The sequence below is a fragment of the Kurthia massiliensis genome (assembly GCF_000285555.1).
Lineage (GTDB): Bacteria > Bacillota > Bacilli > Bacillales_A > Planococcaceae > Kurthia > Kurthia massiliensis.
In genome coordinates this window covers 42,709-90,497 of record NZ_HE611003.1, presented here as the reverse complement: position 1 = coordinate 90,497, position 47,789 = coordinate 42,709, and the positions used below count along the sequence as shown (strand labels likewise).

At 40.3% G+C, this 47,789-nt stretch carries 43 protein-coding genes; 26 read left to right on the top strand and 17 right to left on the bottom strand.

The window, feature by feature from the left end; translation table 11 throughout:
- Nucleotides 1–96: 96 nt before the first annotated feature.
- The 5 genes from KMHG_RS15010 (at nucleotide 97) to KMHG_RS14990 (ending at nucleotide 5,775) form a co-directional block, all read left to right on the top strand.
- Nucleotides 97–1,233 (top strand): methyl-accepting chemotaxis protein, encoded by a 1,137-nt coding sequence (locus KMHG_RS15010; protein WP_010290743.1) that lies wholly within the window; start codon nucleotides 97–99, stop codon nucleotides 1,231–1,233.
- 113 nt (nucleotides 1,234–1,346) lie between these two features.
- The gene (gene ypfJ, locus KMHG_RS15005; protein ID WP_010290742.1) at nucleotides 1,347–2,192 is read left to right on the top strand and encodes a KPN_02809 family neutral zinc metallopeptidase; all 846 of its coding nucleotides are present in this window, start codon (nucleotides 1,347–1,349) and stop codon (nucleotides 2,190–2,192) included.
- A gap of 323 nt (nucleotides 2,193–2,515) precedes the next feature.
- Nucleotides 2,516–3,229, top strand: coding sequence for a YebC/PmpR family DNA-binding transcriptional regulator (locus KMHG_RS15000; protein WP_010290741.1), 714 nt, complete (start codon nucleotides 2,516–2,518; stop codon nucleotides 3,227–3,229).
- 216 nt (nucleotides 3,230–3,445) lie between these two features.
- Nucleotides 3,446–5,146: a methyl-accepting chemotaxis protein gene (locus tag KMHG_RS14995; RefSeq protein WP_010290740.1), complete on the top strand. Its 1,701-nt coding sequence runs from the start codon at nucleotides 3,446–3,448 to the stop codon at nucleotides 5,144–5,146.
- A 65-nt stretch (nucleotides 5,147–5,211) separates the two neighbouring features.
- Nucleotides 5,212–5,775, top strand: a complete 564-nt coding sequence (locus tag KMHG_RS14990; protein WP_010290739.1) for a YdcF family protein — start codon at nucleotides 5,212–5,214, stop codon at nucleotides 5,773–5,775.
- 40 nt (nucleotides 5,776–5,815) lie between these two features.
- Here the strand turns inward: KMHG_RS14990 and KMHG_RS14985 are convergent, their stop codons facing one another.
- The gene (locus KMHG_RS14985; protein WP_238984700.1) at nucleotides 5,816–6,922 is read right to left on the bottom strand and encodes a YecA family protein; all 1,107 of its coding nucleotides are present in this window, start codon (nucleotides 6,920–6,922) and stop codon (nucleotides 5,816–5,818) included.
- Nucleotides 6,923–7,122: 200 nt separating this feature from the next.
- On the opposite strand from KMHG_RS14985, the gene KMHG_RS14980 reads away from it, so the two are divergent.
- The 4 genes from KMHG_RS14980 (at nucleotide 7,123) to KMHG_RS14965 (ending at nucleotide 11,274) form a co-directional block, all read left to right on the top strand.
- The gene (locus KMHG_RS14980; protein ID WP_010290735.1) at nucleotides 7,123–8,820 is read left to right on the top strand and encodes a M3 family oligoendopeptidase; all 1,698 of its coding nucleotides are present in this window, start codon (nucleotides 7,123–7,125) and stop codon (nucleotides 8,818–8,820) included.
- Between the two features lie 143 nt (nucleotides 8,821–8,963).
- On the top strand, nucleotides 8,964–10,046 hold the full coding sequence (locus KMHG_RS14975; protein WP_010290734.1) for an AI-2E family transporter: 1,083 nt from the start codon (nucleotides 8,964–8,966) through the stop codon (nucleotides 10,044–10,046).
- A 79-nt stretch (nucleotides 10,047–10,125) separates the two neighbouring features.
- Nucleotides 10,126–10,590, top strand: a complete 465-nt coding sequence (locus tag KMHG_RS14970) for a hypothetical protein (RefSeq protein ID WP_010290732.1) — start codon at nucleotides 10,126–10,128, stop codon at nucleotides 10,588–10,590.
- A gap of 81 nt (nucleotides 10,591–10,671) precedes the next feature.
- Nucleotides 10,672–11,274 carry an alpha/beta hydrolase gene (locus tag KMHG_RS14965; RefSeq protein ID WP_010290731.1) on the top strand — a complete coding sequence of 201 codons (603 nt, stop codon included), beginning with the start codon at nucleotides 10,672–10,674 and terminating at the stop codon, nucleotides 11,272–11,274.
- A 42-nt stretch (nucleotides 11,275–11,316) separates the two neighbouring features.
- Here the strand turns inward: KMHG_RS14965 and KMHG_RS14960 are convergent, their stop codons facing one another.
- Both KMHG_RS14960 and KMHG_RS14955 read right to left on the bottom strand, forming a co-directional pair.
- Entirely contained in the window at nucleotides 11,317–12,318 is a 1,002-nt protein-coding gene (locus KMHG_RS14960; protein WP_010290730.1) for an inorganic phosphate transporter, read from the bottom strand.
- 11 nt (nucleotides 12,319–12,329) lie between these two features.
- On the bottom strand, nucleotides 12,330–12,950 hold the full coding sequence (locus KMHG_RS14955) for a DUF47 domain-containing protein (RefSeq protein WP_010290729.1): 621 nt from the start codon (nucleotides 12,948–12,950) through the stop codon (nucleotides 12,330–12,332).
- A gap of 474 nt (nucleotides 12,951–13,424) precedes the next feature.
- On the opposite strand from KMHG_RS14955, the gene fumC reads away from it, so the two are divergent.
- Complete coding sequence (gene fumC, locus KMHG_RS14950) at nucleotides 13,425–14,807, top strand: class II fumarate hydratase (protein WP_010290728.1); 1,383 nt, start codon at nucleotides 13,425–13,427, stop codon at nucleotides 14,805–14,807.
- On the opposite strand, the gene KMHG_RS19875 is transcribed toward fumC, so the two are convergent.
- Entirely contained in the window at nucleotides 14,787–14,870 is an 84-nt protein-coding gene (locus KMHG_RS19875; protein WP_147608267.1) for a zinc-finger domain-containing protein, read from the bottom strand. The genes fumC and KMHG_RS19875 overlap by 21 nt on opposite strands.
- Before the next feature lie 52 nt (nucleotides 14,871–14,922).
- Between KMHG_RS19875 and KMHG_RS14945 the strand changes: the two genes are divergently transcribed.
- Nucleotides 14,923–16,671, top strand: a complete 1,749-nt coding sequence (locus tag KMHG_RS14945) for a methyl-accepting chemotaxis protein (RefSeq protein ID WP_010290726.1) — start codon at nucleotides 14,923–14,925, stop codon at nucleotides 16,669–16,671.
- A 41-nt stretch (nucleotides 16,672–16,712) separates the two neighbouring features.
- On the opposite strand, the gene KMHG_RS14940 is transcribed toward KMHG_RS14945, so the two are convergent.
- From KMHG_RS14940 to KMHG_RS14915, 6 genes are all read right to left on the bottom strand, one after another.
- Nucleotides 16,713–18,455, bottom strand: a complete 1,743-nt coding sequence (locus KMHG_RS14940; protein WP_010290724.1) for an FTR1 family iron permease — start codon at nucleotides 18,453–18,455, stop codon at nucleotides 16,713–16,715.
- The gene (gene efeB, locus KMHG_RS14935) at nucleotides 18,433–19,704 is read right to left on the bottom strand and encodes an iron uptake transporter deferrochelatase/peroxidase subunit (RefSeq protein WP_010290723.1); all 1,272 of its coding nucleotides are present in this window, start codon (nucleotides 19,702–19,704) and stop codon (nucleotides 18,433–18,435) included. The genes KMHG_RS14940 and efeB overlap by 23 nt, the downstream gene beginning before the upstream one ends.
- 18 nt (nucleotides 19,705–19,722) lie before the next feature.
- On the bottom strand, nucleotides 19,723–20,589 hold the full coding sequence (gene efeO / locus KMHG_RS14930; RefSeq protein ID WP_010290720.1) for an iron uptake system protein EfeO: 867 nt from the start codon (nucleotides 20,587–20,589) through the stop codon (nucleotides 19,723–19,725).
- Nucleotides 20,590–20,871: 282 nt separating this feature from the next.
- A complete protein-coding gene (locus tag KMHG_RS14925) occupies nucleotides 20,872–22,041 on the bottom strand; it encodes a class I SAM-dependent methyltransferase (protein ID WP_010290719.1) in 1,170 nt (389 codons plus the stop codon).
- 84 nt (nucleotides 22,042–22,125) lie between these two features.
- Nucleotides 22,126–23,508, bottom strand: coding sequence for a Na+/H+ antiporter NhaC (gene nhaC / locus KMHG_RS14920; RefSeq protein WP_010290718.1), 1,383 nt, complete (start codon nucleotides 23,506–23,508; stop codon nucleotides 22,126–22,128).
- Nucleotides 23,509–23,652: 144 nt separating this feature from the next.
- Complete coding sequence (locus KMHG_RS14915; RefSeq protein WP_010290717.1) at nucleotides 23,653–24,363, bottom strand: FadR/GntR family transcriptional regulator; 711 nt, start codon at nucleotides 24,361–24,363, stop codon at nucleotides 23,653–23,655.
- A 201-nt stretch (nucleotides 24,364–24,564) separates the two neighbouring features.
- Here KMHG_RS14915 and KMHG_RS14910 point away from each other — a divergent pair, with 201 nt between their 5' ends.
- The 5 genes from KMHG_RS14910 (at nucleotide 24,565) to KMHG_RS14890 (ending at nucleotide 31,279) form a co-directional block, all read left to right on the top strand.
- Nucleotides 24,565–26,235, top strand: coding sequence for an L-lactate permease (locus KMHG_RS14910; RefSeq protein WP_010290716.1), 1,671 nt, complete (start codon nucleotides 24,565–24,567; stop codon nucleotides 26,233–26,235).
- Between the two features lie 139 nt (nucleotides 26,236–26,374).
- Nucleotides 26,375–27,070 (top strand): VOC family protein, encoded by a 696-nt coding sequence (locus tag KMHG_RS14905; protein WP_010290714.1) that lies wholly within the window; start codon nucleotides 26,375–26,377, stop codon nucleotides 27,068–27,070.
- Nucleotides 27,071–27,150: 80 nt separating this feature from the next.
- Nucleotides 27,151–28,419: a GTPase HflX gene (hflX, locus tag KMHG_RS14900; protein ID WP_010290713.1), complete on the top strand. Its 1,269-nt coding sequence runs from the start codon at nucleotides 27,151–27,153 to the stop codon at nucleotides 28,417–28,419.
- Nucleotides 28,420–28,789: 370 nt separating this feature from the next.
- Nucleotides 28,790–30,280: a peptide MFS transporter gene (locus tag KMHG_RS14895; RefSeq protein ID WP_010290709.1), complete on the top strand. Its 1,491-nt coding sequence runs from the start codon at nucleotides 28,790–28,792 to the stop codon at nucleotides 30,278–30,280.
- A 417-nt stretch (nucleotides 30,281–30,697) separates the two neighbouring features.
- Nucleotides 30,698–31,279 carry a phosphatase PAP2 family protein gene (locus KMHG_RS14890; RefSeq protein WP_010290708.1) on the top strand — a complete coding sequence of 194 codons (582 nt, stop codon included), beginning with the start codon at nucleotides 30,698–30,700 and terminating at the stop codon, nucleotides 31,277–31,279.
- 6 nt (nucleotides 31,280–31,285) lie between these two features.
- Here KMHG_RS14890 and KMHG_RS14885 read toward each other — a convergent pair whose 3' ends face one another.
- Nucleotides 31,286–32,482, bottom strand: a complete 1,197-nt coding sequence (locus KMHG_RS14885) for an MFS transporter (RefSeq protein WP_010290707.1) — start codon at nucleotides 32,480–32,482, stop codon at nucleotides 31,286–31,288.
- A 173-nt stretch (nucleotides 32,483–32,655) separates the two neighbouring features.
- Here KMHG_RS14885 and zupT point away from each other — a divergent pair, with 173 nt between their 5' ends.
- The gene (gene zupT / locus KMHG_RS14880) at nucleotides 32,656–33,465 is read left to right on the top strand and encodes a zinc transporter ZupT (protein WP_010290706.1); all 810 of its coding nucleotides are present in this window, start codon (nucleotides 32,656–32,658) and stop codon (nucleotides 33,463–33,465) included.
- 43 nt (nucleotides 33,466–33,508) lie between these two features.
- Here zupT and KMHG_RS14875 read toward each other — a convergent pair whose 3' ends face one another.
- From KMHG_RS14875 to thrC, 3 genes are all read right to left on the bottom strand, one after another.
- The gene (locus KMHG_RS14875) at nucleotides 33,509–34,165 is read right to left on the bottom strand and encodes an NAD(P)-dependent oxidoreductase (RefSeq protein WP_010290705.1); all 657 of its coding nucleotides are present in this window, start codon (nucleotides 34,163–34,165) and stop codon (nucleotides 33,509–33,511) included.
- Between the two features lie 125 nt (nucleotides 34,166–34,290).
- On the bottom strand, nucleotides 34,291–35,202 hold the full coding sequence (thrB, locus tag KMHG_RS14870; protein ID WP_010290703.1) for a homoserine kinase: 912 nt from the start codon (nucleotides 35,200–35,202) through the stop codon (nucleotides 34,291–34,293).
- A gap of 1 nt (nucleotide 35,203) precedes the next feature.
- Nucleotides 35,204–36,256: a threonine synthase gene (thrC, locus tag KMHG_RS14865; RefSeq protein WP_010290702.1), complete on the bottom strand. Its 1,053-nt coding sequence runs from the start codon at nucleotides 36,254–36,256 to the stop codon at nucleotides 35,204–35,206.
- A gap of 194 nt (nucleotides 36,257–36,450) precedes the next feature.
- On the opposite strand from thrC, the gene KMHG_RS14860 reads away from it, so the two are divergent.
- The 5 genes from KMHG_RS14860 to menC all read left to right on the top strand — a co-directional run bounded on the left by KMHG_RS14860 (nucleotide 36,451) and on the right by menC (nucleotide 42,529).
- Nucleotides 36,451–37,674: an MFS transporter gene (locus KMHG_RS14860; RefSeq protein ID WP_010290701.1), complete on the top strand. Its 1,224-nt coding sequence runs from the start codon at nucleotides 36,451–36,453 to the stop codon at nucleotides 37,672–37,674.
- Nucleotides 37,675–37,792: 118 nt separating this feature from the next.
- The gene (locus KMHG_RS14855; protein WP_010290698.1) at nucleotides 37,793–38,596 is read left to right on the top strand and encodes an MIP/aquaporin family protein; all 804 of its coding nucleotides are present in this window, start codon (nucleotides 37,793–37,795) and stop codon (nucleotides 38,594–38,596) included.
- Nucleotides 38,597–38,613: 17 nt separating this feature from the next.
- A complete protein-coding gene (gene glpK, locus KMHG_RS14850) occupies nucleotides 38,614–40,107 on the top strand; it encodes a glycerol kinase GlpK (protein WP_010290695.1) in 1,494 nt (497 codons plus the stop codon).
- A 136-nt stretch (nucleotides 40,108–40,243) separates the two neighbouring features.
- A complete protein-coding gene (locus KMHG_RS14845; protein ID WP_010290694.1) occupies nucleotides 40,244–41,413 on the top strand; it encodes an amidohydrolase in 1,170 nt (389 codons plus the stop codon).
- Nucleotides 41,414–41,425: 12 nt separating this feature from the next.
- On the top strand, nucleotides 41,426–42,529 hold the full coding sequence (gene menC, locus KMHG_RS14840; protein ID WP_010290693.1) for an o-succinylbenzoate synthase: 1,104 nt from the start codon (nucleotides 41,426–41,428) through the stop codon (nucleotides 42,527–42,529).
- Between the two features lie 27 nt (nucleotides 42,530–42,556).
- Here the strand turns inward: menC and KMHG_RS14835 are convergent, their stop codons facing one another.
- Nucleotides 42,557–43,348 (bottom strand): GNAT family N-acetyltransferase, encoded by a 792-nt coding sequence (locus KMHG_RS14835; protein ID WP_010290692.1) that lies wholly within the window; start codon nucleotides 43,346–43,348, stop codon nucleotides 42,557–42,559.
- 237 nt (nucleotides 43,349–43,585) lie between these two features.
- Here KMHG_RS14835 and KMHG_RS14830 point away from each other — a divergent pair, with 237 nt between their 5' ends.
- Nucleotides 43,586–44,512 carry a manganese-dependent inorganic pyrophosphatase gene (locus KMHG_RS14830; protein ID WP_010290691.1) on the top strand — a complete coding sequence of 309 codons (927 nt, stop codon included), beginning with the start codon at nucleotides 43,586–43,588 and terminating at the stop codon, nucleotides 44,510–44,512.
- A 126-nt stretch (nucleotides 44,513–44,638) separates the two neighbouring features.
- Here KMHG_RS14830 and KMHG_RS14825 read toward each other — a convergent pair whose 3' ends face one another.
- Nucleotides 44,639–45,370: an SH3 domain-containing protein gene (locus tag KMHG_RS14825; protein WP_010290690.1), complete on the bottom strand. Its 732-nt coding sequence runs from the start codon at nucleotides 45,368–45,370 to the stop codon at nucleotides 44,639–44,641.
- A gap of 138 nt (nucleotides 45,371–45,508) precedes the next feature.
- Between KMHG_RS14825 and KMHG_RS14820 the strand changes: the two genes are divergently transcribed.
- Complete coding sequence (locus KMHG_RS14820; protein WP_010290689.1) at nucleotides 45,509–46,213, top strand: DsbA family oxidoreductase; 705 nt, start codon at nucleotides 45,509–45,511, stop codon at nucleotides 46,211–46,213.
- Nucleotides 46,214–46,340: 127 nt separating this feature from the next.
- Complete coding sequence (locus KMHG_RS14815; RefSeq protein WP_010290687.1) at nucleotides 46,341–46,988, top strand: FMN-dependent NADH-azoreductase; 648 nt, start codon at nucleotides 46,341–46,343, stop codon at nucleotides 46,986–46,988.
- 44 nt (nucleotides 46,989–47,032) lie between these two features.
- Here KMHG_RS14815 and KMHG_RS14810 read toward each other — a convergent pair whose 3' ends face one another.
- Nucleotides 47,033–47,215 carry a hypothetical protein gene (locus KMHG_RS14810; protein ID WP_010290685.1) on the bottom strand — a complete coding sequence of 61 codons (183 nt, stop codon included), beginning with the start codon at nucleotides 47,213–47,215 and terminating at the stop codon, nucleotides 47,033–47,035.
- 353 nt (nucleotides 47,216–47,568) lie between these two features.
- Between KMHG_RS14810 and KMHG_RS18105 the strand changes: the two genes are divergently transcribed.
- The coding region (locus KMHG_RS18105) for a helix-turn-helix domain-containing protein (protein WP_010290681.1) at nucleotides 47,569–47,789 on the top strand (221 nt) is incomplete at its 3' end.

Here is a 47,789-nt window from a genome sequence, read left to right as displayed (position 1 = left end):
GGAACTACGGGGCTCGCCTACTAAAAAAGTGAAGCCGCTGTTTCGAGCAAGTGGAAACAAGCAAGCACTGTTCGTAGGAATCTCCCACTTCAAGCAATGTTCGAAGGACGGCTAAGTGGGGGTAGTTCAATTCCAGAACTGATTTGTGGCACACACGAATATCATTTTAGATTATTAATGATTCATGCGGTATTTCTCATCTTAACGAGCGCGGCGAATATTGCGCTGATCGTGCAACGTAACGAAGCTGTGAAGCAAGAAGAGCGCATGCGTAAACAATTGTTAGACCAAGAGCGCAATCATATTTTAAAAACATTTGATCACGCGATGAACTCGTTGCATGAAAAGGCTGAAGAACTCGTCTCTAGTTCGCAACATTCACATCATGCGCTCGAGCAAACGAGATTGTCGATTTTAAATTTAAATACGACGATTGAAACACAAGTAGAAGATTTAGAGATGTCTGAGCGTCAAATGAATGAATTAAGCGATAGCTTATCGATGATGACGCAACTCGCGGTTGAAGGAAAAGAAAAAGCGCAAGAAGTATCACAAAAAGCGATGACAGGCCAACAAATGATGGCGAGTACGCAAGCGCAATTCCAAAAATCGACGACGTCCGTAAATCATTTAGCACGCACGATTGAAACGTATCAACAAAAAGTCGCGCAAATTGATGACTTAGCAAAACAAATTACAGCCATTGCCAGCCAAACGAAATTACTCGCATTAAATGCATCAATTGAAGCGTCGCGTGCTGGCGAACAAGGTCGTGGCTTCGCAGTCGTGGCGGGAGAAGTATCGAAGCTTGCTGAACAATCTGACGGTGCTGCGTCTTCCATCCAACAACAAATTAGCCAAATTGTCGGCGATGCACAGCGTATGTTGATGGAAATGGAAGAAGTGTTAGAAGAGTTACACGAAAGTCATACGTATATGAACGATTCGGAGTCGACATTTGAGCGTATTACGAGCGATACGGTCGATACGAAAAAGCTATTAGAACAATCAGCAGCACATACGTTGTCAGTAGATGACCATTCGAAAAAGACGCTTGAAAACTTAGATAAGCTCACGACATTACTGAAAGAAAATCAACATACGGCGTCCACGATTATGATGCATGCGGAAGATCAAGTGCGCGGTGTGAAAAACATGACCGAACTGGCGCAAGTGCTGCGTGAAATTTCGCGGGAGATGTCCGTTTCATCGGAAAAACTACGAAAAGAATAGACGAAAAAGGTTGTGCGATATCGTGCAACCTTTTTTCATGCAATGTAGGACTCCACAATTTCGTTTTTGTATGGGAAAATAAGGGTATATCAACGACAAAGTGAGGTGCTTCTATGGAATGGAAAGGCAGAAGACAAAGTAAAAATGTCGAAGACCAACGTGGTAAAAGCGGGGGCGGGTTAGCACTTGGTGGTGGACTCGGTGGCGTCGGCATTATTATTGTCATTATTTTTACGTTACTCGGTGGCGGAGACTTAGGGGACGTATTGAACTCAACAACATCAACAAATACGGCAACAGAGAATTACACGCCGACAGCAGAAGATGAAGAATTAGCAGATTTCGTCAGCGTCGTACTCGCTGATACCGAAGATGTGTGGCGCGAAGTATTTAAGAAAAACGGGCTCACATACGAAGAGCCAACACTCGTGTTATTCACAAATAGCGTCGCAACAGGTTGTGGGAATGCGACATCAGCAGTCGGACCGTTTTACTGTCCAGGCGATCAAAAGTTATACATCGATTTAAGCTTTTATCAAGAATTAAAAAATCAATTTAATGCGCCAGGCGACTTTGCGATGGCTTACGTTGTCGCGCATGAAGTTGGTCACCATGTACAATATTTATTAGGTACATCAACGAAAGTGAGCAAGCAACAGCGTCAAGTATCGAAAACGGATGCGAATGCGTTATCGGTAAAATTAGAGCTGCAAGCAGATTACTACGCGGGCGTATTTGCGCATCATAATAAAGAATATTTAGACCAAAGTGACTTCTCAGAAGCGATTAAAGCAGCAAGTGCAATCGGTGATGATACGTTACAAAAACAAGCGCAAGGTTATGCGGTACCAGAATCATTTACACACGGTACGTCTGCACAACGTATGAAATGGCTAGAACGCGGTTATCAATACGGCGATTTACAACATGGTGATACGTTTAGCGCATCCGATTTATAATACGAAAATAGGGTATGGCTTATAAGACAGCCCTATTTTTTTGCTTCGTTCAACATTTCTTGTCGGTCATGTTAGTACCTTGTATAATTTTTTCTTTTTCCAACTATTCGAATAGTGTATAATAAGTCCGTTAATGGCTCAGACTTTAAAAGTTTTGATGTCACCATCTATATTCATATGACTTCTTATGAAAGAAGTTTCGGATAATAACCGTCAGAACTGCGGAAATCGCTTCGTGAACAGAGCAGTGATATTACGCTGCTTTTCGAACGTTAGACGATCATAAGTTCAAGTATCCTAATTTTGAAAGAGAGTGAAACAACATGGGACGTAAGTGGAATAACATTAAAGAAAAAAAGGCTGCAAAAGATAAAGATACTAGCCGTATTAACGCTAAATTCGGTCGTGAAATTTATGTAGCGGCTAAATCAGGCGAACCTGACCCAGAATCAAATGGCGCTTTAAAAATCGTTTTAGAACGCGCAAAAACATATAGTGTACCAAAACATATTATTGACCGTGCAATCGATAAAGCAAAAGGTAACGTAGATGAAGTATTCGACGAATTACGCTACGAAGGCTTCGGTCCAAACGGTTCAATGGTTATCGTTGATGCATTAACAAACAACGTAAACCGTACTGCTTCTGACGTACGTGCTGCTTTCGGTAAAAACGGCGGTAACATGGGCGTTAAAGGTTCAGTTGATTACATGTTCACAAAAACAGCTGTATTCGGTATCGAAGGCAAAGACGCAGATGAATTATTAGAAACATTCATCATGGCTGACATCGACGTACGCGACGTATTCAACGAAGGCGATACTGCAATCGTATACGCTGAACCAACAGACTTCGCACGTGTGCAAACTGCATTAAAAGCAGAAGGCATTGAAGAATTTGCAGTAGCTGAAATTTCAATGCTTCCTCAATCAGAAGTACAACTTGACGATGAATCAAAAGCACAATTCGAAAAAATGATCGAAGCATTAGACGAATTAGAAGACGTTCAACAAATCTACCACAACGTAGAATTATAATGTCCGAGCATATAAACGGTGGCAAAAGTTCAAACTTTTGTCACCGTTTTTTTGTTGTTTAAAAAAATTTTGATTTCCTTTTCATCATTTGTGTACAGTTTGTGTAAAAAGTTTGTCATGAATTGTAAGTACGTATCCTCAATAGTAAAATAAGATTATAAAAAATCTGCAGTATAGTTATAAAAAACTATAACTTTATACTGGGAGGAGCACGATATGAGAAAATATTTTAACTTTCGGTCATTGAGAAAAAAAGTGTTATTCGGTTTTATGGCGATTATCGCCGTTAATTTAATGGTGAGCGCCTATAGTATTTATGCTATCAATAATATGAATCATCATTTAGAAGACCTCGGCAATGATAAAATGCCACTCCTCGTAAATGACGAGCAAATGTCATTTAATATTGCTGAACGGATTGCACTCGTACGTGGATATTTATTAACAGGGGAAAAAGATTATAAAGATAAATTTGAACAATATCGTGTAGAAGCAGATAAGATTGAAAAAGAACTGCAAGCACGTTCTATATCTGCAGAAACGAAAGCATTACTCGAAAAAAATCATGAATGGGACCGTATCATCATTGACGAAGTGTTCGCAGCGTATGATCGTGGCGATCACGAAAAGGCGTCTCATATTTTACAAGGCGATGCACAAACGTATGCCCGCGATATGATGGAAGGCTTCTCAAATATTGCGACGAACCGCGAAACACAAGTGTTAGCAGATAGTCAAAAGGCAATTCAAGTCGGTCAAAACATCATTAACATTTCAATGACTGTGACGGTCATTTTATTAATAGCAGGGATCGGCATTGCAGTATTTACAGCGAATATGATTACACGTCCATTAAATCGCGCCATTGCACAGCTTGAAAAAATTGCGACAGGTGATTTAACACTTTCACATATTTCGACGCCACTACGAGATGAGACATCGAAGCTCGTTCATATTAGCAATGCGGTGCTCGATAACAATAAGCAAATGATGCAAAGTATTAAACAAAATGCAGAAGTTTTATCAGCGCATAGTGAAGAATTACATCAGTCTGCTAACGAGACGACTGAAACGTCGACGCAAATTGCGACGACGATGAATGAACTAGCGCAAAGTGCAGAGTCACAAGCCGGCAACTCTGGCGATATGTCATCGAAAATGGATCGCTTTACAGATCATTTAGAAGAAGTGAGCCATCACGGTGAACAAATTAAGCACCACGCGTTGACTGCGCTTGAACATACGAAAGCAGGTCAAAATATGATGGTTGACTCTGTTCAGCAAATGGTTGAAATTGATGACGTCGTTAAACAATCTGTGACGAAAGTACATCGCTTATACGATCAATCAAAAGAAATTACACAGCTCGTAAAAGTCATTCAAGACATTTCAGATCAGACGAATTTACTCGCTTTAAATGCGGCAATCGAAGCTGCACGTGCGGGTGAACAAGGGAAAGGATTTGCGGTTGTCGCAGGAGAAGTAAGAAAATTAGCCGAGCAAGTATCGGTTTCGGTCTCTGACATTACGACGATTGTGGACGGTATTCAACATGGTACACGCGACGTCGTAGAATCACTTCAAAGTGGTTATGATGCTGTTGAAAAAGGTACGACACAAATTAAACATACCGGTGATAATTTCAAAACGATTCACGATGCGATCATTGAAGTCGCACATAATGTTAATGAAGTGTCGCATAGCTTAAATGAAGTACTAAGCGAGAGCGTTCAAATGTCACGCATCGTTGAAGAAAATGCGGCGCTTACTGAACAATCTGCAGCAGGCATTCAACAGACGACTGCATCTGTCGAACAATCGAACGTATCGATGCACGAAGTGACGAAAAGTGCAGACGATTTAGCGCAAACAGCAGAAGCGCTTATGGGACTCGTCAATCGTTATAAATTAGCGTAATGAAAAAGGAATCGTACGACGTGTACGGTTCTTTTTTAGTACAATCAACAAAAGGGGTGATAAAGATGTGGAAACGAATTGGGACATGTGCAGCGCTCGGCATCATCGGTTTATATAGTGGTGCGACACTCGCTTTAGCAAATGGCAAATATCCGAAAGCAAATGGACGATATGATACGATGATCGTCCTCGGTGCAAAAGTACGAAAAGGTGGCGTACCGAGTCGCGCATTGCGCTATCGTTTAGATACAGCGAGTGCGTATGCGAAACGCTATCCGCACGTTCGCATTGTCGTCTCAGGTGGCCAAGGGTTTGACGAAGATGCGACGGAAGCGTCGGTAATGAAAAACTATTTAGTGGCGCAAGGAATTGATGCATCGCGTATTATTGAAGAAGATGCGTCGACATCTACATACGAAAATATTTTGTTTACACGTCGTTTATTGCCGGACGTTGAAGCACTGACAATCGTCTCGAATGATTATCACGTAGAGCGCGCGAAAGTGTTGGCGAAGCGGCAAGGGCTACAAGTAGATACGCTTTGTGCACCGACGCCGAAAAGTATTCAACGAAAAGTGCGTGAGCGCGAGAAGTTGGCGATTTTACGTGCGTGGTTATGGGCAAAATAAAAAGAGGCTAGGGAAACCTAACCTCTTTTTTCGTGTCATATTATTTTGCTAAGTATTCAGCGATTTCTTTACGGTATTTAGATAGAGATGAAGAAGAAACATCGAAGTGTTCAGCTACATCTTTCACTTTTGTTAAGCCGCCTTCTGGAATAACGCCAGCTGTTTGACCAGCAAGGATTGCACCAGCTGCTACCGCGCCAGCTTTTTTCGCTTTGATTGTTGCTTCTGCTAAGTATACATCTACTGCTTTCACAAAATCAGTTGCTTCTAAGTTAAATTCTTTTAAGTAACCAGCTACTAATGCAGCGATTTCTTGTTCGAATGTTTGTTCTTCAGCAACAACAGCTTCTGTTTCAACGATTTCTTCAGCTTCTACTGGTTCGCCAGCATCTGCATCACCGTCTTCTTCTTCAATTGCAGCGTCAGTTGCTGTAACGTCTTTTGCTTCAACAGGAGCAGTTTCGTCTTCAGCAACTTCGTTTTCAAGAATTTCAACGAATGCTTTGAAAAGTTCTAATGCATCAGTTGTGCCGTTTTCAAGTTTAGCTTTGATAATATCAGTTACCATGCTTAAACCTTCAGGGATGAATAATGTGCTTTGAGAAACAGACACACCGTTTTCAGCGATACGAGAATCTTTGAAGATTATGCCGAATACCCATTTAGCTGATTTTGAGCTGTCTGAAACAGGCATTGCATAAGTTTCACCAGTTTTAACGTCTTTTAAGTTTAGAACTTTGTCATCGTTACCAGTAACTTCTGCTAATACTAGTTTAGGTTCAGCCCATTGCTTGAATACATTTTTCACTTGTTCGCGGTTCGCATCATCTGCAACAACAGATTCAACAAATTGTTTCCACTCAGTTGGTTCGTCTACGTACATCGTTGTATCCATTACAGCGATGTCAAGATAACCTTCTGGAAGGTGTGGAGCATGTTGAAGAGCTTCATGCCACTCTTGATAACGAGCTTGTAATTTATAATTGAAGTTTTGATAATAATTTTGAGCGAATACGCCTTGTAAACGTGAAATTTCGCTATCAATTACTGTAGTAATATCGCCACTTGCGTTTTTACCATGACACTTTTTATACTTTTTGCCACTACCACATGGACAAGGATCATTACGTCCTACCAATGTAAGCACCTCACTTTAAAATTTAGGCATAAAATTAGATTATCACAATGTAGAGAAAAAAATAAGTATTTTACGCTAATTTACAGCATTTTGGTAGATATTTCCGCCTGAAACGTGTTACGGTAAAAAATCATTGCAAATTTTTAGATAATAAATGACAATAAAAGTAATAAATATTTCGGCTTACGAAATACGAGGAGGAACTGATTATGATCACGTTTAATGATTATCAATATGCGCGCCCAGACATGGACGAATTAAAGCAAGACTTCGAAACATACTTACAACAATTTAACGAAGCAGAAACGGTAGAAGCACAAAGTGAGATTATCGATGACATTAATCGACTACAAAATCGTTTCTCAACAGCGTCGAACATTTGCTACATTCGTGCATCAATCGATACGAATGATGAATTTTACAAAGCAGAACGTGATTACTTAGATGAAGTGAGTCCACAATATGAAGATCTCGTAACAGATTACTATAAAGCATTAACGACGTCGAAGTTCCGCGATGAGCTAGAAGCGAAATGGGGCAAACAATTATTTGACCTTGCAGACTACCAAATTAAAGGTTTTTCAAAAGAGACAATTGATTTAATGCAAAAAGAAAATAAATTATGTTCTGAATATCAACAGCTCGTAGCATCTGCTCAGATTACGTTTAACGGTGAAACGTACACGTTGGCACAACTAGGGCCATTTGCAGAGTCAGATGATCGTGCGGTGCGTCAAGCAGCGATGCAAGCACGTTTTGATTTCTTCAAAGCGAACGAAGCAACATTTGACCGCATTTACGATGAGCTCGTAAAAGTGCGTCATGAAATGGCTGTAAAAATGGGTTACAAAAACTATGTAGAGTTAGGATACGTCTTAATGAACCGCGTCGACTATAATGCGGACATGGTAAAAAAATATCGCGACCAAATTCGTGACGTTGTCGTACCGTATGCAACACAATTACGTGAGCGCCAAGCGAAACGTATCGGCGTGGATAAACTGAAGTTTTATGACGAGGCGTATTCATTTAAAACAGGTAACGCAAAACCGAAAGGCGATGCAGACTGGATCGTCAAAAACGGTCAAAAAATGTATAGCGAGCTTTCTCGTGAAACGAATGAGTTTTTCAATTTCATGTTAGACCGCAACTTAATGGATCTTGTTGCGAAAAAAGGGAAAGAAGGCGGCGGTTACTGTACGTTTATCGAAGATTACAATTCACCGTACATTTTCTCAAACTTTAACGGTACATCAGGTGACATCGACGTGTTAACACACGAAGCAGGTCACGCGTTCCAAGTCTATTCTAGCCGCAACATCGGTATTCCTGAATATTTATGGCCAACGTACGAGTCTTGTGAAATTCATTCAATGAGTATGGAATTTTTCACATGGCCTTGGATGGACTTATTCTTTAAAGAAGACGTCGATAAATATAAATTCTCTCACTTAGCAGAGGCATTATTGTTCTTACCTTATGGTGTCGCTGTCGATGAATTCCAGCACGTCGTGTATGAAAATCCTGAAATGACACCAGCAGAACGTAAAGCAGCATGGAAAAAAATAGAGCAAACGTATTTACCACATCGTGATTATGACGGCTATGATTATTTAGAAGCGGGCGGTGTATGGCAACGTCAACAACACATTTATAACAGCCCGTTCTACTATATCGATTATACGCTTGCGCAAGTATGTGCATTCCAATTTTGGAAACGCGACCGCGAAAATCATGCGGATGCGTGGAAAGATTATATTCATTTATGTCGTCAAGGTGGTTCAAAATCATTTACACAACTTGTCGCAGAAGCAAACCTCGTCTCACCATTTGAAGACGGTTGCTTAGAAAATGTGATGACCGCGATTCGTGCGTATTTAGATGGTGTCGATGACGCATCACTATAAGTAGAAAAGAGCCGCGCATCTGCACGGCTTTTTTTGTTTTAGCGATTTTTAAATAGGGAAATGACTTTATGCTATGCTTTTAGCGAAGTCCCTTTGACTTACATACGCTATACTGAAAGGTAAAAAGAGAAAGGAATGACCGTATGCTTAATAAAAGATGGTTTCAAATTGGCTTAGGTATTTTAATTGCCATTTTAATTATTAAATTTTTCTTAGAAATCAACCATATTTTCAAACCACTAGGCATCATTATCGGCTCTATCTTCGTACCGCTCCTAGCAGGGGGTATTTTATTTTATGTGACAGAGCCACTGCAACGTTTATTAGAAAAGCGATTTAAATTTAAACGTTGGACGAGTATTTTAGCAATCGTTTTCTTAATGCTTATTTTAATTTTCATCGCCGTATCATGGGTTGCACCGTATTTAACGAAACAAATTACATTGTTAATCGACAACATCCCTTCATTGTTCGGTATGGCGAGTGATGGTATTGATAAGTTGTTAAAAAATCGCGAAAACTTACCACCACAAGTGACGAGTGCGATTAATGACTTTATTGATTCATTGCAAGATTATGCCGTGTTAACGAGTAAGCTCATTTTAGACGTGTTAACGATCATTATTAACTGGGCATTGCTGCTCATTTTAATTCCGTTTTTCTTCATTTACATGTTGAAAGATCACGAAAAATTCCAGCCGAAAATTTATAACATTTTCTCTGGTGATACACGTGAATGGGTAAAACAAACGTTAAAAGATATTAACGACGTACTAAGCAGCTACGTTCAAGGACAAATGCTCGTCAGTGCGATTTTAGCGATTTTAATGTTTATCGGTTATAAAATTATCGGTTTAGAATATGCATTACTGCTTTGTATTTTAGCATTCTTCTTAAACATGGTACCGTTCATCGGTCCGTGGATGGCGTTTTTACCAGCGTTCTTTATCGGACTTGTACACGAGCCGATGCAAGCACTTTGGGTTTGTATCATTACGCTTGTCGTCAACCAAATCGACAGTAACTTCGTAACACCGAACGTCATGGGGAAATCACTCGATATCCACCCATTAACGGTTATTACCGTTATTTTAGCGGCAGGGAATATTCTCGGCTTCGTCGGCATTTTACTCGGTGTGCCAATCTACGCGGTCATTAAAGTGATCGTCATTAACGTCTACGAACAGCGTCGTAAAATTCGTGAGTTCGCAAAAGAAGATGTATAGTGATCAAGAGCTTCCTCTGTTAGGGAAGCTTTTTTTCTTGTATACTAATATTTAAGTCCAATTTGAGGAGCGAAAATGAATGTTATCATTTGAAGAAAAAAAAGCTATTATCGATTCATTTGACGAGCTAGTATGTAAGCCAATTTCAATGAACCGTTTAAATTATCATTATCCAGGAAGCCAATACGAAAAGAAAATTGTCGTTGAAAAATTACATCCAAACGGCAATGGTTTCGTCTATGTCGGCGACTTATTAGCGTATAAAGCAGATGATCGTGGTCTTGTGAATATCCGTGACTTCTCGGAAACACAATTACGTGAAGCAATCGAAGATTCAATTACGTATTTAACAGAAGTAGATGACGTCGTAGAAGAAGTAACGATCGAAGAAAGCTGGCGCAACCGTTCAGGCGATCAATTATTACTTACTTTTGATGGCGCATTTTGGAACGTCCTACATGGCTTTAACTTAGAAGAAAGCTTCGGCACACGTGACGATGCTACTGAATATTTACATTCAGAAGGTTTCTTAAAAGAAAAATAATTGTTTTTCAGACGCGTTTTTTGACGCGTCTATTTTTTTGTTTTATAATTATCTTGAAATCAAGATAATGGAGGCGATCATATGCAACACGTATTTATAAAAGGGAAAGCACAAGCACCGACATTTTTATTACTGCACGGCACCGGCGGCAATGAGCAAGATTTATTAGGACTGGGGCGAGAACTTGATCCAGATGCGAATTTACTCGGTGTGCGCGGTCAAGAATTAGAACAAGGAATGCCACGTTTCTTTAAACGACTTGGTATGGGTGTATTTGATTTAGATAACTTATCACTGCGTACGAAAGAATTGGCAGCATTTATCGATGAAGCAGCAAATGAATACGGCTTTGATCGTGACAATGTTATCGCAATCGGCTATTCAAACGGCGCAAATATCGCCGCAAATTTATTTTTCGAAGTTGGTAAAACGGTGAAAGGCGCGATTTTACATCACGCAATGATTCCACGAGAAGACGTTACACTAAGTGATTTAACAGGCTTAAACGTTTGGATCGGTGCAGGGGAGAATGACCCGATGGTACCGGCGGACAATACGAAAGGCTTAGCGAACTACTTAATGAAGCACGGCGCAAATGTTGAGACGTATTGGCATCAACACGGCCACCAATTAACGATGGATGAAGTACACGCTGCAAAAGCATGGTATGAAAAAATGGCATAAGAAAAAGGCGCTGACATGCAGCGCCTTTTTTGCGGTTTACATTTATAAGAATAAGTTTAATAACCAGAAAATACAGCCACCCATTAAACCTGCAAGTGGTAACGTGATGACCCACGTAATGACAATGTTACGTGCGACACCCCATTTTACCCCTTTCGCATTTTGTGCTGCACCAACACCCATAATTGCAGATGAAATAACGTGTGTTGTTGAAACAGGTAAATGAAGTTGTGTAGCCCCGAAGATGATTAACGCTGAAGACATATCTGCAGCGACACCGTTAACAGGACGAATTTTCATAATTTTACTACCGACTGTTTTAATGATTTTATAACCACCAACAGATGTACCAAGACCCATTGCAATGGCACAAGAAATACGTACCCAAAATGGTACTTCAGAGCCTTGAGCTAATAAGCCACCAGCCATTAACGCCATCGTAATGATACCCATTGATTTTTGTGCATCGTTCGTACCGTGTGTAAACGATTGAACCGCAGCCGTTAAGATTTGAAGCTTACGGAAGCGATTGTTCGTTTTGTATAAACTCAAGCTTGAGAACAACACACGGAACAATGTCATCATTAAGAAACCGATGACGATTGCGATAAATGGTGAAAGAATTAACGCTTTAATAATTTTTGTGAAGCCTTCCCAGTTAATGACACCGAAGCCTGCTGACATTGCAGCGGCACCTGCAAGTGAACCGATTAATGCATGAGAAGAACTTGATGGAATACCAAAATACCAAGTTGCTAAGTTCCAAATAATCGCAGAGATTAATGACGCTAAAATGATGACAACACCATTTTCAAGTGCAAATGGATCTACGATGTCTTTCGCTAAAGCTTGGGCAACACCAGTAAACGTTATTGCACCGATGAAGTTCATTAGCGCAGCCATAATTACCGCAACACGCGGTGGTAATGCACGCGTTGAAACGGCTGTTGCAATTGCATTGGCTGTGTCGTGAAACCCGTTAATAAAGTCGAATGCTAAAGCAAAGAAAACGACTAAAACGGTGATAATAATTACACTATCCATTTTTACAGCTCCTACGCATTTCGCATGATAATAGTATCCATTGCATTTGCAACGTTTTGACAGTAATCCGCTACTTCTTCAAGTTGTTCGTAAATATCTTTAAACTTGATGATGCGAATTGGATCTTTTTCATGTAAAAATAATTGTTTGATTGACGTACGTAAGACGTCATCACATTTACGCTCGTAATCTTTAATTAAAATTGCGTGTTCGCGCATGTTTACTAACTTTTTGTTCGTTAAGTGCGTCATCGCTTTGACGATTTCGTCAGAACTTAACACGATGTATTTTAAGAAATCGCGCATATAATCATCTACTTCTGTTAATGAGAACATTTCGAAGTGTGCGATACAACCTTCAACGCCATCTAAAATATCATCCATACGAACCGCTAGTTCTAAAATATCTTCACGTTCGATTGGTGTCATAAATGATTTGTTCAACATTTGAATCAAATTGTGGATTAATGTGTCACCATCTGTTTCGTATTTTTTTAATGTAACGCTAAGCTCTTTTAAGTCAGCAATGCTAGTAATTTTAAATTCCTCCGCATAATGTGCCGCTTTGTTGCAGTTCACTGCAATATCATAAAGGGCATTAAAAAACGGATCAGGTTTTTTTGAGCTAAACATGTAATGTAAATCCTCCTAATAATAAACCGCGTAATCATTTTAAACGCACTTACTATAATAACAAACTCCGCGAAAAAACCATATTTAATTTGACCGAAATTACACAAAATTTACAAAGGTGTAACAATCGGATTTCAACAGATATATAGAATAAACGTTGGTATTTAAATGAAAATGGAAACGTTTTATAGCATATACATGATTGAACGGGCATTTCATTTACAAAATCTTAACTTGACACTTTTTAAAATGATTCGACATTATTTTTTTTAAATCATGGCGAAAATTAGCCGATGTTGGCACGAAATGGCACGTTTTTGAAAGCGGATACGCAAAAAATGCTCCGCGTTGTCTGTTTCAGTCGATTTTTAGAATAAAATTATTCACTTTTAAAGACATTTTCTATGAGAAACGCTATCATTATAACCGTAAGATGAATTTTAAATTTAATTAATTGAAATGGAGATGAATGTCTTGGAATATCGTATCGAACATGACTCTATGGGAGAAATTAAAGTACCTGCAGACAGCAAATGGGGTGCTCAAACGCAACGTAGTAAGCAAAACTTCCGTATCGGTTCTGACCATATGCCAATCGATTTCATTCACGGTTATGCAATCCTTAAAAAATCAGTTGCTAAAGTTTGTGTAGAACTTGGTACATTATCAGCAGTGAAAGCGGAAGCTATCGCACATGCTGCAGACGAAATTGTGGAAGGTAAATGGGACGATCAATTCCCACTAGTTATTTACCAAACAGGTTCTGGTACACAAACAAATATGAACGTGAACGAAGTAATCGCTCACCTTGGTAATGAATACCTTGAAGCAAAAGGTTCTGAAGAACGTCTTCACCCAAATGATGACGTTAACAAATCTCAATCTTCAAATGACTCATTCCCAACAGCGATGCACATCGCAACTTCAATCGCAGTTGAACGCAATTTAATCCCTGCTTTAGAACAAATTAAAGCAACATTAAAAGCAAAATCTGATGAGTTCATGAACTTAATCAAAATCGGTCGTACACACTTACAAGATGCGACACCACTTACTTTAGGTCAAGAAATTAGCGGCTGGTTATACATGATCGAAGCTTCTGAAAAAATGATCAAAGAAGCAGCATTAAACATGCGCGAACTTGCAATCGGTGGTACAGCTGTAGGTACTGGTCTTAACACACCAGACGGCTTTGATGAAAAAGTTGTAGCTGAAATTTCTAAAGAAACTGGCTTAGACTTCGTACCATCACCAAACAAATTCCATGCATTAACTTCACACGATCAAATCGTAACAACTCACGGCGCTATGAAAGCTTTAGCAGCTGACTTAATGAAAATTGCGAACGACGTACGTTGGTTAGCGTCTGGTCCTCGTTCTGGTTTCGGTGAAATCTCAATTCCAGAAAACGAACCAGGTTCTTCAATCATGCCAGGTAAAGTAAACCCAACACAATGTGAAGCTGTTACAATGGTAGCTGTACAAGTAATGGGTAACGATGTAACAATCGGCTTCGCAGCATCTCAAGGTAACTTTGAATTAAACGTATTTAAACCAGTAATCTTGCACAACTTCATGCAATCAGTTGAACTATTATCTGACGTAATCCGTAGCTTCGACGAACACTGCTTAGTTGGTATTACTGCAAACGAAGATAAATTAGAGCACTTCTTAAACAACTCATTAATGCTAGTAACTGCACTTAACCCATACATCGGTTATGAAAATGCAGCGAAAATCGCTAAAATGGCTCACAAAGAAGGCTTAACATTAAAAGAAGCGGCTATTAAATCTGAATTATTAACAGAAGAACAATTCAACGAATGGGTTGTACCTTCAAAAATGATCAAATTCTAATAACGTGATACAAAAAGCATGGGCGAATTGATTGCCCATGCTTTTTTTTGTCGTTTTTTTGATATACTAAGAAAGTTACGAATTCTAAATAGTTTGAATATTGGAGATGGGAAAGATGAAAGTACAACAGGGGAAGCTTAGTAATCGAATTATTGCACTCGTTGTCACTGTATTAGTAACGTTACTAATGATGTATGTTGTAACGCTAAGCATTGCTGCTAAAAAAGTAGCAGAGCAATCTGTAGGAACAATGGCGACATCGATTGCAAAAAATTTAACGAATTACATAGATGCTGATAGTTATGAAAAATTAGCGCAACAGCCGACAGAAAATGAACTGTACTGGCAGTTACGTGAGCAACTCAATGATTTACGTGAAAAAAATGGCGTGCTATATGCATATACATATGCAACACCTACGGATGACGCCGTACACTTTTTAGTAGACGGTCAACCGAAAGATGCCAAAGCGGAAGATGTCGGCAAAATCAATGATACGTCCGCGTCAACGACTGTAAAAGATTTAGAAAAAGTAAATGAAGAAGGTGCGTACCATTCACCGATTTTATCGAGCAGTTTCGGCGAATACGTTTCAGGTACAGTACCGATTCAAAATAAAGCTGGAAAAACCGTCGCGTATTTAGGGGTAGATATCGACGCGAATCAAGTTGCTGACATTCGAAAAGAAGCGATGTGGACAATTTTACCTTACGTCACAGCAATCTTTTTAGTACTTATCGCGCTTTCAGGTGCCATTTTGTATAAATACATTAACCGCCAGTTAAAGCCGCTTAAAACGCTTGCTGAAGCCGCTGACGATATGGCAAGCGGTAGACTACAGCAAGGAGTTGCCCGTGTGGCATCATTATCGTTTAAACAGTCGAACGAAATATCGACGTTCGCTAAAAGCTTTGATGCCTCGCTCCGTACGTTGGAAGGAACGTTAACAGCGTTTCAAACGAAGGCGCAAGATTTACAACAAATTACGAGCGTCCTAACGGCTACTTCGGAAACGATTGAGCAATCGAACAGTCGCGTTAGTAATAATATGACGCAAATGTCATCGGAAGCAACGCATCAAATGTCGTCGAATAAAGAAGTGTTAACGGCGATGGATGAGATGACAACGGGTATTCAGCGAATGGCGGATATGACGTCAGATGTAGCAGCATCTTCGAACGATATGACGATGGCGCTTCACGATGGCGTCGCCAAAACGAATCAAGTCGTTGCGCAAATGTCGACGGTTGAACAAACGGTACTTGTAACGGCTGATCACGTTGAAGAAATGACCGCTAAATTTACGAATGTCGAAAGCAAAATTTCAATCATTACCGATATTGCGAACCAAACGAATTTACTCGCATTAAATGCGGCGATTGAAGCAGCGCGTGCAGGAGAAGCAGGGAAAGGCTTCGCCGTTGTCGCTGATGAAGTGCGTAAGCTAGCGGAATCATCAAATGCGGCTGCGCATGATATTTTACAAGAACTCACTGCATTTAAAGCGCTATCTGAACGCACAAATGAGCAAATTCAATTGAGCAAATCTGAAATGACAGCAGGTAACGCAGCCGTTTCAGAAGTTGGAAAACATTTAACGTCGATCAGTGAAACGGTTCTCGGCGTGAACGATAGCATTCAAGAGGAATCTGCAATCATTCAACAAATGTCTGCGGGCTCTGAAGAAGTATTTGCATCGATGGCACAAATGAATCGCAACATTGAAGATTCACTTGTATTTATGTCAGAAACGACGAATGCCTCAAAAGTGCAACAACAAATGGTTGGCGAATTGCAGCGCGTCATTGAAAATGTCGAGCGTACGACTGCGGAAGTATTAACAGAAATTAATAAATTCCAATAATAAAAGAGGAGCGGCCGATGAGCCACTCCTCTTTTTTAGCGTTATTTTTCGTTACGATGTTTCCAAATAGTTGCACCGATAATACAAATAATTAAAATGAATTGACCGACAATCGTTTCAATCGTTGGATAGAAACCGATAGTAGCAACGACTGGTAAGCCGTTAATAACATGCGACGAAATATCACCCATTAGTTGAAGCTTGTGGATAGAGACGCCGATAATTTTAAACGTTAATACATAAATTAAAATCGTTGCGACAAAGAAGAAGTAATGAATTGGAATCTTCGCGCTCACTTTTAATAACACGATAGCGACAACGATTAAAATAACGATGGCAATCCCAATCCCCAAAACGAATTGGCTCGTCGCCATTTTAGGAGCGATACCTGCATAGAAAATTAACGTTTCTGCACCTTCACGGAAGACAGAGAGGAAACTAATACTTGCCATCGCCCAAATAGAGCCACGTGACATCGCGTGATTCATCTGTTTCGCAATGTAAGCATTCCAAGCGCGAATATTTGATTTACGGTGTAGCCATACGCCGACACCGATCATCATAGCTGCAGCTACTAGGCCGACATAGCCTTCAATAATTTCACGGCTTGTGTTCATGGAATCTGAGTTAAAGAACACCGACATGAAAATCGCTGCAACGGCACTTAGTCCAACACCACCCGCAGCTCCGAAATAAATCCATTTCGTCATATGCGTTTGATCTGATTTTTTCAAGAACGCGACAAGTGCCATGATAATTAATAGTGCTTCTAAACCTTCACGGAGTAAGATAAGCGCTGCATCCCAAGCAGAATAGCTATCTTTATCTTGCAGCAGTTGAATAGACGTTTTGAAATCTGTTAATTGTGTTTTTAGCTTGTCTTTATCGCTATTATCTTTTAATAAGTTACTAGCGATAATAGGCATATCGCTTTCAAGTGACGTATAAAGACTGCCGTTACGCGTGCTCACATCACTTTCTACATTCGGCCATACCGTAATGAATTTTTTAATGTACGCCGATGCTTGCTCGTACTGTTTGTCATCGATAGAAGCTGTCGCATCATCGATTAAATCGACAAGTGTTTGCAATGAATAACCTTTTTTCACAGCACCTACTTTTTTGCCATTCCCAAAATCAGTAATGTTTTGCTCTAACGTAGTAAACGTATCTTTTAATGACGCCACGTTTGGCTCGTCATTTGCAAGCTCCATACGGATAAACGACATTTGCGTTTCGATTTGACCGTAAGCGCCCATATCAATTTCACGCACTGGTTTTTCTTTTAAGTTCCAGAAACTGTTGAACGTTTTATATTGTTCATGGATGGCGTCGAGATTTTTGCTGTCAATCGCATCACCTAGCTTCGTTAAAGCAGGTGTGATCGTTTGAACGAATTTTTGACGTTCAGCTTTTTCATCTACTGGATTTTCAACTTTTTCTAAAGTCGTTAATGCTTTAGAAAGATCTGTTAGAGCCGCTAAGCGGTCCTCTTTATTGTCAGCCGCTAATGCTTTTTCGTAAGCATCATCGACTGCTTTTTTTTCTGCATCATGTGTCGTGTCCACTTGTTGCCACGCTTTATCAAATTCCTTTAAAGCGGCTTCAGCTTTAGAACCGTCGCCTTGGCGTGTATCCATTAAAGCATCACTAATCGAAATATAAAGACCACTATAAGACGATGAGCCTGCTGCTATTGCTTGCGGCACTGCACTTAAAATGGTCATGACCAACAGTAGCGCGATGACACATAATTGACTACTACGCATTAAAAAGTGTTTCACCTATATAACTCCCTTTTTGAATGCCAGGGAAGCAAGCGAAAACACCGCTGCCTCGATGGGTAATATATTCATTTAGTTTATCTGCACGACCGAGCGCATTTTGAATATCTATAAATTGCTGTGGATCTTTTTGGAACGAAATAAACAATAGCCCCGCATCATAAGCACCGGTATGATCGACCGTTCCTGATGCATATGAAAATGCGCGACGCATAATACGTGCTTTCACTTGTTTCGATAAAAAGACGTGAGACGTTTCAGGCACGATGTAATTACCTTTGTCATCTTTACGCCCTATTTCAACCGCATCAAATTCATGTTGTTTACCAATCGGTGCCCCGCTATGACGATGACGGCCGAACGTTGCTTCTTGTTCGTTTAATGATGTACGGTCCCATGTTTCTAAATGCATTTGAATTTTACGCACGACTAAATATGTGCCGCCAGTAAGCCAAGGTTTACTTTCACCTTTTTGCACCCAGACGACATCGTTCATATCTTTGTCGCTACGTGGATTTTCCGTACCATCTTTAAATGCAAATAAATTACGTGGTGTTTCACGTTTGCCTTCTTTATTTACCGGAATTGAATTGAATCCTGCTTGTGTCCAATTGATGGACACTTTGCCACTCGCTGCACGAATTAAATTACGCACCGCATGAAACGCCACTTGTGGGTCATCTGCACAAGCTTGAATGCAAAGATCGCCACCAGTGTAGGCTTTGTCCAATTGATCTTTCGGGAAATGCGGAAGGTCTTTTAATTGTTTTGGTTTAAGATGTTTCAGCCCAAGTTTTGCATTGTCAAATAGCGACGGGCCAACACCGAACGTAATCGATAAATTTTTAGCGTCTACGCCTACAACTTCACCTGTATCAACCGGTGGCACGTAGCCGTTTTTAGAAGTGCCAATTTCTTGGCCATTCATAAGGCTTACAGCGAGCGGCGTCCACATTTTGAACAGTTGTTGTAGTTCTGCTTTTGACGCTACTAAAACAGATAAAGAGGCAAAATAGACATGTGATTGTACTTCTGTCGCAATACCTGATTGATGTTTTCCATAAAAATTCACTTTATTTTGTACGGTTTTATCATCATCTAACCATTCTGGCACACCAAACGCCTTCAATATACCGCCGAGCCCAGAGGCACCGATAGCGACGCCTGCAGCACTAGCACCGGTCATTTTCAGCATACGTCTTCGTGATACTTTCTTGTCTAAAAAGCTTTCTTCATTTGATTCAGTCATTTATGATCACTCCAAAATTTACTCTAAAATTGTACCCATTTGGCTTAATGGTTCACCTAGTTGGTTAATGGCATCAGATAATGCTTTCGTGTCATCTTCTGTTAGCTCTTCATATGACACGTAACCGCCATCTTTTGTTTCATATGTTGCTAATAATTCGTTCACTTTTGCAAATTTATCTGTTAAGTTGTCAGCTAAAGCTGCATCTTTTTCTGTAATTTGATCTTTTAAGATGTCAAAGATTTTTTCAGCGCCTTCTACGTTCGCTTTGAAATCGTACAGGTCAGTGTGAGAGAAAATATCTTCTTCACCAGAAATTTTAGATGTTGATACTTCGTTTAATAAGTCAACAGCACCTGTGATCATCATGTCTGGTGTTACGTCTACAGTTTCAACACGAGCGCGTAATTCTTTCGTGTCAGCAAGTAGTTGGTCCGCTGTTTCTTCGTAGCCTTTATTCGTATTTTTTTCCCATAGTGCATACTCTAATTTATGGTACCCAGTCCAGTCTTCCATACCTTGACCTTCTGCTTTTAAGTCAGCTAAACGTGCATCGATTGCTGGGTCAAGATCGCCGAAGCTTTCAGCAATTGGCTCTGAGCGTTCGTAGTACATACGTGCAGTTGGATATAATGATTTTGCTTTATCAAGATCGCCATCTTTGAATGCTGTGACAAACTCTTCAGTCGCTGTTGTGAATTGATCTAATTCGTTTAACGCGAAATCTTTATACGCTTGTGTTTCTTTATCTAATGTTTTTGCATCAGTTGAAGCTGTGCTTTCTGTTTTCGTTTCTGTATCTTTTGAAGCGTCTTCAGAGTTGCCGCAACCGCCCATTACGACGCCGCCTGCTAATAACATTGCTAATAATGATTTTGCTTTCATGGAATGATATCCTTCTTTCTTTATGCTTGGTTTTTATAACTAATGTAAATGATAATCGTTATCATCATGAAGTCAATAGTGTAAGAAATAAAAGGACAATAGAACTAATTTTAAGTAATTTGTGTAAAAAAATAAAAAATAAAAAAGAGGCTAGGGCATAAGTGTAAAAATACCATCTCAAATGAGCATAAAAAAATGGAATCACGCTATGGCACGGTTCTATTTTTTTGTTGAGAATGCTAAAAAAGGAAAATGAAATGTTTTGTCCCAGCCTCTTTTTCGTTAAGATTTTGCTAAATAATTACTAAGTTCACGTTCTAAAAATGGTGTCGCATTTAAGAAAGTCGTGAAAGCATTGTAGCGCGCTCGTTGTGCTTCGTTCGGTTTTTTACCTGTGAAATAAGCACGAATTAAAATATTTTTCGGGGTGTGCGACATATCAATAAATTCCATTAACTGCGCATCATAACCGACTAAGTTTAGTAGTTCCGCACGAATAGAATCTGTTGCAAGAGCAGAGAAGCGTTCTTTTATTAAACCGTGTTGCAGCATAATATCAAGCGGTGAGCTTTGAATTTGATTGTTTAATTCGTGCTGGCAGCAAGGCACACTTAAAATGACTTTTGCGCCCCATTTGACCGCGCGAGATAATGCCATATCTGTCGCAACGTCACATGCATGAAGTGTGACGACCATATCGACGCTTGATTCATCGTTGTAATCGTTAATGTCACCAACTAAAAATTCGAGTGAGTCATATTGTAAGTCATGTGCGATTTGTGCACATTCTTCAATTACTTCTTTTTTCAAATCAAGACCTGTGACACGAATGTCTAGTCCTTGTTCTACTTTTAAGTAGTGATAAAGCGCAAACGTTAAATACGATTTACCAGAACCGAAATCTAAAATACGAATCGTACGGTCTTTTGGTAAATAATCTAATGAATCGTGGATAAATTCGATGAAACGGTTGATCTGTTTAAACTTGTCATATTTTTGCTTTTTAACTTTACCTTCCGCTGTTTGTACGCCAAGACGGATTAAAAATGGGTACGGTTTTTCAGGATCTAGCAAGTAATTTTTTTTGCGGTTATGTGATAAATCAGCCTTTTTTGCTGTCGCATTTTGTTGTGTTTTATACAGCACTTTATTTTTTTTCGATAGCTGTACTTGGACGCTTTCAGTCTCAAATTCTCCTTGGAACTGGCGGAAGCTTTCGAATAATGTGGCTAGAGTTTCTTCTATTAAAGGTAATTCGATATTTTCATGTTTTAAAATACGTTCGTATTGATATTCTAATTGTACGTGATACGTGCCACGTAGTTCGATCGGTTTTAATTTCACGCGTTTTAAATCATTTGATTTTTGACGTGGCTGACTAATTGTCGCTGAAATGAGTTGCTTTGCTTGTAGCTTCTCAACAAGCGCTTGTTGCATTTCTTGAAATTCCATAATGACGCCCCTTTAATAAATTGTTCGATACGCATTAGTGTAGCATAAAAAAGAAGCCGCCCCAATGAGAGCGACTTTGAAATGTTATTTTTTTAAGTATGTTAATGTCTTGCCTGTCCAACCGAAAATGATTGTTAAAATCGGTGATAATAAACAGAATAGGGCAAACGGTGCGTAGTCAACCGTATTGACGTGTAAGACGCCAGCGATAAAAATACCACACACACTCCACGGTACGAGAGGATTGACGACTGTACCTGCGTCTTCAACAGTACGCGCTAAGTTTTTGTTTGCTAGGCCAACTTTTTCAAATTGCTTTTGGAACGTTTCGGACGGTAATAAAATCGATAAATATTGCTCACCGATAAAGAAGTTGACACCGATTGCTGTTGCCGCAGCACCTGTAATGGCAGAGCCGACTGAATTGAAAATGCGTTCGATTTTCATGAGTACTGCTTGGATAATACCGAGTTTGAAAAGTAGCCCACCCATACCGAGTGCTAAAATAACGAGGCTGATCGTGAAGAACATGCTGCTCATACCACCGCGAGATAGTAGAGCGTCAATTTCTTCTACACCGGTTTTTGATTTAAAACCGTTAAAGAGCATGTCCATTAATTGACCGCCCGTGTAGCTATGGTGTCCGTACGATAACGCGATTGCAAATACGGAACCGATAATAAGTGTTGGAATCGCTGGCACTTTTTTAAGGGCAAATAACACTAATAAAACGATTGGTAATAATGCATACCAATGAATTAAATTTGTTGATAATAATGCTTGTTGGAAGTTGTGGACGCTTGAAGCATCAACGTCTTTACCTGTCGGTGATAATACACCGTATACAATGACGGAAATGACGAATGCAGGAATCGTCGTCCACGCCATGTTTTTAATATGTTCAAATAGGTCTACATCCATAATCGATGATGCAAGATTCGTCGTGTCAGATAGCGGTGACATTTTGTCGCCGAAAAATGCGCCCGATACGATGGCACCTGCTGTAATCGCAAGTGATAAGTCCATCGCTTGTGCCATGCCGATAAATGCGACACCAATCGTTGCAGTCGTCGTTAATGAACTACCGATTGCGGCACCGATAATACATGCAACGACAAAGACGATAGCGAAGAAGTAGTGACCTGAAATAATGTTAAAGCCGTAGTAAATTAATGTTGGAATCGTACCGCTCAGCATAAAAGCGCTAATTAAAATACCAATAAAAAAGAAAATAAAAATAGCGGCAAGCCCTGATTTAGCACCGTCTACGAGTCCCTGTTCCATCGTCCGATATGCTACTTTTTTAAAGGCACCATAGCATAGTAGCATAATGATGACGAGTAGAACGGGAATATGTGGTGATGCGTCAAACTTAAGAATAGATGTGGTCATGATAATTACCATGGCCATTAAAAGTACAGCAGCTTCTGTAAACGATGGTTTCAGAGCCGAATCTGCGTGAAACATGCTAGCGCCTCCTAGTTCAAAAACTTTTTCACTTCAACGCGTTGAAGTTATAAAGTAGTTTACCATTTACGTCATAATAGTCAATACTTTCGGACAAAATGACATAAAAAATAACCATTCTGTTCATAGAATGGCTATTTTGATTTAATGAAATGCACGTTGTAACAATGTCTCTACATTGTTTAAATGATGTTGCATCGCTAATTGTGCACCGGCAACATCTTTTTCAACGATTGCTTCGAAAATTTTTAAATGCTCTTCGTATAACGTTTCCATCGTTTCTTTTTTCGTATACAAATAAAGCTTACGCGTTTCACGAATCGTTTCGAGCATTAATTCAGATACTTGATTTAAAAATGTAATCAGTAATGGATTGTGCGATGCATTAGCAACAGCTGCGTGAAAGGCTAAATCTTGTTCTTCACCAAAACCGACAGCATTTAACGTTTTTTTCATCGAATCTAGCGATTGCTTTAATGCTTCAATATCGCCTGGTGTGCGATGAATAGCAGCGGAACCAGCTGCACCAACTTCGATAATTTGACGCATCTCAAGTAAATGTGTAATATCTTCCTTTTTCATTAAAATCGCTTGTGTAATCGGAAAATTAATTTGCGTGGCATCAAAGTGGCGGACGAAAGTGCCTTCTCCTTGGCGAATGTCGAGCAAGCCTTTCGCACGTAGCGCTGATAACGCTTCACGAATGGCGGAGCGACTCACAGCATAATTACTCGCTAATTTTTCTACAGAATCAAGTCGATCCCCAGGTCGTAGTTCACCATTAACGATGAGCTTCTCAATCGCGTCGGCAATTTCTTCGTAGATTTTTTTAGATTGAATTTTTTCGTACTGCATAGGCCCCTCCTTAATTGATATGTATAGTTTTATTATACATACTTTTTATTTGTCATGTCTTAAAAAAACTGGCATTTCATACCATTTAATGATTGTTTTATCTGAAAATTACGAATATAATTTATACATACGGTCATCTGATGACCTTGGCTTTATGAGGGGGAGCATAAGTCTATTTTAAAGAGACATGGGGGAAAGTAAATGTTTACACAAGATTTCTCTGCTGTAGGTGGAAGCCTTGGCTGGTCGGCGTTGATTGCAGTCATTCCGATCTTATACTTTATTTGGGCATTAATGTTTAAGAAAATGAAAGGCTACATTGCTGGGATTACAACGTTACTCGTTGCACTCGTATTAGCAGTCGTCGCTTTTAAAATGCCGGTAGGAACAGCTGTTATGGCTGCATCACAAGGTGCAATGTATGGCATTATTCCAATCGGTTGGATTATCGTTACATCTGTATTTTTGTACAACGTAACAGTTCGTACAGGTCAATTTGATATTATTCGTTATTCTGTATTATCAATTACTGCTGACCGACGCGTGCAAGCATTATTGGTAGCGTTCTCATTTGGTGCCTTTTTAGAAGGTGCGGCAGGTTTTGGTGCACCCGTTGCGATTTCAGCAGCGCTATTAGTCGGTTTAGGGTTTAACCCACTATATGCTGCTGGATTATGTATGATTGCGAATACGGCGCCCGTTGCATTCGGTGCCATCGGTATTCCGATTACAGCAATGGAAGGTCCAACAGGTATTCCGGCGCTAGAAATTTCAAAAATGGTCGGTCGTCAATTGCCATTTTTATCAGTATGTATTCCGTTCTTACTCGTATGGATTATGGTCGGTTGGAAAAAGACAATCGAAGTGTTACCCGCGATTCTCGTTTCGGGTATTACATTCGCCGTTACACAATATTTATCGTCTAACTTTTTAGGACCAGAATTACCAGACGTTTTATCAGCATTAGTATCATTATTAGCATTAGCAATTTTCATGAAGTTTTGGACACCGAAAGAAATTTACCGTTTTGCAGATGAAAAACTTAATGTTGAAGATCAAGTCAATCAATATTATTCTGGCGGTCAAATTTTTAAAGCATGGTCACCGTTCATTATTTTAACGGCGTTTATTTCTCTTTGGGGTATTCCAACAATCAAATCTGCGCTCATCGGTCATTATGAAGGTACGAACGTCGTCTTATCGTGGATCAATCAACTCGGCTCTTGGCTGACGTTTACACCAGCAGTGCCATTTGTGAACAATCAAATTATTGATGGTATGACGAATGCGCCGATTGCGGCAGTGTATAAAATCGAAATACTCGGTGCAGCCGGGACAGCGATTTTCCTAGCGGCTATCGTCACGAAATTTATTTTTAACGTGTCATGGAAAAATTGGTGGTCGATTTTAGGACAAACAGCGAACGAAATTAAATTCCCGTTACTGACGATTTGTGCCGTTGTTGCATATGCTTATGTAGTAAATGCTGCAGGTATGACGACAACGCTCGGTTTGATTTTAGCAAAAACAGGCGTCTTATTCCCATTCTTCTCGCCAGTACTCGGTTGGATTGGCGTCTTTATTACAGGATCTGATACGTCTGCGAACGTGCTATTTGCGAAGTTACAACAAGTGACTGCAACGTCTGTTGGTATGGACCCAGTACTTGCACTTGCCGCTAACTCATCAGGTGGGGTAACAGGTAAAATGATTTCACCACAATCGATTGCTGTAGCCGCAGCGGCTGTAGGTTTAATGGGACGCGAAGCCGAGCTATTACGCTTTACGATTAAATACAGTATTATTTTGTTACTTGCTATTTGTATATTAACGTTCTTACAAAGCAACGTTTTATCATTTATGATTCCGTAACGCGAAAAGTATCGTACGTCACGTGCGATACTTTTTAGTTGGAAAAAATATGAAATATCGTTGCTTTTCACAATAATTATCTAAATTTTATGATAATATTAAATCACTGAATATAATTGCCATTGAAGGGGATGAAACGATGTTTGATTTAGATCATGTTGTATATTTTACGAAAAAATCACCGACGGAAATTGCACAAGAGGTATCAGTTGAAGGCATTCATCCCGTCGAAGGTGGTCAACATTTACAATGGGGTACACACAATGCCTTACTGTATACGAAAAATAGCTATATTGAATATTTATCAGTAGAGGACGAAACCGTTACCGAGCAATCGAAGCACCCATTGATGAAACAACTGTTGAACGACTTACAGTTTAGAGAAGGCTTTGGCTCTGTTTGCTTACGTTCGGATAACTTAGAAGAACAAAATAAATATTTTCAAAAGCTAGGCTATCGAACGAGCGGGATTTTAGATTCTGAACGCAAAACGAAAAGCGGTGCGGTTCGTAAATGGCGCATGCTCTTTATCGACCATAAAATTGATAAGAAATTACCTTATCCATTTTTCATTCAATGGGATACGAGCGACAACGAACGATACGAATCGCTTCGAGAAGATGGCACAATAACGCCAGACAATGAATCACTTGTCATTACGAAATGCATTTTCGACGTGCAAGATGTGAATCGCAAAATGACACATTGGTCTAGATTGTTGTCATTACCGATCAAAGGCAATCAATTAAAACTCGGCAATACCGTTTTTGAATTCCGTGAAAGCAGAGATTCTGTCGAGCGACTACAATCGATTGAAATTGCCAAGGAGAAATAGCCATGTTACGATAAAAACATGTGTAGGGGGCGCGCATCATATGCAGCGTCCCTTTTTTAAATAACGGAGGTGTTCTCATGATGGAGGACTACATCAAAGAAAAAGCGATACTCGTTGGGGTGAATGTGAAAAGCGATCCCCATTTCGACTATTCGATTGAAGAACTTGGCAACTTAGCCGAAGCGATGGACGTAGAAGTTGTCGGTGTGATTACACAAAATTTAGAACGTGTAACACCGTCTCATTACGTCGGTACAGGGAAAACAGAAGAAATTCGTGCACTATATGATGCGACGGGTGCGAACGTTGTCATTTTTGATGATGAATTATCACCAGCGCAATTACGTAACTTAGAACAAGATTTAGATGCGAAAGTCATCGACCGTACGACACTCGTATTAGACATTTTTGCGCGTCGTGCGAAAACGCGTGAAGCACAGCTACAAGTTGAAATTGCGCAACTGCAATATTTATTACCACGACTTGTCGGTATGAATGCATCGCTTTCTCGTCAAGGTGGCGGTACAGGTGGCGGCTTTAAAAACAAAGGGTCAGGTGAAACGAAACTTGAATTAGACCGTCGTAAAATTGAAAAGCAAATTTCAAAAATTCGTCGCGAACTAGAAGACATTCAAGCGCAACGTGTGACGCAACGTAAAAAACGTCAAAAAAATGCGATTCCAGTCGTATCACTTGTCGGCTATACGAATGCGGGCAAATCGACGATTATGAACCAATTGTTAAACTTCACAAATCATGATGATGAAAAACAAGTGTTTGAAAAAGATATGCTGTTTGCAACGCTTGATACGTCAGTGCGTCAAATTGATTTAGAAGATAATAAAAAGTTTTTGTTAACAGACACAGTCGGGTTCGTTAGCAAACTCCCTCACCATTTAGTGAAAGCATTCCGTTCGACGTTAGAAGAAGCACGTGAAGCGGATTTATTGTTACACGTTGTCGATACGTCAAATGCGGAAAGCGACTATATGATTGATATTACGAATCAAACGTTACAAGATGTTGGCGTGAGTGATGTGCCAACGATTTACGTTTACAATAAAGCAGACCAAGCGAACATCGCTTATCCATTTGTCAAACAGAACGAAATTTATATGGCTGCTAAAGAAGGCAAAGGTTTAAACGAATTGCTTGAGATGATCAAAGCGAAGATTTTCGCAGATTATGAAGTGCACACCGTTTGTATCCCATACGACCGTGGTGACCTCGTGTCGTATTTAAATGAGCAAGCGAATATTTTATCGACCGAATACGAAGAAGCCGGTACGGTGTTGAAAGTCGAGCTAAAAGTAGCGGACGTAAACCGTATGCGTTCATTTTTCATTTAATCTAAAAAAGTATGTTTTCATAAATGAGGACATACTTTTTTACTTTTTACGTCATTAGACGAAGGTCTTACGAAAATACCAAATACACAATTGTTCTTACAGACAATACAAATACATTCGTATAAATTTTTATGTAAAAGTAAAAATTATAGTGAAATTAGAAAAAATATTAAAAAATATAATGAAAAGTGGGTTAAATCGTCTAAATATGCATAATTACACTATAAAAAGTCAGAAAATTCTATATAATAATAATTTTTGACATAATAAAACTGTGTGTGTATAATGGACATACGTTTTTCTTAGCGCTACATAAGCGGTAAGAATAGTTAGATTATTTTTTATATTGCAAAGAGAAGAGGTAAACTTTATGGCAACGAAAGAGGAGATTGTCAAATCCGTTCCCCAGAAAGGGTTCGTCGGACACCCGAAAGGTTTGTTCAACTTATTCTTCACTGAGTTCTGGGAACGTTTCTCATACTACGGTATGAAAGCACTTCTTGTATATTTCATGTACAAGAGCGTTACTGATGGCGGTCTAGGTCTGTTTGACAAATCAACAGCCGCATCAATCATGTCAATTTACGGTTCACTTGTCTACATGTCAGGCATTATCGGTGGTTGGATCGCCGACCGTATTTTAGGTACTCGTCGCACGATATTCTGGGGCGGTATTTTAATTATGTTAGGTCACATTTGCTTAGCACTCCCTGGTGGCGCAGCATTCTTATTTACATCAATGGTATTAATTATTTTAGGTACAGGTTTATTAAAACCGAACGTATCTTCAGTAGTAGGGGATATTTATTCTACAAATGACCCTCGTCGTGACTCTGGTTTCAGTATTTTCTACATGGGTATCAACTTAGGTGCATTCATTTCACCATTAGTTGTTGGTGCAGTTCGTGATCATTATAATTACCATGCAGGTTTCGGTATTGCCGCAGTCGGTATGGCAGTCGGTCTCATTATGTTTAAATTATCTGAAAAGAAAAACTTAGGTTTAGCTGGTGTAGAACCGAAAAATCCACTTGAACCACATGAATTACAAAGTATTTTAAAGAAAGTAATTATTTCATTAGTAATTTTTGCGGTATTAGTATTAATCGTTTACTTAATGGGTTGGTTAACAATCGACTTTGTTATCAACTTCTTCACAGTTATCGGTGTATTAGCACCAATCTCTGTATTCATTTGGATGTTCACATCTAAGAAAACAAAATCAGACGAAAAATCACATTTACTTGCATACATTCCGCTATTCATTGCGGGTACAATGTTCTGGGTTATCCAAGAGCAAGGTTCTACAATTTTAGCAATCTATGCAGATACACGTACGAACTTAGATATGGGTGCATTCAAAATCCAAGCTGAGTTCTTCCAATCTTTAAATCCATTATTCATTATTATCTTTGCACCAATTATGGCTGCAATTTGGGTGAAACTTGGCGACCGTGGTCCTTCAACACCTGTTAAATTCTCATTTTCATTATTATTTGCAGGTGCTTCATTCTTAATCATGGTAATTCCAGCAATGACTTCAAACGGAACTGAATTAATTAGCCCATGGTGGTTAGTACTTTCATTCTTCCTAGTTGTTATCGGTGAATTATTAATGTCACCAGTTGGTTTATCAGCAACAACAAAATTAGCACCTGAAGCATTCGCTGCGCAAGCAATGTCTCTATGGTTCCTAACATCAACTGTTGCACAAGCGATTAACGCACAACTTGCAAAAGTATTCGACAAAGTAACAGAAGTACAATATTTCGGTTACCTTGGTGGTTTAGCAATTGTGTTATTCTTTGTTATGTTAGTACTTTGCCCATGGATTTCTCGTAAAATGGGTGACATCAAATAATATGAAATTAGAAGTTATGCAGTCGCATAGCTTCTTTTTTTATAGGTAAAAAATAATGATTCTCATTATCAATTGTGTTGACTTTCATATTTTCAAGTGTGCATAATGAAGGAGTAATTCTATTTTTAGAAAGCAGAATTGTCTTTCCGAAACGCTAAATATTTATATTTGTAGTGATGTACTAGACGTGTAGACTAGTGGCATGGTTGCATGAAAAAGTCGTCACGATTTTATAATGAATGATCGATCTTATCGTTCTATCAAGATTGACGTGTATTAGGGTTTCCTGTTCAATGACATTCTGTGTTACATGAATCATAGGCACAAACCATGGTGTGTCGAAAACCGTTTAAGTGATGCTTTATGCATGACTTGAACGGTTTTTTTCGTATACCTTTATATAAAAGGGGGAATGAGATGTTTATTTATCACGTATTAGCGGTCATCGCATTTTTTGTGTTTATCGCGATTTGGTTATTGCTTGATACAGAAGTAGTTCATAAGATTGATCGATTCGGCGAGCAGTTGTTTGGTGGCAACGAAGTGTTACAATTTTTCCATTACTTTGGCGAAGTATGGTTCGTCACGCTTGTCGGTGTCGTATTCGTTATTTATTTTTATATGAAGAAAAAGTACCGCAAAATTGTCTTTATTTTATTCACGTATGTAGGCGGTACGATTATTAATCAAGTTATTAAATATATCGTAGAACGACCACGCCCTATTATTCCTGACCAACTGACATCGTATAGTTTTCCATCTGGTCATTCGATGTTGTCGATGCTCTATATGATGACAACCGCATATCTTGTAACGTCAGGAATGGAAAGAAAATATAAACGCATTGCCTTTACGATTGCAGCATGTGGCACATTACTCGTCGGTTTATCACGCGTCGCAGGAGCAAGACATTTTATGAGTGACGTATTCGGCGGTTGGACGCTCGGTTTTGCATGTTTTATGTTAGTCGTTTATTGGTATACAAAAACGAAAAAATAGCGCTGCCTATGAGGCAACGCTTTTTTTCGTATAATGATGCAAAATATAGGTGAAACAAATGCCGAGTAATAAGAAAATAGCGATCATCGTAATGACACCGAGCCAACCGAAATGGATGAAAAACAATCCGCCGACTGTACCGCCGATACTAGACCCGACATAATAGAAAAATAAATAGAGTGATGATGCTTGTGCTTTATCGTGTGTGGCATGAGCACCAACCCAGCCACTCGCAATCGAATGACCGCCGAAAAAACCGAACGTAAATAACGCAATGCCGACAATTTTTAATGCGAGTAATCCGTTTAACGTTAAACAAGCACCAATGAGCATTAGAAGAAAGGCAATTAATAAAATGCTGAAGCGTCCATGTGAATCGGCGAGGCGCCCCATATACGTAGAGCTAAACGTGCCGACTAAATAAAGTAAGAAAATAAAACCGACGAGCGTTTGGCTTAAATTGTACGGCTCAGCAACGAGTTCGAAGCCAATATAGTTATAAAGCGTTACGAACGATCCCATTAAAATAAAGCCAACGCCGAACAATAAGAGGAGCGCGGGATCTTTCATATGTGCGACCATCGATTGGAAAAGTGGTTTAAATGCGAGCTTTTTTTTCTCGAAATGTGTCGATGCAGGTAATAAAACTGTAAACGCAATCGCCAATAAAATGCTGACGACACCGATGGAAATCATCGATACGTGCCAGTTAAAGGCGTCGGTCATTGACCCCATGATGACACGTCCAGCGAGACCGCCAATCGAGTTGCCACTAATGTATAAACCCATCGCTGTACCGAGACTTTTCGGGTCCATTTCTTCCGATAAGTACGCCATGGCAATCGCAGGAAGCCCTGCAAAAACGACGCCTTGGATAACACGCAACATGAGTAGCGTATCAAAGTTAGGGGCGAAGCCGATTGCGAGTGATAAAACACCTACTGCAATCATCGAAAATGTCATGATCGGTTTGCGCCCCCACGCTTCGGAAAGTGAACCGGTGATCAGCATCGCAATCGCAAGCGTTAATGTCGTAAGCGATAACGATAAGCTCGCAACAGCAGGTGACACACCGAACTGCTTCGATAGCGCAGGTAAAATCGGTTGTGTCATATATAAATTCGCATACGTACTAAAAGCGCCAGCGAATAATGCTAAGTTGGCATATCGAAACGCTTTCGTACCTTTTTGAATGTAACCCATATAAAGGACCCCTTTTTAAATGTGTATGTATCATTATAGAAGTAATAGGGCAGAAACACCAATCAATCATGTATATCAATCTGATGTGTGAATTGCATCGGAAAGAAATTAAAGTTTCCTTTGAGAAACTTTTTTGTTATACTGAAAAAAACAAATACATAAGGGGTGGACGAATGGACGCAACCGTTTTATATGCGCTGGCGTTAACGATATTTGCAGGACTTGCAACTGGGGTAGGTAGTTTAGTAGCGTTTTTCACATCGCGTACGAATACGAAATTTTTATCGTTTGCACTCGGCTTTTCAGCGGGTGTTATGATTTACGTATCATTGATTGAAATTTTCGTGAAAGCAAAAGAGTCTTTAACAGCATCAGTCGGTGAGACGGCTGGTTATACGTATACATTGCTTGGTTTTTTCGGAGGAATGCTCATCATTGCATTGATTGACCGATTTATCCCGAGTACAGGTAATCCACACGAAGTAAAACGTGTCGAAGATTTACAACATGTGCCGACCGATGCACAGTTTACAAAACTGAAAAAGATGGGTGTTTTTACAGCTTTAGCAATTGCAATTCATAACTTCCCAGAAGGGATTGCGACGTTTATGTCTGCCATTGAAGATCCACAGCTTGGCTTCGCGATTGCGATTGCTGTTGCAATTCATAACATTCCAGAAGGGATTGCTGTCGCAGTACCGATGTATTATGCAACGGGGGATCGAAAAAAAGCATTCAAATTGTCATTTTTATCAGGGTTGGCAGAGCCTGTCGGAGCGATTGCCGCATATCTCATTTTAATGCCATTTTTAACAGATACGATGTTCGGTATTATTTTTGCTGGCGTCGCAGGCATTATGGTATTCATTTCATTAGATGAATTGTTGCCTGCTGCACGCGAATACGACGAAGCCCATACGTCAATTTACGGTGTCGTACTCGGTATGGCAGTGATGGCAGTGAGCTTATTATTATTAGGCTAAAAAAAACTACTCCTTGTGCGGGAGTAGTTTTTTATTTGCTTAGTTATAAAGGAGAAGGTACTGGTAATCCTTTTTCAGAAACGACAGTGAAGCGTTGTTTCTCAAATGATGGATTTTCAATTTCGTCTAATAAGGCGTACGCAAAGTCTGCATAAGAGACATAGCTTTCACCCTCATCATTCGTTAATAAGACGTCGTTGCCAATTGTATATTGGCCCGTACGTCGACCGTTCGGATCAAAATTTGCAGAAGGACTTGCGAACGTCCAATTGATAGCGGATGCTTGTAAATCTTCTAAGTTGCGCGCTTGGCTAGAGGCTGTTGGATAAAATGCTTCTGGGAAGTCAGGTGTGTCGAGTAACTTCGTTTTTTTATCTTCATCGACGTATAAGCTACCAGCGCCACCGACGACGATTAAACGCGTATCTGTCGGTTCAAACGTTTGAATTAAATGCTGTCCAGCTGTAACGTGTAAATCTTCTTGACCAGGAGGCGCGCCGAATGCGTTTACTACGACGTCGAACGATTCGATATCTTGTGACGTTAAATTAAATATATCTGTCTGAATGACAGGTGTGTCGAGTGCATCTAATTTAGATGGATCGCGTACGATAGCTGTCACTTCATGATTGCGTTTTTTCGCCTCTTTTAAAATTTTGCTACCTGCTTTACCCGTTGCGCCGATAATCCCAATTTTCATGTTGATTCCTCCCAAATAATGATTTTCATGTTCTTTCGAAAAATTCCCGAATGGCAGAAAACTAAACATAAGCTGTAGATAACAAAAGAGCTTCGCCGATTGGCAAAGCTCTTTGTTGTGTATATTTATTCAACGATTTCGTGTACTTCGACTTGAACGCCTTTCGTATCAACATGAACGGCTTGAATGTCGTATGTTGGATAAAGTGGACGCATTTTTTCGACGAATGCATCGACGTTCTGTTTTGTTAGAAGCGAGATGACAGTTGGGCCGGCACCGCTAATTGCTGTACCGAATGCACCCGCATCTTTCGCCGTTTGACGAATTTCGTGATAGTTTGGAATTAAGTTTGCACGGAACGGTTCGTGGAACAAATCATGTTCCATAAATTTACCAGCGCGTGCATAATCTTTCGTTAATAAAGCGGCTGTTAACATGTTCGCATTTGCGCTCGCATGAACCGCATACGCTTTATCGTATTGCGCAGGTAATACTTTACGCGCTTCAGACGTTTTTAGCTCGACGTTCGGAATGAACACCGCAAATGCAGCGTCTACGTCTTGTGTGTCGATCAGTTCAAGCTCACCGTTCGGTAATGTAGAACCGATCGTTAAACCACCACAAACCGATGCAGAAGCGTTGTCAGGGTGTCCTTCAATACGAGAAGCGAGCGTATATTTTTGTTCCGTCGTTAATTGTAAGTCACATACTTGGTTCGCCACTTCAATCCCTGCAACGATAGCAGAGGCAGAGCTACCAAGTCCACGTGCAAGTGGCAATTCACTGCGCATGACGATTTTACAGCTCGGAAGTTCAGCATTGTAGCGAGCAGCCGTTTCCTTTGCGACTTTATAAACAAGATGATCTTCTACAGTAAATTTTTCAGGCAAGTGAACAGAATGATGTTCGAACGCCCACTCATCTTGTAACGTCACATCTAATTCTAAATAGAGGCCAAGTGCTAGACCGATCGAGTCAAAGCCAGGGCCAAGGTTAGCAGTGCTACCAGGTACTGTGATTGACCAAGACTTTGCCATATTACAGTACGCTCTCGATATATTTGCGGATTTCGTCTTCGTCGTTCGGTAATGAAACCATTTCTACTGTAGAAGCTTTGACTGCTGTATCAGGGTCTTTTAAGCCATTACCAGTAAGAACTGCCACGACTTGGCTGCCTTTTGGAATTGAGCCGTTTTCAACAGATTGGATAACACCAGCGATTGATGCTGCTGAACCTGGTTCTGCAAAGACGCCTTCTTTTGCCGCGATTAGACGATATGCATTTAAAATTTCATCGTCCGTTACTGAACCGATTTTACCGTTTGATTCGTCACGTGCTGCTTCTGCTAATTTCCAGCTTGCAGGGTTACCGATACGGATCGCTGTTGCGATTGTTTCTGGTTTTGCAATTGGTGCGCCTTGTACGATTGCCGCAGCACCTTCCGCTTCGAAACCGAACATTTTCGGTAAGCGTGTACCTTTTTTCTCGTTATATTCTTTAAAGCCTTTCCAGTAAGCACTAATGTTACCAGCGTTGCCGACAGGAATCGCTAAAATGTCAGGAGCGTCGCCTAGTTGGTCACATACTTCAAATGCTGCTGTTTTTTGACCTTCTAAGCGATAAGGGTTTACAGAGTTTACAAGCGCCACGTCTGTTGTTTCGCTAATGTCGCGTACAGCTTGTAATGCTTCATCGAAGTTACCGTCGATTTCAATAATTTTTGCACCGTACATGTAAGCTTGTGCTAATTTACCAGCGGCTACTTTGCCTTTTGGAATAACGACAAGCGCTTGGATACCAGCGCGAGCAGCATATGCAGCAGCTGCAGCAGACGTATTACCAGTTGATGCACAAATGACGCATTTGCTACCTTCTTCGATTGCTTTCGCAACAGCCATTACCATACCACGGTCTTTAAATGAACCTGTTGGGTTTAAGCCTTCGAATTTTACATGTAATTCAATACCAAGCTCTTTTGAAAGTGTTTCTAGGTGAATTAAAGGTGTGTTACCTTCGTGTAATGTAAGTGCCGGTGTGTTGTCTGTAATCGGTAAATATTCTTTATAGTTGTCTAATAAGCCTTTCCACATATGCAATAATCTCCTTTTGTTCGCACTGAATAAACAGTTGTTTTTCTATAAAAGACATTCTAACGTTAATTGTCTCTCTATTCAATAGAATATCACAAATTTTCGGAACAATTTGAATAAAAAAAGTTATTGTCATTAAATTCAAGTCCGTGTATAGTTATGCATATACTAGTGACAAGACAGGTGATAGACATATGGTAACAACAGAAAAGAAAGAAATTTCAAAGCCGATGTCACGCAACCGCCTCCTTGCAACAGCAGGGGTTGGATGGTTATTTGATGCTTTAGATGTCGGCATTTTATCGTTTGTAATTGCAGCACTTGCAACAGAATGGCACTTATCATCGACCGAAATGGGCTGGATCGGCAGTGTCAACTCGATTGGGATGGCTGTCGGCGCCGTTGTTTGCGGTATGTTAGCAGATAAATATGGTCGAAAAAAAGTATTTATGTGGACGTTGCTCATCTTTTCGATTGCGAGCGGCTTATCAGCCATTACAACAACGCTGACAGCATTTTTAATACTTCGCTTTATAATTGGCGCTGGACTCGGTGGAGAGCTTCCTGTCGCATCGACACTCGTCTCTGAGAGCGTCGCACCACATGAACGCGGTAGAATCGTCGTTTTACTTGAAAGTTTTTGGGCAGCAGGGTGGATTTTAGCAGCAGTTATTTCTTATTTTATTATCCCATCGTTCGGCTGGCGCATTGCGTTACTTATTACGGCACTCCCAGCGTTGTATGCTGTCTATTTAAGAATCAAATTACCAGATTCCACAAAATATGAAGCGCTCGAAAAAACGAAGCGTCCGAGTGTATGGCAAAATATCGTCTCCGTTTGGACGCATAAATACGCGCGCGCGACGTGTATGCTATGGATTTTATGGTTTATGGTCGTCTTTTCATATTACGGCATGTTTTTATGGTTGCCGAGCGTCATGGTGATGAAAGGCTTTGATTTAATTCATAGCTTCGGTTACGTATTAATTATGACGTTGGCACAATTACCAGGGTATTTCACCGCGGCGTGGCTCATTGAAAAATGGGGACGTAAATGGGTGTTAGCCGTTTATTTATTCGGTACGGCGATTAGCGCGTTAGCATTCGGCTATGCTGTAGATGTGAACGTTCTCATCATTGCCGGTATGTTTTTATCATTTTTCAATCTTGGTGCTTGGGGCGCAATGTATGCTTATACACCAGAAAATTATCCAACAGTTATTCGCGGTACAGGTGTAGGACTAGCAGCAGGTATCGGTCGTATCGGCGGTGTCATCGGACCGCTACTTGTCGGTTCGTTAACGGCTGCGGGATATGGGCTCGGTCCAATTTTTGCTATTTTTGCGATTGCTATTGTCATCGCCATTATTGCCGTGTTAACGTTAGGAAAAGAAACAAAACAACTAGAGATCGACTAAAAAAGTCATGCATTTGCATGACCTTTTTTGTGAGGAACATCATACTTTTTTTGTCTTAAAAACCACAAATAGGGTAATTAATAAAAGAAAGTTTTGAATGTTTTAAAGGAGGAATTTTATGTCTACTTTTACAGCAGAGCTTGTCGGAACGATGTTGCTTATCCTTTTTGGTGGCGGCGTTGTGGCAGGGAGCGTATTAAGTAAATCAAAAGCATTCGGTGGCGGCTGGGTTGTTATTACGATTGCTTGGGGTTTAGCCGTAGCAATGGCAGCTTACGCAGTTGGCGGAATTAGTGGCGCACATTTAAATCCCGCATTAACGATTGCACTTGCATCGATCGGTGATTTTCCATGGAAAGACGTACCGATGTACATTTTAGCGCAAATCATCGGGGCGTTTTTAGGGGCAGTGATCGTTTATTTCGTTTATTTACCTCACTGGAAAGGAACAGAGAATCAAGACGACAAATTAGCGGTCTTTTCTACGATTCCAGCTATCAACCATCCGCTATCAAATGTAATTGCAGAGATGATCGGTACGTTCGCACTTGTCGTCGGTATTTTAGCACTCGGTACGAATGAAATGACAGATGGGTTAAATCCATTTTTAGTGGGGATGTTAATTATCGTTATCGGTATGGCGCTCGGTGGTCCGACAGGTTATGCGATTAATCCAGCGCGTGATTTAGGACCTCGTATTGCGCATGCATTATTACCGATTCCAGGTAAAGGTTCATCACGTTGGTCGTACGCATGGGTGCCAATCGTTGGACCAATTATCGGGGGCGTATTCGGGGCACTATTTTTCAAACAAATTTTTGAAGGAGAAAATTCAATCGCTTTCTGGATTTTTGCACTGATTGTCGTCATTATATTAATTGGCGCACAAATGACAGTTAAAAATGTAAAAGTAGATGACTAAAGGGAGGAATCACGCATATGACGAAAAAATTTATCATGGCTTTAGACCAAGGAACAACGAGCTCACGTGCGATCTTATTCGATGAGGAAGGAAAGATTTTTCATACTTCACAACAAGAATTTACGCAACATTTTCCACAATCAGGTTGGGTAGAGCACGATCCAGAACAAATTTGGAGTTCGATCTTATCGGTAATTGCGGGCGTATTGTCTGAGAAAAATGTAAGCGCTACGCAAGTACAAGGTATCGGGATTACGAACCAACGTGAAACGACAGTCGTATGGGATAAAAATACGGGTAAGCCGGTATACAACGCTATCGTTTGGCAATCACGTCAAACAGCTGATATTTGTCAGGAATTAAAAGATGCAGGTCATGAAGACATGGTACGTGATAAAACGGGCTTACTCATTGATGCGTACTTCTCCGGTACAAAAGTAAAATGGATTTTAGATAATGTCGAAGGCGCACGCGAAAAAGCGGAAGCGGGCGATTTATTGTTCGGTACGATTGATACGTGGATCATTTGGAAATTGACGAACGGTGCCGTACACGTAACGGATTATTCAAACGCATCTCGTACGTTAATGTATAACATTTTCGATTTAAAATGGGACGATGAATTATTAGACATTTTAACGGTGCCAAAATCGATGTTACCAGAAGTAAAACCGTCATCAGAAGTATACGGTAAAACCGCTTCTAAACATTTCTTCGGTCAAGAAATTCCAATCGCTGGTATTGCTGGGGACCAACAAGCAGCGTTATTCGGTCAAGCTTGCTTCGACGAAGGTATGGTAAAAAATACGTACGGTACAGGTTGCTTCATGCTGATGAATACAGGTGAAAAAGCCGTTCGTTCGAAAAAAGGATTGTTAACGACACTTGCATGGGGATTAGACGGTAAAGTGACGTATGCGTTAGAAGGTAGTATTTTCGTTGCCGGTTCAGCGATTCAATGGTTACGCGATGGGCTGCGCATGTTCCGCAATTCAGCGGAAAGTGAAAACTATGCAAAGCGTGTAGATTCAACAGACGGCGTTTATATGGTGCCAGCATTCGTTGGTCTCGGTACACCGTATTGGGATTCAGACGTGCGCGGTGCATTTTTCGGTTTGACGCGCGGAACGACGAAAGAACATTTCGTACGTGCAACGCTAGAATCACTTGCTTACCAAACGAAAGACGTTCTTGATGCGATGGAAGAAGATTCAGGTATTCCATTAGAACGTTTACGCGTCGATGGCGGTGCGGTAAAAAATAACTTCTTAATGCAGTTCCAATCGGATTTATTAAACGTGCCGGTTGAACGTCCAGAAATTAATGAAACGACAGCACTCGGGGCAGCTTATTTAGCAGGTCTTGCAGTCGGTTTCTGGGAGTCAAAAGAAAAAATTGCAGAGTATTGGAAGCTAGATAAAGACTTCGAGCCAGAAATGGATAAAGCGGAAGCTGAAAAGCTTATCGAAGGTTGGCATAAAGCGGTCAAAGCTGCACAAGCATTTAAATAAAATGTAGATGGAAAGAGCAATGAACAACTGTCATTGCTCTTTTTGTTGTCTTTGGCGCTCGGTGTGCACGTTATAATTTATCGATATCGGGTACAGGTAAAAAAGCACTTTTTCACACAAAAAGGATGGGATAACCATGATGAGCCAAGCAGACTTAAAACAATTAGAGCCACGTTTACTAGAGCTATTCGAATATTTACATGCACATCCAGAGCCAAGTTGGGAAGAATGGGAGACGACAAAGTTTTTAGCGCAATTACTTTCGAATGAAGGCTACGAACCGCATTTATTCGAAGATACGCCAGGTTTATATGTGGAAATCGGAAGTGGCAAGCCCGTCATTGGTCTACGCACGGATATCGACTCATTGTTTCAAGAAGTGGATGGCGTACATAAAGCCAACCATTCCTGTGGTCACGATGGGCATATGACGATGGCGGTCGGCGTGCTACTCATGTTAAAACATTTAAAACAAACAGGTGCATTTACATTGCAAACTGGTGGTACGATTCGCGTTATTTTCCAACCAGCAGAAGAAAAAGGGAACGGGGCGTTGGCGATGGTAGATCGCGGTATTATCGATGATATTGATTATTTATTCGGCGTGCACGTTCGGCCGATTCAAGAGCTAGCTGTCGGTAAACATGCACCGGCATTAAATCATGGCGCATCGATGATGGTACAATGTGAAATTTACGGCGAAGAAGCACACGCAGCTCGTCCGCATTTAGGGAAAAATGCGATTGAAATTGGCGGGAGCTTAATTGAAGCATTAAAAACGATACGCGTCGATACGCGCATTCCGTGGTCGGTAAAAGTGACGAAGTTTTCGGCCGGCGTAGGACACGGCAATACGATTCCAGGGAAAGCGATGTTGACGATGGATGCGCGTGCGCAAACGAACGCAGCGATGGAGCAACTTGATGTCGGCATTAAACGTGCGATTCGTTCTATTCGTGAAATGTACGATGCGCAAATTAACGCAAAAATTTTGTTAAACATTCCAGCGGCAGAAGTCGATGAAGAAGCGGAAGAAATTATTCGACGCTCTATCGTACAATCTGTCGGTGATAAACATTTAGCGGAGCCGGTCGTCACACCAGGCGGCGAAGACTTTCACTTTTATACGAAAATGCGTCCACACGTAAAAGCGGCAATGCTCGGTCTCGGCTGTGGCGTGACGCCTGGTTTGCACCATCCACATATGACATTTGATCGTGCGCAATTAATTAATGGCGTAGAAATTTTAACGAATACCGTCATAAATGCGATGCAATATGCGAAAATGAATGCGATGAATGTTTAAGGAAGTGGAATGATGCAAATCGAAAAAATAGTCATGCGAGAAGTTGCGATGACGATGAAATCACCATTTACGACAAGCTTTGGCTCGGTGCAAGAGAAACGCTTTTTAATTGTGGAAGTGTACGACGAGCTCGGAAATTGTGGCTATGGTGAAGGAGAGGCGTTTGAAGCGCCTTGGTACACAGAAGAAACGACAGGAACGTGCTGGCATGTGATCGAACAATTTTTAACCCCACTGCTGTTGCACAAAGAAATCGCGCACCCACGTGACGTCCGCACGTTATTCAAGCCGATTCGTCGCAACAATATGGCGAAGTCAGCGATAGAGTGTGCTGTATGGGACGTGTATGCAAAGCGTATCGATCAACCGTTATGGCAAGTATTAGGGGGTACGCGCGCGCAAATTCCAGTCGGCGTGAGCATCGGGTTGCAACCGTCGGCCGATGCGTTATACGCCAAAATTGATCAGGCGCTAGCACAAGGTTATGGCCGTATTAAAGTAAAAATTAAGCCGGGACAAGACGTGTCACTCATCAAAACAATTCGTGCACGTTACCCAGATGTACCGTTGATGGCGGATGCCAATTCAGCGTATACGCTTGACGATATCGATACGTTGCAGCAACTCGATCAATTTAATTTAATGATGATTGAGCAACCACTCGCAGCGGACGATATTTTACATCACGCTACGTTGCAACAATCACTCGAAACACCGATTTGTTTGGATGAAAGTATTACGTCCTACGACGATGCGGTAACAGCAATTACGCTCGGTAGCTGTGGGGTCATTAATTTAAAGCAAGCGCGTGTTGGTGGGCTTGAAGAAGCACGTCGCATTCACGATTTATGCGTTGAAAAACATATCGACGTCTGGTGTGGTGGCATGTTAGAAGCGGGGATTGGTCGTGCGCATGCTGTTGCACTCACATCACTCGCTGGTTTTACGATGCCTGGCGATACAGCAGGGTCTGATAACTATTGGGCACAAGATATCATCACGCCCGTCGTGACAGTCGACAGGGGATACGTGCATATGCAAGATGCGCCGGGTATCGGTTACGATGTTGATACGTCACTGTTAGAACAATATACGATTCGAAAAAAAGCATTTTAAAAGCGAGGCGCTATTAGCGTCTCGCTTTTAAAATGCCTTACTCATAATTAATTCATTTTCGAACCGATCGTTAATTAAAATCGCATTTTGACATTCGCCTTCTACGACGTAATTGAATTTTTTGAACAATGCGATGGCACCAACGTTTGTTTTTGCGACGCTTAGTTCGAGGCGACGTAATCCTTGATCGTTTGCCCATTGTTCTGCACTTGCCATCAGCTGTGTGCCGATGCCTTTGTGTGTATGTTCATCTAATAAACCAATCGTTAAAGTTGCACGATGTTTTAAATAAGGTGAGTCATACCCTTCAATAAATAAATAACCACCGATTTGTCCGTTAATAATCGCGAGCAGCATCATTGATGTATTTGTCATTTTCCATTCTGCGATGCTTTTACGTAGCGTTTGCACGGACATTTTTTGTTGCTGTTGACCGTATGGATATTTAAACATACGGAGCTGCAGCGTTTCGCCGAGTAATAAAATGTCGCGCGCATCGTCTAGTTCGGCTTGGCGAATCGTAAACGGATAATTATCTTCTGGTGTATGTGCACTTTCAAATTGCACATGCTTTTGGAATGTCACGTAATAGCCTGGTTGCACAGCTGTCACTTGATAGCCGTTTAACGACCAAGCTAAAAAGTGTTTCAAAGGTGGCTTCGTCTTTTGCCACCAGCTCTTATTCAAATAAGAGGCATTCGGCAATTTTTGCCCGATAATGTTCTCGATTTCAGTAAACGATAGTTCGATTATCGGTTGCTTCGCAGACTGAAAATAGTGAGCGAGTGGGACATATTTCTTTTCAATCTTCTGTTCCAAAAATGACACCTCTTTACATTGAAAAAGCTTTGGATATCAGAATCGTACCATATTTTTATGACTAATGGCGTTATTAATATGAAAAAAATTCTCATAATTCATTAAAAAAATGCTGCATTTATTAAAAAACGAATATTCTAGTAAAACACTTTGTTTTCGCGTCGAAACATTCTTTTTGCGAAATAACTATGGTAAAATAAACTGCGTAAAAAGCAAATATTAGGAGGAATTTTTGACATGAGTAAAGTTCTTGTTTTCGGCCACAAAAACCCAGATACAGATACAATCACATCTGCATTAGTATATGCATACCTTAAAAACCAACTTGGCGTAGAAGCGGAAGCTGTACGCCTTGGCGAACCTAACGACGAAACAAAATTCGCGTTAGAAAAATTCGGTTTTGAAGCACCTCGTTTCGTAGAAAAAGTAGCTACAGAAGCTTCAGAAGTGATCTTAGTTGACCACAACGAATTCCAACAATCAGCTGACGATATCGCTGACGTGACAATTGCAGAAGTAATTGACCACCACCGTATCGCAAACTTCGAAACTGCAGCACCACTTTACTACCGCGCTGAGCCAGTAGGTTGTACTGCAACGATCTTAAACAAAATCTTCAAAGAAAACGAATTAGAAATCCCAGCAAACATCGCTGGCTTAATGGTTTCTGCAATCGTTTCTGATACATTATTATTAAAATCTCCAACTTGCACTGAGCAAGATGTGAAAGCTGCAAAAGAACTTGCTGCAATCGCTGGCGTAGATTTAGAAGAATACGGCTTAGCAATGCTTAAAGCAGGTGCAGACCTTTCTGATAAAGCGCTAGAAGATTTATTAAGCCTTGATGCAAAAGAATTCGACATGAATGGTAAAAAAGTTGTCATCGCACAAGTAAACGCTGTTGATGTAAACGATGTACTAGGTCGCCAAGAAGAACTTACAAGCCTTCTAAACAAAGAAGTAGCAGAAAATGCATTAGATTTATTCTTCTTCGTTGTAACAGACATCTTAAACAACGATTCAGTAGCGGTACCAGCTGGTTCTGTGATCGATGAAGCAGCACAAGCTTTCAAAGCGGAAGTTGTAAACGGTCAAATCAACTTACCAGGCGTTGTATCTCGTAAAAAACAAATCGTTCCAGTATTAACTGAACAATTTGCTTAATTTGCTTGCGAGCGCTTCGGAGAACCGCTAAAATATTTTTGATACGTAAGTTTTGCTTGCTATCTTTCACGAAGCAATATTAAAAGAGGCTAGGGAATAATCCCTAAGCCTCTTTTTTCGTGTCTTTTATTGTAATGAACCGACGCGACTACTAATGTAACCGATTTGGCCATTGCTTGCATATACTTCATACCAATCACGTCCAGCGGCAGGAATTGTCGTGCCTGTGTATGTGTATGTGTCGCCAGTTGTTGCTTTTTCGATGACCGCACTTGCATCGTTTTGGTTCGTGTTAGAACGCACATTTGCTTCGCTCTTATAAATGACAACGACCGTGTAATCTGATGAATAGCTACTGCTGCTATAAGTCGTATGCATACGCGCGTTTAATGAACTTACGTAACCTATAACGCCATTGTTTGTACGCACTTTTAGCCAAATACGGTTATCGCTGGTGTATACTTTTTCATGTAAAAATTCTACGTATTCGCCGTAATCAAGTCCGTCGACAATTTTACCTTTAATATCTGCTGTACCGCGTACGTTTACGCTTTTTGCTGTTGCTTCCACGTAATCGTATGAATTGTCTGTTTCAGTACGTAATACGCTAGAGCCGGTTGTTGCTGCTTGTTTCGGCGCAGCTTGCGGCTGTTGTTGCTGTGCAGGTTGTGTCGTTTCTGTTTTTTCTGTTGAAGCTTCTGCTGGTTCAGTTGCTGCTTGTTCCGTCGTGTTGGTTGGTTCAGTGACTTCTTTTGTTGACTGTTCGTTTGCATCGTTTTTATCTACTGAAATATTGTACGATCCACATCCTGCAAGGCAAAATGCAGCGCTTAAAACGATTAAAGACTTTTTAATCAATGTATACACCCCTATTAGTGATAAATATCTAATTATTATATTTTATTTCGCCTTTTTTGTAAATTAATGGTGAGAAAAAAGTCGTAAAACATGCAATGCCAACAAAAGCCCGTTACAATACGCTTTGAGGTGAGGAAAATGAAAATTGAAGTATGGTCAGATTATGTATGTCCATTTTGTTATATCGGTAAACGCGAGTTAGAACGTGCGCTTGCATCGACAGGATTTGCAGCACAAGCAGAGGTCGTATTTAAAGCGTATCAATTAGATCCACAAGCGCCAGCACATTCAGATGAAACGATTGAGCAAGCATTGGCGAAAAAATATAGTGCGACAACGGAAGCGATGAAGCAACAAACAACGGGCATTGCGCAACGTGCGAAAGAAGTCGGATTAGATTACAACTTTGACGATATGCATCCAGCAAATACGTTCAAAGCACATCGCCTAGCGAAATATGCGGAAACAGTCGGTAAAGAAAAAGAAATGACAGAACGTTTATTACGTGCTTATTTCGTAGAAAATCAAAAAATCGGTTACGAAGATGTACTCGTAGCGCTTGCGAAAGAAATCGGACTAGATGAAGAAGCTACAAAAGCAGCGTTACAAGATGAACGATTCGCGGCAGAAACGTTAGTCGATATGCAACAAGCACAGCAAATCGGTGTACGTGGCGTACCGTTTTTCGTACTAAATGATAAATATGCGATCTCAGGTGCACAGCCAAAAGACGTTTTCGAGCGAGCAATTCGCCAAGTAGCAGAAGAAGAAAATTTAAAACCGAAACTACAAATGTTCGGTGATGAAAGTGCGACTTGTGACGGAGATCATTGCGATTTTTAAAATTCAGCCTAAAGTATGAGGCATTTTCTGTTGAAAATTTATCAAAAATTATTTAAAATTAATTTATCTTGAAAGAGAGATAAATGAAATTAGCATAAATATTAAAACAGAAAAGGGAGTTTTTATTTTGACAAACGTATTAGTAGTAAAAGCAAATAACCGTCCAGCAGATCAAGCTGTATCATCAAAAATGTACGAAGTATTCATGAACGAATTACAAGGTAAAGAAGGCGTAAACGTTTCAACATTCGACGTATTCGCAGAAGATATGCCTTACTTCGGTCAAGAAACATTCAATGCATATGGCAATTTACAAGCTGGTAAAGAATTAGAAGGCGTTGAAGCACGTTTAATCGCTGCACAAACAAAAGCACGTGAAGCAATCACAAACGCTGATGTTGTTGTATTCGCATTCCCATTATGGAACGGTACAATTCCAGCACCATTACACACATTTATTGATTACACTTATGCTTCAGGCTTCTCATTTAAATACAATTCAGAAGGTCAATTAGTATCATTATTAACTGACAAAAAAGCCGTTTTATTAAACGCACGTGGTGGTTACTATTCTTCACCAGAAGCAGCACCAATGGAACACGCAGTAAATTACATGAAACAAGTTATCGGCGGTGTATTTGGTATGGAAATGATTGATGAAGTAATCATCGAAGGCCACAATGCTAACTCTGCAAAAGCTGACGAAATTAAAGCAGCTGGCTACGAAGCAGTAAAAGTAGCAGCACAAAAAGTAGCTTCATTAGTAGAAGCTTAATCAACATACAAAAAAGACAGCATCCGTATAGGTGCTGTCTTTTTTTATAGAAGCGAAACGATTGCGAGTACGGCGAGTAAAAGTGCGCCAATAATCGCAATGCGTCGCGTATACGATGTACGCCACTCGGCACTATCTGCTTGTGCAAAGGGCAACATTAATTTTTCCGGGACGAGTGCAACAATAAATAACAAGATCGCACATATTGCGAACAGTGTGAAGTACATGTAATCACTCCTTGTTAATTTCAGTGTAACAAATTACGACATGAAAGAAAAAAATAAGGCTAGGGCAAAAAAAGAGGCTGGGACATAAGTGTAAAAACACCATCTCAAATGAGCATAAGAAAAACCGGAATCGCAATGCGTCGCGGTTCCGGTTTTTTGTTGCGAACGCTAAAAAAGGAAAGTGAAATGTTTTGTCCCAGCCCCTTTTTATCATTTTTTCGCAGAAGACCTCTCCCTCAAGGAACGTAGTGAGTAGGGAGGGGATGAATGCGAACGCAATCATTCTGCTCGCATCAATTTGTTGAAAAGAACACCTGTTCTCAATATAATATGAGAAAAAGGAGGTGTTTGTCATGCCACATAAAGCTTACCAGTTCCGTATCTATCCGAATAAAGATCAACAAGCGCTCATTCATCAAACACATGGGCATTGTCGCTTTGTCTACAATCATTTCTTAGCATTATGGAACACAATGTACGAATTAGAAGGTAAAGGACTAAATCGTTCTCTTATGTCCAAAATGCTCACAAAGCTGAAAAAACAAGATGATACGGCTTGGCTACGTAGCGTAGA

What these genes read in the sequence shown, in the direction of transcription:
- KMHG_RS14945 (WP_010290726.1), top strand. Translation starts at nt 14,923, where the DNA reads ATGAAAGTACAACAGGGGAAGCTTAGTAATCGAATTATTGCACTCGTT.
- thrB (WP_010290703.1), bottom strand. Translation starts at nt 35,202, where the DNA reads ATGGCAAAGTCTTGGTCAATCACAGTACCTGGTAGCACTGCTAACCTT.
- KMHG_RS14810 (WP_010290685.1), bottom strand. Translation starts at nt 47,215, where the DNA reads ATGTACTTCACACTGTTCGCAATATGTGCGATCTTGTTATTTATTGTT.
- KMHG_RS14820 (WP_010290689.1), top strand. Translation starts at nt 45,509, where the DNA reads ATGAAAATTGAAGTATGGTCAGATTATGTATGTCCATTTTGTTATATC.
- KMHG_RS15000 (WP_010290741.1), top strand. Translation starts at nt 2,516, where the DNA reads ATGGGACGTAAGTGGAATAACATTAAAGAAAAAAAGGCTGCAAAAGAT.
- ypfJ (WP_010290742.1), top strand. Translation starts at nt 1,347, where the DNA reads ATGGAATGGAAAGGCAGAAGACAAAGTAAAAATGTCGAAGACCAACGT.
- KMHG_RS14975 (WP_010290734.1), top strand. Translation starts at nt 8,964, where the DNA reads ATGCTTAATAAAAGATGGTTTCAAATTGGCTTAGGTATTTTAATTGCC.
- KMHG_RS14970 (WP_010290732.1), top strand. Translation starts at nt 10,126, where the DNA reads ATGTTATCATTTGAAGAAAAAAAAGCTATTATCGATTCATTTGACGAG.
- KMHG_RS14845 (WP_010290694.1), top strand. Translation starts at nt 40,244, where the DNA reads ATGATGAGCCAAGCAGACTTAAAACAATTAGAGCCACGTTTACTAGAG.
- KMHG_RS14905 (WP_010290714.1), top strand. Translation starts at nt 26,375, where the DNA reads ATGTTTGATTTAGATCATGTTGTATATTTTACGAAAAAATCACCGACG.
- KMHG_RS14885 (WP_010290707.1), bottom strand. Translation starts at nt 32,482, where the DNA reads ATGGGTTACATTCAAAAAGGTACGAAAGCGTTTCGATATGCCAACTTA.
- KMHG_RS14925 (WP_010290719.1), bottom strand. Translation starts at nt 22,041, where the DNA reads ATGGAATTTCAAGAAATGCAACAAGCGCTTGTTGAGAAGCTACAAGCA.
- KMHG_RS14890 (WP_010290708.1), top strand. Translation starts at nt 30,698, where the DNA reads ATGTTTATTTATCACGTATTAGCGGTCATCGCATTTTTTGTGTTTATC.
- efeO (WP_010290720.1), bottom strand. Translation starts at nt 20,589, where the DNA reads ATGAAAGCAAAATCATTATTAGCAATGTTATTAGCAGGCGGCGTCGTA.
- KMHG_RS14895 (WP_010290709.1), top strand. Translation starts at nt 28,790, where the DNA reads ATGGCAACGAAAGAGGAGATTGTCAAATCCGTTCCCCAGAAAGGGTTC.
- efeB (WP_010290723.1), bottom strand. Translation starts at nt 19,704, where the DNA reads ATGACTGAATCAAATGAAGAAAGCTTTTTAGACAAGAAAGTATCACGA.
- hflX (WP_010290713.1), top strand. Translation starts at nt 27,151, where the DNA reads ATGGAGGACTACATCAAAGAAAAAGCGATACTCGTTGGGGTGAATGTG.
- KMHG_RS14910 (WP_010290716.1), top strand. Translation starts at nt 24,565, where the DNA reads ATGTTTACACAAGATTTCTCTGCTGTAGGTGGAAGCCTTGGCTGGTCG.
- KMHG_RS14995 (WP_010290740.1), top strand. Translation starts at nt 3,446, where the DNA reads ATGAGAAAATATTTTAACTTTCGGTCATTGAGAAAAAAAGTGTTATTC.
- nhaC (WP_010290718.1), bottom strand. Translation starts at nt 23,508, where the DNA reads ATGTTTCACGCAGATTCGGCTCTGAAACCATCGTTTACAGAAGCTGCT.
- zupT (WP_010290706.1), top strand. Translation starts at nt 32,656, where the DNA reads ATGGACGCAACCGTTTTATATGCGCTGGCGTTAACGATATTTGCAGGA.
- KMHG_RS15010 (WP_010290743.1), top strand. Translation starts at nt 97, where the DNA reads ATGTTCGAAGGACGGCTAAGTGGGGGTAGTTCAATTCCAGAACTGATT.
- KMHG_RS14965 (WP_010290731.1), top strand. Translation starts at nt 10,672, where the DNA reads ATGCAACACGTATTTATAAAAGGGAAAGCACAAGCACCGACATTTTTA.
- KMHG_RS14915 (WP_010290717.1), bottom strand. Translation starts at nt 24,363, where the DNA reads ATGCAGTACGAAAAAATTCAATCTAAAAAAATCTACGAAGAAATTGCC.
- KMHG_RS14855 (WP_010290698.1), top strand. Translation starts at nt 37,793, where the DNA reads ATGTCTACTTTTACAGCAGAGCTTGTCGGAACGATGTTGCTTATCCTT.
- KMHG_RS14955 (WP_010290729.1), bottom strand. Translation starts at nt 12,950, where the DNA reads ATGTTTAGCTCAAAAAAACCTGATCCGTTTTTTAATGCCCTTTATGAT.
- KMHG_RS14830 (WP_010290691.1), top strand. Translation starts at nt 43,586, where the DNA reads ATGAGTAAAGTTCTTGTTTTCGGCCACAAAAACCCAGATACAGATACA.
- thrC (WP_010290702.1), bottom strand. Translation starts at nt 36,256, where the DNA reads ATGTGGAAAGGCTTATTAGACAACTATAAAGAATATTTACCGATTACA.
- KMHG_RS14990 (WP_010290739.1), top strand. Translation starts at nt 5,212, where the DNA reads ATGTGGAAACGAATTGGGACATGTGCAGCGCTCGGCATCATCGGTTTA.
- glpK (WP_010290695.1), top strand. Translation starts at nt 38,614, where the DNA reads ATGACGAAAAAATTTATCATGGCTTTAGACCAAGGAACAACGAGCTCA.
- KMHG_RS14980 (WP_010290735.1), top strand. Translation starts at nt 7,123, where the DNA reads ATGATCACGTTTAATGATTATCAATATGCGCGCCCAGACATGGACGAA.
- KMHG_RS14960 (WP_010290730.1), bottom strand. Translation starts at nt 12,318, where the DNA reads ATGGATAGTGTAATTATTATCACCGTTTTAGTCGTTTTCTTTGCTTTA.
- KMHG_RS14860 (WP_010290701.1), top strand. Translation starts at nt 36,451, where the DNA reads ATGGTAACAACAGAAAAGAAAGAAATTTCAAAGCCGATGTCACGCAAC.
- menC (WP_010290693.1), top strand. Translation starts at nt 41,426, where the DNA reads ATGCAAATCGAAAAAATAGTCATGCGAGAAGTTGCGATGACGATGAAA.
- KMHG_RS14875 (WP_010290705.1), bottom strand. Translation starts at nt 34,165, where the DNA reads ATGAAAATTGGGATTATCGGCGCAACGGGTAAAGCAGGTAGCAAAATT.